The sequence below is a fragment of the Caballeronia sp. LZ033 genome, assembly GCF_031451265.1.
GTDB lineage: Bacteria > Pseudomonadota > Gammaproteobacteria > Burkholderiales > Burkholderiaceae > Caballeronia.
In genome coordinates this window covers 1-56,852 of record NZ_JARUXQ010000004.1, presented here as the reverse complement: position 1 = coordinate 56,852, position 56,852 = coordinate 1, and the positions used below count along the sequence as shown (strand labels likewise).

General features: G+C 63.3%; 50 protein-coding genes (1 of these 50 running past the window's edge). 25 read left to right on the top strand and 25 right to left on the bottom strand.

Features of this window, described 5'->3' with window-relative positions; genetic code table 11:
• Nucleotides 1–1,433 carry the 5' portion of a sigma 54-interacting transcriptional regulator gene (locus QCE62_RS27635; RefSeq protein ID WP_309927468.1) on the bottom strand. 22 nt of this gene lie to the left of the window's left edge, so the window shows 1,433 of its 1,455 coding nt (coding positions 1–1,433); the start codon lies at nt 1,431–1,433; its stop codon lies off the left edge, out of view.
• 322 nt (nt 1,434–1,755) lie between these two features.
• Between QCE62_RS27635 and QCE62_RS27630 the strand changes: the two genes are divergently transcribed.
• From QCE62_RS27630 to QCE62_RS27615, 4 genes are all read left to right on the top strand, one after another.
• Nucleotides 1,756–3,156 carry a GntP family permease gene (locus tag QCE62_RS27630; RefSeq protein ID WP_309925466.1) on the top strand — a complete coding sequence of 467 codons (1,401 nt, stop codon included), beginning with the start codon at nt 1,756–1,758 and terminating at the stop codon, nt 3,154–3,156.
• A gap of 109 nt (nt 3,157–3,265) precedes the next feature.
• Entirely contained in the window at nt 3,266–4,060 is a 795-nt protein-coding gene (locus tag QCE62_RS27625) for a 3-hydroxybutyrate dehydrogenase (RefSeq protein WP_309925464.1), read from the top strand.
• 165 nt (nt 4,061–4,225) lie between these two features.
• Nucleotides 4,226–5,785 carry a methyl-accepting chemotaxis protein gene (locus tag QCE62_RS27620; protein ID WP_309925461.1) on the top strand — a complete coding sequence of 520 codons (1,560 nt, stop codon included), beginning with the start codon at nt 4,226–4,228 and terminating at the stop codon, nt 5,783–5,785.
• A 90-nt stretch (nt 5,786–5,875) separates the two neighbouring features.
• Nucleotides 5,876–6,109 (top strand): hypothetical protein, encoded by a 234-nt coding sequence (locus tag QCE62_RS27615; protein ID WP_061120011.1) that lies wholly within the window; start codon nt 5,876–5,878, stop codon nt 6,107–6,109.
• Between the two features lie 9 nt (nt 6,110–6,118).
• Here the strand turns inward: QCE62_RS27615 and QCE62_RS27610 are convergent, their stop codons facing one another.
• The gene (locus QCE62_RS27610) at nt 6,119–8,137 is read right to left on the bottom strand and encodes an AI-2E family transporter (protein WP_309925458.1); all 2,019 of its coding nucleotides are present in this window, start codon (nt 8,135–8,137) and stop codon (nt 6,119–6,121) included.
• Nucleotides 8,138–8,388: 251 nt separating this feature from the next.
• Between QCE62_RS27610 and QCE62_RS27605 the strand changes: the two genes are divergently transcribed.
• The 6 genes from QCE62_RS27605 to zwf all read left to right on the top strand — a co-directional run bounded on the left by QCE62_RS27605 (nt 8,389) and on the right by zwf (nt 14,571).
• Nucleotides 8,389–8,574, top strand: a complete 186-nt coding sequence (locus tag QCE62_RS27605; protein WP_309925456.1) for a DUF1289 domain-containing protein — start codon at nt 8,389–8,391, stop codon at nt 8,572–8,574.
• Nucleotides 8,575–8,676: 102 nt separating this feature from the next.
• Nucleotides 8,677–8,994 carry a hypothetical protein gene (locus tag QCE62_RS27600; protein ID WP_309925454.1) on the top strand — a complete coding sequence of 106 codons (318 nt, stop codon included), beginning with the start codon at nt 8,677–8,679 and terminating at the stop codon, nt 8,992–8,994.
• A 163-nt stretch (nt 8,995–9,157) separates the two neighbouring features.
• On the top strand, nt 9,158–9,778 hold the full coding sequence (locus tag QCE62_RS27595; protein ID WP_309925452.1) for a glutathione S-transferase: 621 nt from the start codon (nt 9,158–9,160) through the stop codon (nt 9,776–9,778).
• 51 nt (nt 9,779–9,829) lie between these two features.
• The gene (locus QCE62_RS27590; protein ID WP_309925451.1) at nt 9,830–11,917 is read left to right on the top strand and encodes a pyridoxamine 5'-phosphate oxidase family protein; all 2,088 of its coding nucleotides are present in this window, start codon (nt 9,830–9,832) and stop codon (nt 11,915–11,917) included.
• A gap of 101 nt (nt 11,918–12,018) precedes the next feature.
• Nucleotides 12,019–12,927, top strand: a complete 909-nt coding sequence (locus QCE62_RS27585; RefSeq protein WP_309925449.1) for a LysR family transcriptional regulator — start codon at nt 12,019–12,021, stop codon at nt 12,925–12,927.
• Nucleotides 12,928–13,095: 168 nt separating this feature from the next.
• Nucleotides 13,096–14,571 (top strand): glucose-6-phosphate dehydrogenase, encoded by a 1,476-nt coding sequence (zwf, locus tag QCE62_RS27580; RefSeq protein WP_309925447.1) that lies wholly within the window; start codon nt 13,096–13,098, stop codon nt 14,569–14,571.
• A gap of 33 nt (nt 14,572–14,604) precedes the next feature.
• Here zwf and QCE62_RS27575 read toward each other — a convergent pair whose 3' ends face one another.
• The 5 genes from QCE62_RS27575 to QCE62_RS27555 form a co-directional block, all read right to left on the bottom strand.
• Nucleotides 14,605–15,897: an FUSC family protein gene (locus tag QCE62_RS27575; protein WP_309925444.1), complete on the bottom strand. Its 1,293-nt coding sequence runs from the start codon at nt 15,895–15,897 to the stop codon at nt 14,605–14,607.
• A 135-nt stretch (nt 15,898–16,032) separates the two neighbouring features.
• A complete protein-coding gene (locus QCE62_RS27570; RefSeq protein WP_309925442.1) occupies nt 16,033–16,671 on the bottom strand; it encodes a LysE family translocator in 639 nt (212 codons plus the stop codon).
• 95 nt (nt 16,672–16,766) lie between these two features.
• Nucleotides 16,767–18,383, bottom strand: a complete 1,617-nt coding sequence (locus QCE62_RS27565) for an alkaline phosphatase D family protein (RefSeq protein WP_309925439.1) — start codon at nt 18,381–18,383, stop codon at nt 16,767–16,769.
• Nucleotides 18,384–18,409: 26 nt separating this feature from the next.
• Nucleotides 18,410–18,931: a universal stress protein gene (locus QCE62_RS27560; protein ID WP_309925436.1), complete on the bottom strand. Its 522-nt coding sequence runs from the start codon at nt 18,929–18,931 to the stop codon at nt 18,410–18,412.
• Nucleotides 18,932–18,958: 27 nt separating this feature from the next.
• On the bottom strand, nt 18,959–19,345 hold the full coding sequence (locus tag QCE62_RS27555) for a TerB family tellurite resistance protein (protein ID WP_309925433.1): 387 nt from the start codon (nt 19,343–19,345) through the stop codon (nt 18,959–18,961).
• 208 nt (nt 19,346–19,553) lie between these two features.
• On the opposite strand from QCE62_RS27555, the gene QCE62_RS27550 reads away from it, so the two are divergent.
• Complete coding sequence (locus QCE62_RS27550) at nt 19,554–20,888, top strand: MFS transporter (RefSeq protein WP_309925431.1); 1,335 nt, start codon at nt 19,554–19,556, stop codon at nt 20,886–20,888.
• A gap of 249 nt (nt 20,889–21,137) precedes the next feature.
• On the opposite strand, the gene QCE62_RS27545 is transcribed toward QCE62_RS27550, so the two are convergent.
• Both QCE62_RS27545 and QCE62_RS27540 read right to left on the bottom strand, forming a co-directional pair.
• Nucleotides 21,138–21,683: a Spy/CpxP family protein refolding chaperone gene (locus QCE62_RS27545; protein WP_309925429.1), complete on the bottom strand. Its 546-nt coding sequence runs from the start codon at nt 21,681–21,683 to the stop codon at nt 21,138–21,140.
• A 242-nt stretch (nt 21,684–21,925) separates the two neighbouring features.
• The gene (locus QCE62_RS27540; protein ID WP_309925428.1) at nt 21,926–22,693 is read right to left on the bottom strand and encodes an IclR family transcriptional regulator C-terminal domain-containing protein; all 768 of its coding nucleotides are present in this window, start codon (nt 22,691–22,693) and stop codon (nt 21,926–21,928) included.
• A 264-nt stretch (nt 22,694–22,957) separates the two neighbouring features.
• On the opposite strand from QCE62_RS27540, the gene QCE62_RS27535 reads away from it, so the two are divergent.
• Complete coding sequence (locus QCE62_RS27535) at nt 22,958–24,367, top strand: MFS transporter (RefSeq protein ID WP_309925427.1); 1,410 nt, start codon at nt 22,958–22,960, stop codon at nt 24,365–24,367.
• Nucleotides 24,368–24,425: 58 nt separating this feature from the next.
• On the opposite strand, the gene QCE62_RS27530 is transcribed toward QCE62_RS27535, so the two are convergent.
• The gene (locus tag QCE62_RS27530) at nt 24,426–25,205 is read right to left on the bottom strand and encodes an SDR family NAD(P)-dependent oxidoreductase (protein ID WP_309925423.1); all 780 of its coding nucleotides are present in this window, start codon (nt 25,203–25,205) and stop codon (nt 24,426–24,428) included.
• 111 nt (nt 25,206–25,316) lie between these two features.
• Between QCE62_RS27530 and QCE62_RS27525 the strand changes: the two genes are divergently transcribed.
• On the top strand, nt 25,317–26,243 hold the full coding sequence (locus QCE62_RS27525; RefSeq protein ID WP_309925421.1) for a LysR family transcriptional regulator: 927 nt from the start codon (nt 25,317–25,319) through the stop codon (nt 26,241–26,243).
• Here QCE62_RS27525 and QCE62_RS27520 read toward each other — a convergent pair.
• Both QCE62_RS27520 and QCE62_RS27515 read right to left on the bottom strand, forming a co-directional pair.
• Nucleotides 26,240–27,286, bottom strand: coding sequence for a Gfo/Idh/MocA family oxidoreductase (locus tag QCE62_RS27520; protein WP_309925419.1), 1,047 nt, complete (start codon nt 27,284–27,286; stop codon nt 26,240–26,242). The genes QCE62_RS27525 and QCE62_RS27520 overlap by 4 nt on opposite strands.
• A gap of 65 nt (nt 27,287–27,351) precedes the next feature.
• Nucleotides 27,352–27,573, bottom strand: coding sequence for a hypothetical protein (locus QCE62_RS27515; protein WP_309925417.1), 222 nt, complete (start codon nt 27,571–27,573; stop codon nt 27,352–27,354).
• Between the two features lie 211 nt (nt 27,574–27,784).
• On the opposite strand from QCE62_RS27515, the gene QCE62_RS27510 reads away from it, so the two are divergent.
• Nucleotides 27,785–28,765, top strand: coding sequence for a helix-turn-helix domain-containing GNAT family N-acetyltransferase (locus QCE62_RS27510; RefSeq protein WP_309925414.1), 981 nt, complete (start codon nt 27,785–27,787; stop codon nt 28,763–28,765).
• A 6-nt stretch (nt 28,766–28,771) separates the two neighbouring features.
• Here QCE62_RS27510 and QCE62_RS27505 read toward each other — a convergent pair whose 3' ends face one another.
• The 4 genes from QCE62_RS27505 to QCE62_RS27490 all read right to left on the bottom strand — a co-directional run bounded on the left by QCE62_RS27505 (nt 28,772) and on the right by QCE62_RS27490 (nt 34,072).
• Nucleotides 28,772–29,692: a dihydrodipicolinate synthase family protein gene (locus tag QCE62_RS27505; protein ID WP_309925413.1), complete on the bottom strand. Its 921-nt coding sequence runs from the start codon at nt 29,690–29,692 to the stop codon at nt 28,772–28,774.
• A gap of 14 nt (nt 29,693–29,706) precedes the next feature.
• On the bottom strand, nt 29,707–31,419 hold the full coding sequence (locus tag QCE62_RS27500) for an IlvD/Edd family dehydratase (protein ID WP_309925411.1): 1,713 nt from the start codon (nt 31,417–31,419) through the stop codon (nt 29,707–29,709).
• Between the two features lie 120 nt (nt 31,420–31,539).
• Nucleotides 31,540–32,862, bottom strand: a complete 1,323-nt coding sequence (locus tag QCE62_RS27495; RefSeq protein ID WP_309925410.1) for an MFS transporter — start codon at nt 32,860–32,862, stop codon at nt 31,540–31,542.
• A 28-nt stretch (nt 32,863–32,890) separates the two neighbouring features.
• A complete protein-coding gene (locus QCE62_RS27490; RefSeq protein WP_309925408.1) occupies nt 32,891–34,072 on the bottom strand; it encodes a M20 aminoacylase family protein in 1,182 nt (393 codons plus the stop codon).
• 133 nt (nt 34,073–34,205) lie between these two features.
• Between QCE62_RS27490 and QCE62_RS27485 the strand changes: the two genes are divergently transcribed.
• On the top strand, nt 34,206–35,099 hold the full coding sequence (locus QCE62_RS27485; protein ID WP_309927467.1) for a LysR substrate-binding domain-containing protein: 894 nt from the start codon (nt 34,206–34,208) through the stop codon (nt 35,097–35,099).
• 21 nt (nt 35,100–35,120) lie between these two features.
• Here QCE62_RS27485 and QCE62_RS27480 read toward each other — a convergent pair whose 3' ends face one another.
• Nucleotides 35,121–35,639, bottom strand: coding sequence for a hypothetical protein (locus QCE62_RS27480; RefSeq protein ID WP_309925407.1), 519 nt, complete (start codon nt 35,637–35,639; stop codon nt 35,121–35,123).
• A gap of 182 nt (nt 35,640–35,821) precedes the next feature.
• Here QCE62_RS27480 and QCE62_RS27475 point away from each other — a divergent pair, with 182 nt between their 5' ends.
• On the top strand, nt 35,822–36,460 hold the full coding sequence (locus QCE62_RS27475; RefSeq protein WP_309925406.1) for a YceI family protein: 639 nt from the start codon (nt 35,822–35,824) through the stop codon (nt 36,458–36,460).
• 4 nt (nt 36,461–36,464) lie between these two features.
• On the opposite strand, the gene tdh is transcribed toward QCE62_RS27475, so the two are convergent.
• Together tdh and QCE62_RS27465 are read right to left on the bottom strand one after the other, a co-directional pair.
• Entirely contained in the window at nt 36,465–37,502 is a 1,038-nt protein-coding gene (gene tdh, locus QCE62_RS27470) for an L-threonine 3-dehydrogenase (protein ID WP_309927466.1), read from the bottom strand.
• A gap of 141 nt (nt 37,503–37,643) precedes the next feature.
• Nucleotides 37,644–38,846, bottom strand: a complete 1,203-nt coding sequence (locus tag QCE62_RS27465; protein ID WP_309925405.1) for a glycine C-acetyltransferase — start codon at nt 38,844–38,846, stop codon at nt 37,644–37,646.
• Nucleotides 38,847–39,007: 161 nt separating this feature from the next.
• Here QCE62_RS27465 and QCE62_RS27460 point away from each other — a divergent pair, with 161 nt between their 5' ends.
• Complete coding sequence (locus QCE62_RS27460; protein ID WP_309925404.1) at nt 39,008–39,604, top strand: XRE family transcriptional regulator; 597 nt, start codon at nt 39,008–39,010, stop codon at nt 39,602–39,604.
• A 178-nt stretch (nt 39,605–39,782) separates the two neighbouring features.
• Here QCE62_RS27460 and QCE62_RS27455 read toward each other — a convergent pair whose 3' ends face one another.
• Nucleotides 39,783–39,971 (bottom strand): CsbD family protein, encoded by a 189-nt coding sequence (locus QCE62_RS27455; RefSeq protein WP_309925401.1) that lies wholly within the window; start codon nt 39,969–39,971, stop codon nt 39,783–39,785.
• 276 nt (nt 39,972–40,247) lie between these two features.
• On the opposite strand from QCE62_RS27455, the gene QCE62_RS27450 reads away from it, so the two are divergent.
• On the top strand, nt 40,248–40,604 hold the full coding sequence (locus QCE62_RS27450) for a DUF2471 family protein (protein WP_309925399.1): 357 nt from the start codon (nt 40,248–40,250) through the stop codon (nt 40,602–40,604).
• Nucleotides 40,605–40,860: 256 nt separating this feature from the next.
• Nucleotides 40,861–41,856: a tyrosine-type recombinase/integrase gene (locus QCE62_RS27445; protein ID WP_309925396.1), complete on the top strand. Its 996-nt coding sequence runs from the start codon at nt 40,861–40,863 to the stop codon at nt 41,854–41,856.
• A 71-nt stretch (nt 41,857–41,927) separates the two neighbouring features.
• Here QCE62_RS27445 and QCE62_RS27440 read toward each other — a convergent pair whose 3' ends face one another.
• Nucleotides 41,928–43,127 carry a DNA-binding protein gene (locus QCE62_RS27440; protein ID WP_309925394.1) on the bottom strand — a complete coding sequence of 400 codons (1,200 nt, stop codon included), beginning with the start codon at nt 43,125–43,127 and terminating at the stop codon, nt 41,928–41,930.
• 1,702 nt (nt 43,128–44,829) lie between these two features.
• Between QCE62_RS27440 and QCE62_RS27435 the strand changes: the two genes are divergently transcribed.
• Nucleotides 44,830–46,197, top strand: coding sequence for a replication initiation protein (locus QCE62_RS27435; protein ID WP_309925390.1), 1,368 nt, complete (start codon nt 44,830–44,832; stop codon nt 46,195–46,197).
• Between the two features lie 69 nt (nt 46,198–46,266).
• Here the strand turns inward: QCE62_RS27435 and QCE62_RS27430 are convergent, their stop codons facing one another.
• Both QCE62_RS27430 and parA read right to left on the bottom strand, forming a co-directional pair.
• On the bottom strand, nt 46,267–47,331 hold the full coding sequence (locus tag QCE62_RS27430) for a ParB/RepB/Spo0J family partition protein (RefSeq protein WP_309925388.1): 1,065 nt from the start codon (nt 47,329–47,331) through the stop codon (nt 46,267–46,269).
• A gap of 24 nt (nt 47,332–47,355) precedes the next feature.
• Nucleotides 47,356–48,018, bottom strand: a complete 663-nt coding sequence (parA, locus tag QCE62_RS27425; RefSeq protein WP_309925386.1) for a ParA family partition ATPase — start codon at nt 48,016–48,018, stop codon at nt 47,356–47,358.
• Between the two features lie 708 nt (nt 48,019–48,726).
• Here parA and QCE62_RS27420 point away from each other — a divergent pair.
• On the top strand, nt 48,727–51,159 hold the full coding sequence (locus QCE62_RS27420) for a GNAT family N-acetyltransferase (RefSeq protein ID WP_309925383.1): 2,433 nt from the start codon (nt 48,727–48,729) through the stop codon (nt 51,157–51,159).
• Here the strand turns inward: QCE62_RS27420 and QCE62_RS27415 are convergent.
• A complete protein-coding gene (locus QCE62_RS27415; RefSeq protein ID WP_309925380.1) occupies nt 51,156–51,701 on the bottom strand; it encodes a hypothetical protein in 546 nt (181 codons plus the stop codon). The two genes, QCE62_RS27420 and QCE62_RS27415, sit on opposite strands and share 4 nt — an antisense overlap.
• 90 nt (nt 51,702–51,791) lie before the next feature.
• Nucleotides 51,792–52,580 carry an IclR family transcriptional regulator gene (locus QCE62_RS27410; RefSeq protein ID WP_309925378.1) on the bottom strand — a complete coding sequence of 263 codons (789 nt, stop codon included), beginning with the start codon at nt 52,578–52,580 and terminating at the stop codon, nt 51,792–51,794.
• Nucleotides 52,581–53,134: 554 nt separating this feature from the next.
• On the opposite strand from QCE62_RS27410, the gene QCE62_RS27405 reads away from it, so the two are divergent.
• From QCE62_RS27405 to QCE62_RS27390, 4 genes are all read left to right on the top strand, one after another.
• Nucleotides 53,135–54,181 (top strand): aldo/keto reductase, encoded by a 1,047-nt coding sequence (locus tag QCE62_RS27405; protein ID WP_309925376.1) that lies wholly within the window; start codon nt 53,135–53,137, stop codon nt 54,179–54,181.
• Nucleotides 54,178–55,014 carry an amidohydrolase family protein gene (locus tag QCE62_RS27400; RefSeq protein ID WP_309925373.1) on the top strand — a complete coding sequence of 279 codons (837 nt, stop codon included), beginning with the start codon at nt 54,178–54,180 and terminating at the stop codon, nt 55,012–55,014. Before QCE62_RS27405 ends, QCE62_RS27400 begins: the two co-directional genes overlap by 4 nt.
• Nucleotides 55,015–55,087: 73 nt before the next feature.
• Nucleotides 55,088–55,831, top strand: a complete 744-nt coding sequence (locus QCE62_RS27395; RefSeq protein ID WP_309925371.1) for an SDR family oxidoreductase — start codon at nt 55,088–55,090, stop codon at nt 55,829–55,831.
• A gap of 40 nt (nt 55,832–55,871) precedes the next feature.
• Nucleotides 55,872–56,720 carry an ureidoglycolate lyase gene (locus tag QCE62_RS27390; RefSeq protein ID WP_309925368.1) on the top strand — a complete coding sequence of 283 codons (849 nt, stop codon included), beginning with the start codon at nt 55,872–55,874 and terminating at the stop codon, nt 56,718–56,720.
• The last annotated feature ends 132 nt before the right edge of the window (nt 56,721–56,852 follow it).

Genomic DNA, 56,852 nt, shown 5'->3' with positions numbered 1-56,852 from the left:
GCGATCTTCTTGTAGAGCGTTGCGCGCCCGATGCCGATCCGCTCCGCCGCATCCGCCACGCGTCCACCGCTCGCGCGCAGCGCATCTGACAGATAGCGGCGCTCGAAGTCCGCCATCGCGTCCGCGTGGGACAGCAGCGGCGGTTCGGGATTGTCCGTCACGGCGGGTTCTGACTGCGCCGCGAGCACCACGCGATTGGCATCGATGAACGTACTCAGCGTGCGCGCGTCAATGTGCTGCGACTCCGACAGCATCAGCGCCCGCTCAAGCGTGTTGCGCAGTTCGCGCACATTGCCGGGCCACGGATACGCCTCGAGCAGCCGCAAGCCGTCCTTGTGCAGCACGAAGTGGCCGACATGCCCCGGACGCGTATCCGCCGAGAGGTCTTCGAGAATGGCGTAGGCGAGCGCCTCGATATCGTCGAGCCGTTCACGCAGTGGCGGTGCGTGAATGGTCAATACATTCAGACGATAGAACAGGTCCGCGCGAAAGCGCCCCGCCGCGACGAGCGCGGGCAAATCCGCCGAGGTCGCCGCGATGATACGAACATCTGCCCGCACGATGCGGTTCGAGCCGAGCGGCTCGAACTCCTTGTCCTGCAGCACGCGCAGGAGCTTGCCCTGGAGCGGCAGCGGCATGTCGCCGATTTCGTCGAGAAAGAGCGTGCCGCCGTCGGCCAGTTCGAACTTGCCGATGCGTCCGCGCCGCTCCGCGCCCGTGTAGGCGCCGGCGGCCGCGCCGAAGAACTCCACTTCGAGCAGCGTGTCCGGAATCGCCGCGACGTTCACCGTGACGAGCGGCTTGCCGGCGCGCGTCGAGGCGCCGTGAATCGCGTGTGCGAGCAGTTCCTTGCCGGTGCCGGTTTCGCCTAGCAACAACACAGGCGAATCGACCAGTGCCGCGCGCCGCGCCTGCCGCTTGACTTCGAGGCTCGCCGGACTCGTGCCGACGAAACTCGAAAACGTGTACTTCGCCCGCCGCGCCTGCGCGAGCGACTGCCGCGTGGCGATCAGTTCCTGCTGCACGCGTGCATAGTGCGCGAAGAGCGGCGTGAGCGCCTTCATTTCGTCGAACAACGCAAAGCCAATCCCGCCGATGGTCGTGCCCGCCTCGTCCTTGAGCGGCAGACGGGTGACGACCAGCGGCTCACGATCGGTTTCCAGCACATCGAGCAGGATCGGCTTGCCGGTCGCAACGACTTCGCGCATCAGGCTGTTGGGGATCACGCTTTCGCAGTCGAGACCGATGGCGTCCAGCGGATCCTCGAAGCCGAAGCGCGCCGCATAGCGCTTGTTGATCCACACGACGCGTGCGTCCGCATCGACGATGAAGGTGCCTTCGCTCAGATTCTCGAAGGTCTTGAACAGCGATTCCATTGCGCGACGCATCACGGCGCTATAGTCCGCAGGGACGTTGATCCAGTCGTTGCGCATGCCGTGCATGTCTCCTCATCTCGTTTTCGAGACTGACTATCTCAATTCGGAGACTGACGCGCAATCCGCATTGACACTAGTTTCGAACGAATGAAGCTGCCTCGAATGGAAAATTGCAGCTTTCGATTCGTCCCGAATCGGAGACATCGTCCTGAAATAGCGCGCCAGCATGCTCGCCGGAAGCGCGTCCCGCCTTGCTGCGCATGATCTGGCACGAAAGCTGCATTTGCCCGCGCGGCGCGTCACCCGCGTCGAAACGGCCTCCGGCGCTTCCAGAAAAGGCGCACGGGACGTTCAAGAACAAACCATTCACGGAGACTCAATGTCGTTCCTCATCGTGCTCGCCGCCCTGGCGTTCCTGATGCTCGCCGCCTATCGCGGCTACAGCGTCATCCTGTTCGCCCCGATCGCCGCGCTCGCGGCCGTCCTGCTCACCGATCCCGCCGCCGTCGCACCCGTGTTCTCCGGCATCTTCATGGAGAAGATGGTCGGCTTCGTCAAGCTCTACTTCCCCGTGTTCCTGCTCGGCGCCGTGTTCGGCAAGGTGATCGAACTGTCGGGCTTCTCCGAGTCGATCGTCGCCGCGGCGATCCGCTATATCGGCAAGTCGCGCGTCAATGCGGTGATCGTCGCTGTGTGCGCGCTGCTCACCTATGGCGGCGTGTCGCTGTTCGTCGTCGTGTTCGCGGTCTATCCGTTCGCGGCGGAGATGTATCGCCAGAGCAATATCCCGAAGCGCCTGATGCCCGGCGCCATCGCGCTCGGCGCCTTCTCCTTCACAATGGACTCGCTGCCCGGCACGCCGCAGATCCAGAACATCATCCCGACCACCTTCTTCAAGACGACCGGCTGGGCCGCGCCCTGGCTCGGCGTGATCGGCTCGGTGTTCATCATCGTGGTGGGCCTGACGTTCCTCGAATGGCGCCGCCGCTCGGCGATGGCCAAGGGCGAAGGCTACGGCACGTCGCTCGTGAATGAACCGGAACGCGTCGAGTCGACCTCGCTGCCCAATCCGATGCTGGCCATCGCGCCGCTGATCCTCGTCGGCGTGGCCAACTTCGCGCTGACCAAGTGGATTCCCACGTGGTACGGCGCAAGCTACACGGTCGCGCCTGAGGTGCTGCCCGGCATCCACGCGCCCGTCACGACGGCGGTCAAGACCGTCGTCGCGATCTGGGCCGTCGAAGGCGCGCTGCTGCTCGGCATCGTGCTCGTGCTGCTGACCGCGTTCGGTCGGGTGAAAGAGCGTTTCGCCGTGGGCACGCGCGCGGCGGTCGCGGGCGCGCTGCTCGCCGCGATGAACACGGCCTCCGAATACGGCTTCGGCGGCGTGATCGCGGCGTTGCCGGGCTTTCTGGTCGTGTCCGATGCGCTCAAGAGCATCCCGAACCCGCTCGTCAACGCAGCGATTTCGGTGAGCGCGCTCGCGGGCATCACAGGTTCCGCGTCGGGCGGCATGAGCATCGCGCTGGCCGCGATGTCCGATACGTTCATCGCCGGCGCGCAGGCCGCGCACATTCCGCTCGAAGTGCTGCACCGCGTCGTGGCGATGGCGTCCGGCGGCATGGACACCCTGCCGCATAACGGCGCGGTCATCACACTGCTGGCGGTGACCGGACTGACGCACCGCGAGTCGTATCGCGATATCTTCGCGGTGACGATCATCAAGACGCTCGCCGTGTTCTTCGTCATCACGGTCTACTACCTGACCGGCCTCGTCTGATGCGCCGGGTTGCCGCCGCCTTACCCACGGCAACCCCAATTCACGTCGCGCACACGACGCCGCACACTTCCGCGGAAGTCCACATTCAACCGAAGGAAATTCACCGCGTATGACTCAAACCGCATCGAACACTTCGCTCGCCGGCAAGACGGCGCTGGTCACCGGCTCGACGAGCGGCATCGGTCTCGGCATCGCGACGGCGCTGGCCCACGCGGGCGCGAACCTCGTGCTCAACGGCTTCGGCGATGTCGAAGGCGCGCTCAAGCAGATCGAGGCAGCCGGCGCGAAAGCCGTGCATCACCCGGCGGACATGACCAAGCCGGACGAGATCGAAGCGATGATCGCCTTCGCGAACGACACGTTCGGCGGCCTCGACATCCTCGTGAACAACGCGGGCATTCAGCACGTGGCGACCATCGACGAGTTTCCGGTGGACCGCTGGGACGCCATCATCGCGATCAATTTGAGTTCGGCGTTCCATACGATGCGCGTCGCGCTGCCGCAGATGCGGTCGCGCAACTGGGGCCGTGTGATCAACATTGCGTCGGTGCACGGGCTGGTGGGCTCGGCGGGCAAGTCGGCCTACGTGGCTGCGAAGCACGGCATTCTCGGCCTGACCAAGGTGGCCGCGCTCGAAAACGCGCGCAGCGGCGTGACGGTCAACGCCATCTGCCCGGGTTTCGTGCTGACGCCGCTGGTGCAGAAACAGATCGACGATCTCGCCGCCCGCGAGTCGCTCTCCGCCGATGCCGCCCGCACCAAGCTGCTCGGCGACAAGCAGCCGTCGGCGCAATTCGTGACGGCACAGCAGATCGGCGACATGGCCGTATTCCTCTGTTCCGATGCCGCCAGCGAGATGCGCGGCTCGGCGCTGCAGATCGATGGCGGCTGGAGCGCGCAATAAAAAGCGCGTCGCGGCGGGCGCGCGTTATCGGCATAAAGCCCGCTGCACTTGAGCGTTTTGCTCGGATTCCCCTCAAGATTGTGGGGATATAGCCGTTATGTCCTTGTAAGTCACGGCGCGCCGCTCCCGACGAACGGCGCGCATCGAGAACGAAGCAAGGACATCATGCGCAACAATCAGCCCATTACCCAGCAAGAGTTCGAATTTCCCGCCTCGGAGATGCTCGTCTCCGCCACCGATCTCTCCGGCAACATCCAGTACTGCAATCCCGCCTTCGTTTCCGTCTCCGGCTTTTCGCGCGAAGAGCTGATTGGCGAGCCGCACAATCTGATCCGCCATCCCGACATGCCGCGCGAAGCGTTCGCCGATCTTTGGGCGACCATCCGCGCCGGACGGTCCTGGACCGCGCTGGTGAAGAATCGCCGCAAGGACGGCGATCACTACTGGGTGCGCGCGAACGTCACGCCGGTCATGGAGCACGGCAAGGTGGTCGGCTATTTGTCGGTGCGCGTGAAGCCAACGCGCGACGAAGTGCGCGAAGCCGCCACGCTGTACGCGCAACTGAAGACCGGCGATGCGTCGCACCGGCTGGTGCGTGGCGCGCTCGTGAGAAAAGGCTTCGCGGGACAGCTCGCGGCGCTCGCGAACCTGCCGGTCCGCGCGCGTCTGGGACTGGGCTTCGCGGCCATGCCCGTCGCGATGCTGCTTGCCGCGCTGGCCGGCTGGCACGGCGCGCCGCCGCTGCCCTTCTGGTACGCGCTCGGCGCGGGCGCGGTGGTCGGCCTGGCGGGCTGGCTCGCCTTGTCGCGACAGGTGGATGCGCCCGTGCGCACGATGTCCGGCTTTGCCGCGCGCATGGCCGCCGGTGATCTGACCGTCGACATGCCCGATGCCCGCCACGACGATCTCGGCGACGTCCAGCGCGCGCTCGGCCAGTTGAAGGCGAATCTCGCGGCCATCGTGTTCGACGTGCGCGGGCAGATTGGCGGCATGCTCGACGCCGCCAACGAAATTTCGAGCGGCAACACGGATCTGTCGCGCCGCACGGAGATGCAGGCGGCCTCGCTCGAACAGACCGCCGCGACGATGGACCAGCTCACCACGACCGTGCAGGGCAACGCCGACGCCACCGTGCGCGCGCTGGAACTCGTCCGCGAAGCGCAGGCCGCAGCCGACGATGGCGGACGCATCGCGAGCCAGGTCGAGCAGACGATGGCAGGCATCACGGCGGCGTCGCGGCGCATCGCGGACATCACCGACGTGATCGACGGCATCGCCTTCCAGACCAATATCCTCGCGCTGAACGCGGCCGTCGAGGCAGCGCGCGCGGGCGAGGCGGGCCGCTCGTTCGCGGTCGTCGCAACCGAGGTGCGCAATCTCGCGCAGCGCTGCGCGGCGTCGGCGAAGGAAATCGAGGGCGTGGTGGCGACGAGCGTCGCGCAGATCGCGGAAGGCACGAGCCTCGTCACGCGCACGACGAGCCAGATGCGCGCCATCGACGAGGCCGTGAACCGCGTGTCGACGATCATCATGGAAGTCGCGAAGGCCAGCGGCGAGCAGGCGGACGGCATTGCGCAGGTGAATCAGGCCGTCGCCCATCTCGACGATTCGACCCAGCAGAACGCGGCGCTCGTCGAACAGGCGGCGGCCACGGCGCAACGGCTCGCGGAGCGCGCCGTGGTGCTCGACGAAGCCGTGCGGCTCTTCACCGTCGCGCGCGTCTAAGCGGACCGCAGCCGTGGCGGGAACGCGAAACCCGCATGGCTTGGTACTATCGGAGCATTGCCGAAGCAGGACCCACGAGGAGTGTCTCCGATGACCGCAGAGAACAATCGCGCGGAAGAAGCGCGAGCGATGGAACGTATCGTCAACGCCACGCGCCAGGTGCAATCCGCCTTCCTGGCGCTGCAAACCCAGTTTCCGCCCGAAGGCGACGGCCGTCCGTCACAGATGGCGCTGCAAACCTTCGACGCCGCGCTTCAGGAACTCGAGGACGCGCAGGCCGCCTTCGACACCATGCTCAACGATCTTTTCGACGGCAACCGCTGAGCTGCGGCATCAAGCGTTGCGCAGTTCGGGCACATCCTCGCGGGCGTCGCTGGGCGCGGGCGGGCCGTTGAGCGCGGCTTCGCCATCGGCGCCGCGCAGGCCGGCCCACGGCGCGCCATCGGTGGTCTGACGGCGCGCGGCGGCCACGCACGCCTCCACCAGTTCCCGGAAAGAAACCGCCGCCGAACTCGTCCGTACCAGCACTTCGCCCTGCAGCTCGCGATCCGGAAACACCAGTCCGACAATCAGCTCCGCCACCGGCGCGCGCTGATGCAGCCGGCGCAGCAGGTTGCGCAGATATGGCGGCGATTCGGCTGCGTCGAACGACACGACGCAGATGATCATCACGCCCGACAGGTCCACTTCGCCGAAACGGCCGCGCGAGAAGCGCTCGTAGCCGGCGAGATCGGCATACAGGCCGTGCTTGCGGAACAGCTGCACGGCGATGGTCGCGGCGAGATCGTCGAGTTCGCTGCGCCCGGCGATGCACAGCACCGACGCCGTGTGCCCTTCCTTCTCCGGATCGAAACGCGCGGGCGGCATTTCTGGCCGGAGCGCGGGCCTCTCGTCGGGGGATTCGAAGCTCGCGGGCAGGTCTTCCTTTGGAATCGCGGTCACGGCCGTATCGGCGGCGTCTTCCAGACCTTCGATGATGTCGAGCGCCGATTCGTTGATCCGCCGCAACTGGTCCGCCGTCACCACGCCGCGCAGTACGTCGTTGTGCGCGTAGCGCAGGCCTTCGAGCGCGACTTCGTCGTAATACGCGATCAGCGAACGCTCCTTCAGCAGCGTTTCGGCCTGGACCAGCGCTTCGTCGGGATCGTTCGCGAGCAGGCGCTGATAAAAGTTCTCGGCGGGCGTGAGCGCGGGCCGGTCGCCGAACAGCACGTCGAGGAACTCCAGCCGGTCCACGTGACGGCCGAGAATCACGAGACAGAGCGTGAGCGGCGTCGAGAGCACGAGGCCGATCGGCCCCCAGATCCAGCTCCAGAAAATCGCCGCGACGATCACCGCGAACGGCGACAGACCGGTGCTGTGCCCGTAGAGCAGCGGCTCGACCACCTGCCCCGCGACGATGTCCGTCACGCCAAACAGCACGATGGTCCAGACGAGCATCGCCCAGCCGGGCCCGACGGCCGCCGCGAAGACCACGGCGACGATCGCCGCGATCCACGTCCCGACATACGGCACGAAGCGCAACAGCGCGGTCATCACGCCGAACAGCAGCGCGCCCGGCACGCCGATGATCGCAAGCCCGATGGAAATCACAATGCCCACGCCCATGTTGATGCCGAGCTGCGCGAGGAAATAGCGCGACAGGCGCCGCGCGGCCTCGTCCATGGCGGTGGTGGCGCGATGCAGGTCGCGCGAGCCGAACAGGCGGATCAGGCGGTCGCGCAGATCCTCACGCTGCAACAGGATGAACACCGCGACCACCAGCACGATGCCGGTGGTTTCCAGCGGACTGATGACCGGCGAGAGAAAGCGCTGCGCGAGTTCGAGCGGAGTCGGCGTCGGCTCGTGGACTTCGACGGGCATCGGCTGGTCGATGGGCGACGACGCCGGGTTGTCCTCGTTCTTCTGCTCCTGCTCACGGGCCGGCGAGATCCGCTTCAAGGCGCGTGACGCGCGGCCCAGGAACTCGTCGGCGCGGCCTACCGTGACGCGCTGGACGGCATCGACCTTGCGCTCGACGGCAACCTGGTATTTCGGCAGATCGCCGGCGAGTTGCGCCACCTGGGCGCCGATCAACGCGCCCACGGCCGTCAGCACCGACAGCGCGACCACCACCGCGACGATCACCGAAGGCACCTGGCCGAAGCGCAGGCGGCGCAGGAAATCGACGAACGGAGCGAGCAGGAAGCTCAGCAGGATGGCGAGAATGATTGGGATCATCACCGCGCGCCCGAAGTACAGCGCGCAGATCACGACGACTCCGGTAATCAGCGAGGCCAGCGCGCGCACGCCCGGCGCCTCGGGCGGCAGGATCTTGGCGGGAGGCCGGCGCGGACCGGGAGCTTGAGGCATGGAGTCGGCTCGCTTCTGGAGAGGGCTAAGGGGCACGGCCGACGTCGCTGTCCGCCTGCTTCGCATCAAGCAAGGCGCGTGCCGCTCGACGCGCCTGCGCGCGCCTGAGGTGAGACGATGCGGGAGCCGGATTTTACTTCATTCATTGCAACGGTGAGGACATGCGGGAGCGCGTCGTGCTTCCCGCAAATGAACATGCGACGGTCTTGCTGTCGCCGCTCGCATTTTGCATAACGACGAACAAGGACATCATGGCAGTCGAATCACCCTGTATCGGCATCTGCAAGTTCGATGACAAGACCGGCTTCTGCATCGGTTGCATGCGGACGAAGGACGAGTGCAAGCAGTGGAAGAAGATGAAGGACAAGCATCGCGTGCGCATCATCGACGAGCAACCGCAGCGCAAGGCCAAGCTCAAGAAACACAAGAAGAAATAAGGAACAAAGGCTGGACTGGTCGGCGGTAGGGTGATGCGGAAATGCCTGCGTCCGGAGGACTACACTGGGTATCTGTATGGCCCATCCTCACAGGAGCCTGTCATGAAAGTGAGTATTCCGCGTTGCACGTCCCTCACCTTCGCACTTGCCGCAATCCTGGCGGCGCCCGCCGCGCTCGCCCAGCTTCATCCGAGCCCGGAAACCGACATGTACGCGCCGCAGAACAGCACGAAGCTCATGCCGAATGCCCCGCTCGGCAGCCAATATCCATCCCACGGCAATGCGCAGGCCGGCGAGCTCAACCTCAATCCGTCCGATCCCCGCGCGCAACTCGTCAACGGCCTGCCGAACAATGCCAACAGCGGCGGCTATGGCTCGCCGCTCGCGGGCAATAAGGCAAACGTGCCAGCTTCGAATTAATCTTGCCGCGCGGTGAGTCTTGAAGCGTTTTACCCGTCACCATTCTCGTTTCGAGAAGAGTGATTTGAATTTCCGTCCCATTCTCCCCTTGAAGGCAAGAACCCATACTTGATTCACCGGCCGCACCCGCAACGCGGCCGACAATCAACCAGGGGATCTTGCCGTGAAGCTCTACACCTTTCCGCTGTCCGGACATGCGCACCGTGCGCAACTCATGCTCAATCTGCTGGCGATCGAGCATGACGAAGAATTCGTCGATCTCGCCAAAGGCGCCCACAAGACGCCGGACTTCCTCAAGCTGAATGTCTTCGGCCAAGTTCCTGTTCTGGTCGACGGCAAGCACGTCATCGCCGATTCGAACGCCATCCTCGTGTATCTCGCCCGCAAGTCGGTCGATACAAACTGGCTGCCGCACGATCCCGCCAAGGAAGCCGCCGTCCAGCGCTGGCTGTCGGTTGCAGCGGGGCAGATCGCCTTCGGACCCGCCGCCGCGCGTCTCGTCACCGTCTTCGGCGCCAGATTCAACACGGAAGAAGTCATCGCGCGCGCTCATTCGATCCTCGGCGTCATCGATGCCCAACTGGCCTCGCGTGACTGGATCGCGGACATCGGCAGCGCGCATCCGACCATCGCCGATGTCGCGCTGTACAGCTATATCGCGAGCGCGCCCGAAGGCAACGTCGATCTGTCGGGTTACGCGAACGTCAACGCCTGGTTGCGCCGCGTCGAGGCGCTGCCCGGTTTCGTTCCCTTCAAAAAGACAGCCGCGGGGCTCGCGGCGTAAAGTCATCCGAGGCGGCGACGCCGCCTCACCGGCGTGCGGAGGCAACCCATCATGTCCAGCCCAGCGGTCCTCAATCCTGTTCCCCAGCTCGCGCCCGCACCCTGGCATCGCGGCGAAATCGCGCTGCAGAAGGCCGCGGGCGTGCATGAGCGGATGGACAGCATGGGCCGGCGCGTCGTGCGCGACCACATGCCGGACCAGCATCGCCAGTTCTTTGCGCAACTGCCGTTCGTGGTCGTCGGCGCGGTCGACAGCCGCGGCGATCCGTGGGCCACGCTGATCGCCGGGCATCCCGGTTTCATGCAGACCCCCGACGCACACACGCTGCGCATCGGCCACGCACGCGATCCTCGCGATCCCGCCGAAACCGGCATGGCGGACGGCGCGTCCATCGGTTTGCTCGGCATCGAACTGCACACGCGCCGCCGCAACCGCATGAACGGCGTGATCCATCGCGACGGCGCGCAGGCGCGCTTCGACGTCGCCGTGGAGCAGAGCTACGGCAACTGCCCGCAATACATCCAGTTGCGCGACTTCGAGTTCGTGCGCGAGCCGGGCACGCCCGGCACAGTCGCGCCGGTCGAACTCGACGCGCTGACGCCGCGCGCCAAAGCCATGATCACGGGCGCCGATTCGTTCTACGTCGCGTCGTACTTCGATCGCGATGACGGGCACCGGCAGGTGGACGTGTCGCATCGGGGCGGCAAGCCGGGCTTCGTGCGCATCTCCGACGACGGCTTTCTCACCATTCCCGACTTCGCCGGCAACCTGTTCTTCAACACGCTCGGCAACATTCTCGAGAACGGCCGCGCCGGCCTCGTGTTCGCGGATTTCGAACACGGCACGCTGTTGCAACTCTCGGGCGAGGCTCACGTGCTGCTCGATTCACCGGAAATCGCCGCCTTCCAGGGCGCGGAGCGGCTGTGGCGCTTCAAGCCGCACCGCATCGTGTACCGCGAAGATGCGCTGCCGTTGCACGGGACGGCGCGCGACGACGGCGCGTCGCCCAATGCACTGATGACCGGCGACTGGACGCAGGTATCGGAACGCCTGAAGGCCGCCGCGCTCGCGAATGCATGGCGCGCGTTTCGCGTGAGCCGGATCGTCGACGAGAGCGATTCGATCCGCTCGTTCCATCTCGAACCGGCCGACGGCGCGGGGCTCGTGCCGCACCGCGCGGGTCAGCATCTGCCGATCCGCGTCACGTTGCCGGGCGACACGAAACCGTCGATCCGCACCTACACGCTCTCGGTGGCGCCGTCGGACGGCGTGTACCGCATCAGCGTGAAGCGCGACGGCCGCGTCTCGACCTGGCTGCACGACACGTTGCGAACCGGCAGCACGATCGAGGCGCGCGCGCCGGCCGGCGATTTCACGATCGACGCGTTGGAGAAGCGGCCAGCCGTGTTGATGGCAGCGGGCGTCGGCATCACGCCGATGCTCGCGATGCTGCGGCACATTGTCTACGAAGGGCTGCGCAAGCGCCGCATACGCCCAACCTGGATGATCGTGTCGGCGCATGCGCTTGCCAGCCGCGCGTTCGCTCAGGAAATCGACGCGCTCGTGCAAAGCTCGGGCGGCGCGGTGAACCTGATCCGCGTGCTGAGCGACACGCGGGACGCCGTGCTCGGGCGCGACTACGACGCGTCGGGGCGGATTGATCTCGATCTGCTGACGAGCCGCCTGCCGTTCAACGACTACGACTTCTACCTGTGCGGCCCGGGCGCGTTCATGCAAACGCTCTACGACGGCCTGCGCGCGCTCAATGTCGCCGACACGCGCATCCACGCAGAAGCCTTTGGTCCGTCGGCGTTGCGGCGCACGGCGGATCGCGGTGCGGACGTGAAGCCGCTGCGTCCCGCCGCCGCCGAACCGGTGACGGTGCAGTTCGTGAAGTCCGGCACGGCGGCGCAATGGCAGCCGGACGGCGGTTCGCTGCTGGATCTCGCGGAAGCGAGCGGCCTCGCGCCGGAATTCAACTGCCGCGGTGGCACCTGCGGCACGTGCCGGACGCGCATCGCGAAAGGCGCGGTGACGTACGAGAACGAACCGGCGTTTCACGTCGGCGACGACGAAGCCCTGATCTGCTGCGCCGTGCCGGCAGCGGATTCGGACGCTGCGCTCGAACTCGACTTGTGAGGGCAGGAAAGGCCCCCGAGACAGCGACGGTGGATTGTGCCCCGCGCACATATCCCCGAGAATGCACGGCATCCTTTCAGCCGGCATGCAACGCTTCTCCCATGGACCGAATCCAGGCAATGTCGACCTTCGTCACGGTGGTCGAAACCGGCGGCTTCGCGTCGGCGGCACGCAAGCTCGAGGTGTCGCCGTCGGTCGTGAGCCGGGTCGTGACCGAACTCGAGGAACACCTCGGCGTGCGCCTGCTCACGCGCACCACGCGCGTCGTGCGCCTCACCGACGCCGGCAGCGGCTTCTTCGAAGACTGCCGCCGCATACTCGGCGAAATCGAGACCGCCGAACTGTCCGCCACCGGCACGCACACGTCGCCGCGCGGCGTGCTCACGATCACCGCGCCGGTCATGTTCGGCCGCCTGCACGTCACGCCGATCGTGATCGACTATCTGCGCCGCTATCCCGAAGCCGATGCCAACTGCTGGTTCGTCGACCGCGTCGTGAACCTGGTGGACGAAGGCATCGACGTCGCGGTGCGCATCGCGGAACTGCCGGACTCGTCATTGCAGGCGATCCGGGTCGGCAACGTGCGGCGCGTGCTGTGCGCGTCGCCCGCGTATCTCGCGGAACACGGTACGCCCCGTCATCCCGACGATCTCGCCACGCACGTCATCATCTCGTCCACCGGAGCATCGACGCCGCCCGAATGGCGCCTCTACGACGGTGAGCGGCAGGTGCTCGTGCGCGCGCATCCGCGCCTGACCACGACCACCAACGACTCCGCCATCGGCGCCGCGCTCGCGGACTTCGGCATCGCGCGGCTGCTGTCATATCAGGTCGCGCAATATGTGCAGGAAGGCCGGCTCGCCGTTGTGCTCCCGGACTTCGAGCCGCCCGCCATTCCCGTTCATCTCGTGCATCGCGAAGGCCGCCATGTCGCGCAGAAGGTGCGGGCGTTCCTCGATCTCGCCGTCGCCACGCTGCGCGCGGATCCCGCGTTGAGCTACAACGGCTAAACGCCCGGCGCAACCGGCCGCACGCGGGCGCGACGGCGTCGAATCGAACGGCCGTCAGGCACGCTGCCGTGCAAAAAACCGGCAAAACATGCAACATAGCTGTCTCGTCCGATCCTGACCGATCGCCGCGCCTTTGGCTTTCTCAGACCCCTTCACGGCTCACGCACCATGACCCAACCGACTTCTCCCTCGAACGAACGCCCGCTCGACATGATCATCTTCGGCGGCGGCGGAGACCTGGCGGCGCGCAAGCTGCTGCCCGCGCTGTACATGGCGCACTCGCACTGCAACCTGCCCGCCGACACGCGCATTCTCGCGATCGGCCGCAAGGACTGGACGCGCGAAGACTATCTGAAGAACTTCATGGAGGCGCAGGCGCGGCCGTTCATCGAAGACAAGGTGTTCGACGCGCAATCGTGGGACAAATTTCTCGCGCTGTTCGACTACGTGCGTGTCGACGTGGAGAACCCGTCCGACTTCCAGCGTCTCGGCCAGGCCGCGCGCCCGGGCTCGCAGCGGGTCTTCTACCTGTCGACCTCGCCCGAGCTGTTCGTGACCATCTGCGACAACCTCGACAGCGCCGGCATCCTCGACGACCACGCCCGGGTCGTGCTGGAGAAGCCGCTCGGCCACGACCTGGCGTCGGCGCAAGCCATCAACGACGCAGTCGGCAAGCACTTCAAGGAAGAGCAGATCTACCGGATCGATCACTATCTCGGCAAGGAGACGGTGCAGAACCTGATGGTGCTGCGCTTCGGCAACGCGATCTTCGGCCCGCTGTGGCAGGCGCCGTACATCAAGAGCGTGCAGATCACGGTGTCGGAGACGGTGGGCGTGGGCAGCCGCGCGGGCTTCTACGACCATACCGGCGCATTGCGCGACATGGTGCAGAACCACTTGCTGCAACTGCTGTGCATCGTCGCGATGGAGCCGCCCGTTTCGCTCGATCCGGACGCCGTGCGCGACGAAAAGCTCAAGGTGCTGAAGTCGCTGCGGCCGATGAGTGTCGCCGACATCGCGCGCGACACCGTGCGCGGCCAGTACACGGCCGGCGCCGTGGGCGGCGAGGCGGTGAAGGGTTATCTGGAAGAAGCCAACGTGCCCGCCGACAGCCGCGCCGAAACCTTCGTCGCCGTGCGCGCGCATATCAACAACTGGCGCTGGGCCAACGTGCCGTTCTTCCTGCGCACGGGCAAGCGGATGCAGAATCGCCGCTCGGAGATCGTCATCGATTTCGCCGACCTGCCGTTCTCGATCATCCCCGACGGCCCGCGTCACTACGGCAACCGTCTCACCATCACGCTGCAGCCGGAAGAATCCATCCAGTTGCAGATGATGGCGAAGGAACCCGGCAGCGGCATGCACATGCAGCCGGTGACGCTCAATCTGGACTTGCAGCAGGCCATGACGCAGCGGCGCGCGGAGGCGTACGAGCGGCTGCTGATCGACGTGATTCGCGGCAGGCTCACGCATTTCATGCGCCGCGACGAACTGGAAGCGGCCTGGACGTGGGTCGAGCCGATCCTCAACGGCTGGAAGGAACTCGGCGACCGTCCGCGCGGCTATACGGCGGGCACGTTCGGACCGGCGGCGTCCAGCGCGTTGATGGCGCGCGAGAATCTGGCCTGGGCAGAAGAAGCGTGATGGACTGAACGTGGCGATGCGGACGGCATGCTGTCACCGCATCGCCGTGCGCACGGTTCGTTTCTCCCACCAGACGGCACTGGCCGCCATCACGGCGGACAGCACCACGATTCCGCCGAGAATGCCCGCGAGCCGCAGCGCGGCGGGCGTCGGGTCGGACGACCAGTGGTGATCCTGCACGAACACCATGATGAAGGCGATGCTGAACTGCCGGCCGACATAGCTCGCGCCCTGCGCTCCGGTCTGCACGTGACAGCCGATCCACACGCCCGCGCACAGCGCGATCATGCAGAACAAAGGTGAATCGCCGAGCAAGGGCAGCAGTGCGAGACTCACGGCCCCCGCCAGCAGGCAGCCGATGAAGCGCTGGATCATGCGCTCCGCAACGGGCTTGCGCGTCGGCTTGCCGAGCGCCGAGGCCGGCAGGATCAGCACGGCGACGGCGGTCACCATCGCCTGTGCGAAGCCCGGCAGGTTCCACGCATAAGCCAGCGCGGCCAGGATCATGACCGCCCATGCGCTCTGCCACGCAAGCCTTCTGCGCATCTCGCGGGCCACCTGCGCGGCGCGCGCAACGTGTGAAGCCGACACGGCCTGCACCGCCTGCGCCGCGTCCGAAGGCATCACGGTGATGGCCTGCGTGCTCGCGCCATCGACGCGATCCACCGTGGACGCAGCCTGCGCACGCGGCACCGGCGCCGCGCCGCGCGTGCGGCGGAAGTGTTGCAGGCCCGCGTGAAACAGCGCCGACACCGCCACGCACGCGCACGTCCCCACCACCACTTCGGCGACACGCAACAACGCGAACGAAGCCGTCGCCGACGCGGACACGAGCCGATGCGCCTCGAAGGTCACCATCATCGACGTCACGGCGCCCAGCACCCACGCATAGCCCGCATCGGACGCAAGCGCGCGATACACCGAGACGCCCGCGATCACGCCGAGCAGCGGCACGAAGATCCACGGGACGTCGCCGATCAGCGGACCGGCAAGCGCGCCGATGATGGCCCCGGCCACGGTTCCGACCACGCGATGCACGCCGCGCTGCGCGCAGGCGGAGAATTTCGACTGCATGACCGCGAAGCCGCTGATGGCGGCCCACCAGATGTTGGTCAGATGGAACGCGTAGGCCAGTGCGACGGCCAGCGCGACCGAGAGCATGGCCTGGGTCGCGAAGAGTGCGCGCGCGGACGTCGGGCGAAAGGCGGCGAGTTCACGTCCCAGCGACACGAAGGCGTCGCGCACGGTGCGCAAGACATCGGCGCCTAGTGCCTTGCTGCGGGATTCGATGGAAGGGGTGCTGCGGGGTGAATCGTCGGTCGGCATCGGGCTCGGGATCCGTCTGGCGTTTAGCTTGAGCGTAGTCGCCTGCGGAGCCGAGCGCAAAACAATTGACGAAAGAATTGCATCGGGCGTTGCATATGCGCCATCGGCGACGCCATGTACGCAATGCGCCGCAAGTCAGGAACGCGAGGTCAGAAGACGGATGCCAGCCGCGCCGAACACGAGCGCGAGGCAGCCGTCGAGGCCGCGCTGCATGCGCTGATAGATGCGTCGTGCGGACGGCATCGAGAACAGCGCGGCATAGCCGCCGAACACGCTCGCGCCGATACACAGGCAGCCCGCCACCACCACGAGCATGTGACCGGGCCCCTCGCCCGCCGACGAGCCGAGCGCCGCCACCGACATCCACACGAGAATCGCCTTCGGATTGGTGAGATGCAGCAGCGCGCCGCGCGTGTAGAGCGCACGGGCGGCGAGGTCGCGCGCGGGCGCGGTGGAGGACCGCACCGGCGGACGCAGCGCCGCGCGTCCGGACTTGAACGCGAGCCACAACAAGTACAGTCCGCCGCAGATCTTCACAGCCGTGAGAAAGCCCGAATACGCGGTGAGCGCCGCGGACAGTCCGAGCGCCGCGAGCATCGCCCAGAAGCACGAGCCGGACATCACGCCTGCCGCGAAGGCAAAGGCGGCGCGGCGGCCGGACTGGCTTGCGATCGACATGATCGCGAGATTGCTCGGCCCGGGGCTCGCGGTGCCGACGAAATACGCCGACCAGGCAATCAGCAGGTTCGCGCTGAACAAGGCGTGAGGGGTCATGGCGTGGGCGTCTCCGTTCAATGTTGTGCGCATTGTCGCGAAGGCGCGTCGGCGGCGTCCATGCATGGATGACGCCGGAACCGGCAGGCCAATTTTCAGGTTTCGACGTCCAGCTTCACCTCGTAAAGCGACTTGCCGTTCAGGTCGTGCAGCGAGACGGTCAGCGCGCGGCTCACCGGGTCGATCTTCGCGCGGCCGTAGAACTGTTGCAGCGCCGCGGGTGAGCGGTTCTGCGGATTGTCCTTCGGCACGCTCACATAGCGCAGTTCGGGCCCGAAGGTCGTGTCGAGCTCGTTCGGACCGAAGGTGCCCGCGTTGATCGGCCCGCCGACGAATTCCCAGAACGGCTTGAAGTCGGTGAACTTCGCGCGCGACGGATCGTAGTGCGTCGCCTGTGCATAGTGCACATCGGCCGTGATCCAGACGACGTTCTCAATGTTCTCCTGCTTGATGAAACGCAGGATCTCCGCCAGCTCCAGTTCGCGTCCGAGCGGTGCGCCGTTGTCGGCGTTGGCCCATGCTTCGTAGGTGCCCTTCGGCACATCCGGATTCGCATCCGGCACGACGAGCGAGATGGGCATGTCGCTCGCAATCACCTTCCACGTCGCGCGCGAAGCCTGCAACGAGGCCTTCAGCCACGCCGTCTGCTGCGAGCCGAGAAACGCGGCGTCCGCATCCAGCCGCGGCTGCCGGTTCGGCGAATTGGCGCCGCGATACGAGCGCTCGTCGAGCATGAAGACGTCCAGCAGCGGACCAAACTGGAAGCCGCGATACACCTGCTCAGGATCCAGCTGGTTGATGCGATACGGGTTGTATTCGAACATCGCCTGCTTCGCGCGCGCTTCGAGCAGGTTGATGGCGCGCGTCTGATAGCGCTTTTCCGCCGCGCCGATCTGCTGTCCCGGATACCAGTTATTGCGCACTTCGTGATCGTCCCATTGCACGAGGAATGGGACTTCGGCGGCGAAACGGCGCTTGTTGCGGTCGAGCTGGTTGTAGGCGAACGCCGCGCGATAGTCGTCGAGGGTCTGCGCCACGTGCGACTTGCCTTCGGTCACGAGGTTGGTCCACAGCGAGCCGTCCGGCAGTTTGACTTCGGCTTCGATCACGCTGTCCGAGTAGATCTGGTCGCCCTGATGGATGAAGAAGTCCGGCGCTTCACGGCGCATCGCTTCGTAGATGCGGTAGCCGCCGAAGCCTTCGTTGATGCCCCAGCCCTGCCCGGCTTCATCGCCGGAGAAAACGAAGCAGACCGGTTTCGTCGCATCCAGCGACGCAGTGCGCAGGCGGCCCGTCGCCGCTTCGCTGATGGCCTTGCCATCGACGAGATCCTGGAAGCGCACGCGATAGAACATATCCGCGCCCGGCGGCAGGCCGGTCAGGTCGACGCGCGCGGTGAAGTCGCTGCCCTCCAGCGCCGCGGGCCCGATGCGCCGCTGGAAGGTGCTGAAGTTCTCGCTCGTCGAGTACTCGACGATCATGCGCGCCGGCCGGTCCGTGCGGCTCCAGACGATGCCGCTCGTTGCGGTGACATCGCCGCTCATCACCCCGCCGGGTAGTTGCGGACGCAACTTGTCCGAGGTGACGACGGCAGGCGCCACGCCTTGCGCCAGCGCGTCGGCCAGACCGGCGCCGCTGAGCGCAAGTCCGGTGCCGGAGACAAGACCCTTCAGCAAGGTGCGTCGGGACGGTTTGACGATGCGATCCGGCATGGCGAGCTTCCTCTCGAACGGTACGATTAGGCAGGTGTGCGCTGCGTCGAACCGGTGATGGTAAAGCGCAATGGTGTCGCTTTTGTTGCAGCCTCCGCGTCGGCAGGCTCGCGGTTCGTCGCGATCAGCACGCGGCGATTGCTGTGACGGCTCACCGCGTCGGCCATGCGCTCTTGCCAGAAGCGCCATGCGCCGGACCGGCTGCGGCCGATGACGATCAGGTCCGCGTCGAACTCGCGCGCTGCCTGCGCGATCGTGCGTGCGACCGTCGCGCCATTCGGCAGGTCGATCGTGACGCACACGCCGTTTACGCTCGATGCGAGTATGGCCTGCAACGTGCGCTTCTCGACTTCGCGCACCTGTTGCTCGATGCAGGTCATCGACGCGCCGAAGTCGTGCTGCACCGACGAGAGCGCCCAGAACGGCAAACGGTCCACGACATGAAGCACCGTCAGGCGTGCATTGCTTTCGCGGGCGCGCGCGATGCCGAGCGCGAGCGCGGCATGGCTGAGACTCGGGCCCACGGCTACCAGGATATGTTGCTGCATGATGTCACCTCCTTGCGATGACCTGGCTCAGTGCATGAGCCACGCGCGCTTCACGGCGTCGAGCACGACCGCCTCGGTCCACGTGATGTGGCCATCCGCGACCACCGCTGTCTGGCACAGCGCCAGCACCTCGCGTCGGATGCGATCGTCGCGCACTTCTTTCGCAAGCTCTTCGACAACGCCCGCATCGACCCGGCACGCTTCGTCCCACGTCAGATAAGAGGACCGTGTGAGGTCCTCGCATACCTCTCGCACGACTTCATGCAGTTCGCCCGCATGCAAGCCGAGCCGTCTGTAAAAACCGCGCCGTTCGAGCGCTTCGACTTCCTTGCCGCTGATATGCCCGTCCGCGATCAGCGACATCACGACGATGCGCGCCGCGGCACGCGGGCTGTCCGATGGATAGTGACGCATGGCTCAACTCCTCGATCAAAGTTCCTGAAGGAAAGGCCGTACGTGATGACTGGAGAGAACGCACCGCCTTTGCTTCGCATCGTAGGAACGCAGAATGAGCGGAAGATGAGCGCGATACCTCGGCGGTATGACCTCAGTCCTCATCGGTATTGGACGGGCGGCGCACCCTGCTCTTACTCTCCGGCATGCCAATCACAACGGAGACTTCATGAGACCGCCTCTCGATATCGCGTCGCTGATCGACCGCGAACGCGTTCGTCCCTTCCAGTGGACGATCTTCCTGCTGTGCTTCATGACCACCTTGTTCGACGGCTTCGATACCCAGGCCATCGCCTATACGGGCCCGGCGATCGTCGCGGCATTCGGACTGGCGCCCGGCGATCTCGCGCCGATTCTCATCGCGGGCACGCTCGGCATGACCCTCGGCGCCATGACGCTCGGGCTGCTCGGTGACCGCGTGGGACGGCGTCCCGCGCTGCTCGGCGGCGTCGCGCTGTTCAGCCTTGCTTCGCTCGCGACCGCTTTCGCGAGTGATACCACGCAGATTCTCGCGCTGCGCTTCATCGCCGGCCTCGGCATGGGCGGCTGCACGCCGGTCCTGCTCGCGCTCGCCGCCGAATACGGGCCCGTGCGGCATCGCGGCGCGATCATGACCGGCGTGCTGCTCGGACTGCCCGCCGGCGCCATGCTCGGCGGCTTGCTTGCCGCGCGCATGCTGCCCGTGATCGGCTGGCAAGGCGTGTTCGTCGCGGGCGGCGCGGCGCCGCTCGTGCTGCTCGCGCTGCTCTGGTTCGTGCTGCCCGAGTCACTGCACTTTCTCGTGACGCGTTCGCGCGACGATCATCGCGCCGTCCGCGCGGTGCTGGCGCGCATCGTTTCGCAACCGCTTGCGCCGGACGCGCGCTTCGCCGTGCATGAAGCTGCCGCGCGGGCGAGCGTCGGCGCGCTGTTCCGCGAAGGCAATGCGCGCAACACTGTGGCGATCTGGGCCGTGTACTTCTTCAACTGGATCGCGTGGTTCATGTTCCTTTCGTGGCTGCCCACGGTGCTGAAGGCCGCCGGCCTGCCCGCCGCGCAGGCGCCGTTCGGCACGGTCGTGGTGAATGCGGTGTTCATCGTCTGCGCGATTCCGCTGTCCATCGCGCTGCCGAAAATCAGCACGCGACGCCTGTTGATCGCGCTGCTGGCGTTGGGCATTGCCATTGCGCTCGGCCTGGCCTATGCGGGTACGTCGTGGGGATGGGTGTTCACGCTCGCGGGCGCGGCGGGGCTCGGCATCGGCGGACAACAGATCGCGCTGAACTATCTGGTGGTCAGCGCCTATCCGACGACACTGCGCGCCACCGCCACGGGCTGGGCCATCGGCATGGGACGCGTGGGGGCGATCGTGGGCTCGGCGGTCGGCGGCATGTTCCTCAACCTCGGCGGTCCGGGCGGCTTCTATCTCGTGCTCGCGGTGCCGCTCGCGGCCGCGCTGCTCGCCGTGATCGCGATCCGCACCGGCGAAGGCCAGGCGGATCCGTCGATGGCGGCCGCGCATTGAGTGACGACTGTTGGCTGAGGCCGCACAGGCTTGGCGAGTGCGTTGGGCTACATGAGACAGCATGTTCTCCTGTCTCAAGACGTGAGCCTTGTCACGCGAGGCTCACGCCCTCGTCGCGATGATTGGCATGCCGCATGCATGAGAGAGTGCGTCACATCGCGGCTGCCTGCCACTGACGCGATGCGACCGGGCCGGCTGCCTTGCGCGCCGGCCCGTTTTTTTGCGCTGCGTGTACAGCGCACCGCCGCATCAGAGGCCGGTTCGCGGATCGTAAGGACGCGCCGGATGATGCGCGATGTTCTCGAACTGCGGACGCATCGCATCGCTGAAGGTCTGCTTCTGCTGGTTGTTCAGCGAACCGTAGAAGGTCAGCCAGGCCTTCGCCGATTGCCCGGACAACGGCGCGTCCTGCTGCGCCGCCTTCTGGTCGAGCGCGTGCAGCGCGGAGAGATCGAGGATCGGCTGCTTCAGCAACGCCTGCATGCGCAACTGCATCTGGTCTGCGTTCATGCGCTCGGCGGCGTGACTTTCACGCATTGCATCGAGCGCGGCTTGCCATTGCACTTCCTGATCGGGCGTGAGATTCAACTGGTCATGCAGCGTGCGCATGTTGACCGGCTGCACGTGGATGGCGGTGTCGCTGTCCAGCGGCACAGTCTGCGCATAGACCGGCGCGGAGCCGACGCCAAGTGAAAGCGCAGTGACCACGCTCACGACCGACAGCTTGAGCAGCAATGCGGTACGCCCGCCAAGGTGCGTATGGGCGACAGGTTTTGCTTTGACGTTCGGGCTCATCTCGGTTCCCCTTTTCCTCGTTCGATGTTCGGATGGAGTTGCGCGCTTTCGCTGTTGCAACCATGAGACCGAGTGTAGGGATGGTGAATGAGCGAAGAATGAGGGCTCTGCCTTATTCCCGAAAACGCTCACCTTTGGCCGGTTTGCGAGTGTCGGAAAGCCTTCAAACAAGGGGCTGTGTTCGAACGAAGGCGCCCGATCCCGAATACCCTCACCTTTGCGTCTGGCCGGTCGGCTGAAACTCAGATCACGTTCAACATCGACAACGCCGTTTCCTGCAACGGCTGCAGCACGCGAGCGAGCGCCGCTTCGCGCGTTTCCTTTCCGATTGGCATGTTGGCCGAAAGCGCGGCAACCACTTCGCCATGACGGTTCTTCATCGGCACGGCGACGCCGCGCACACCCATCTGCAATTGCTGCTCGATCTCGACATAACCCTCGACGCGCGAATGGCGGATCTTCTCGTAGAGCTGCTCCTTGTCGGTGATCGTGAGCGGCGTGAAGGGCTTGAACTCGGTGTCGTCCAGCCATTGGCGCACGGCCGCTTCATCGCGATACGCAAGCATCGCGATGCCGCCCGACATCAACGCAGCCGGCACTCGCGCGCCGAGCACGAAGCCGGTGGTCATCACGCGCGTGGAGCCGTTGCGCGCGATGATGACGAGGTCCCACTCATCGAGCACGCTCACGTAGACCGATTCGTGGATCAGCGCACTCAGCTGTTGCAGATAAGGCTGCACGATGCGCGGCAGACGCGCCGACTCGAAGTAGGACCAGCCCATGCGCAACACGCGCGGCGTGAGACTGAAGAGCTTGCCGTCCGTCTGCACATAGCCGAGATGCGCGAGCGTCAGCAGATAGCGGCGCGCGGCCGTGCGCGTGAGGCCGGTGCGCACGGCGGCCTGCGTGGGCGTCATGCGCGCGTGCTGATCGTCGAAGGCTTCGAGGATCGCCAGGCCCTTCTCCAGGCCCGCAATCCAGTCGCGCTTGTCGAGTGCAGGTTTAGTCATGCAGACATGCTTGTTTAGTTATGGAACGACGGCTGTTTCGGCCGCTAAAGCAACGCATTGGCTAGTGCTAACCCCAAAAGCGTTCGATTAACGCACACACGCGTACGATAATCGCGCAAAATCTATCACAGAATGTTGATTGAAAGGGGTTGCGCTCTTATTCTCCAATCACTTTCAGAGCGACGCGTGTTTTCAGACTCGACTCTCCGCCGCTCGGCCAGTTTCCCAGGCTCAACTCCATAAACCTATTTCGGAGACATTTCTATGGCTAGCCCTATGGAAGACGCGCACGGCGGCCGCCAGGCGAAAAAAGCGACGGCGAGCGGCTGGATCGGTTCGGCGCTCGAGTACTACGACTTTTTCATCTACGCGCAAGCGGCCGCGCTGATTTTCCCGCAGTTGTTCTTCCCGTCGGGCAATCCGAAAGTGGCGATCATCGCGTCGCTGGCAACGTACGGCGTGGGCTACGTGGCGCGTCCGATCGGCGCATTCGTGCTCGGCCATCTCGGCGACACGCACGGCCGCAAGAACGTCCTGCTGATCTGCATGTTCCTGATGGGCTTCTCGACGATGGCCGTCGGCCTCCTGCCGACCTATCACCAGATCGGCATGTTCGCGCCCGCGCTGCTTGTGGTCCTGCGCCTGGTCCAGGGTTTTGCGGTGGCGGGTGAGATCTCCGGCGCCAGCTCGATGATTCTCGAACACGCGCCGTTCGGACGCCGTGGTTACTACGCGAGCTTCACGCTGCAGGGCGTGCAGGCCGGCCAGATTCTCGCGGCCGCCGTGTTCCTGCCGCTCGCCACGTTCATGCCGGAAGACATGTTCAATTCGTGGGGCTGGCGCGTGCCGTTCCTGCTGTCCGCATTCGTGCTGGTGGCCGGCTACATCATCCGGAAGGAAGTGCATGAAACGCCGGCCTTCACGTCCGAAGGCGCGCACGGCGACCTGCCCAAGTCGCCGATCAAGGAAGCCTTCGCCAACAGCACGCCCGACATGGTCCGCGTGGTCTGCATGGCGCTGATGAACGTGATTCCCGTCGTCGCGACGATCTTCGGTGCGGCCTATGCGGTGCAGTCTTCGTATGGCATCGGCTTCCACAAGAGCGTGTATCTGTGGATTCCGGTGGTCGGCAACATCGTTGCGGTACTGGTGATTCCGTTCGTCGGCAACCTGTCGGACAAGATCGGCCGACGCCCGATGATGATCGGCGGCTCCCTGGTCTCGGGCCTGCTGTCGTTCGGCTATCTCTACGCGATCAGCATTCACAACGTGCCGCTCGCGTTCCTGATGTCGCTGCTGATGTGGGGCGTCGTGTATCAAGGCTATAACGCGATCTTCCCGAGCTTCTACCCGGAACTGTTCCCGACCCGCTCGCGTGTTTCGGCGATGGCGATTGCACAGAACATCGGCACGACCATCACGGCCCTGCTGCCCGCGCTGTTCGCGGCGGTGGCGCCGCCGGGATCGAACAACATCCCGCTGACGGTCGGCGCGATTGCGTTCGGCGTGACGATCATCGCCGCGATTGCAGCGTACTCGGCACGTGAGACGTATCGCATCCGCCTGAACGATCTCGGCAAGAAGGACGCCGTGCCGATGAGCGAACAGGAGTACGAGCGCCTGCGCGCCGACTCGATGAACGTGGAAAAGGTCGCCAAGGCACGCCACGCCTGATGCGGATTGTGTTGGAGTGATTGGACGGGCCCTTGCAACCTCGCAGGGCCCGTTTTTTTTATGCTTGGCGCTCGATTTTCACGCCGGACAGACGCTCGCACTGTTCGATAAGCGCACCCTGCAACGCTTCGTTGCGCGCGGCTGGATCGCAGTCCCGTTCCCGCATGTGGAAGAAGTAGCGGCCCGTCACGCGCGCGGCTTCATCGTCGCTGACTGCGAGCCAGGCCTGCGTGCGATGCGCCAGATCCAGGTCGTCCGGGGCGGATGCGCCGCCCATCTTCGTCGGCACCCAGCCCGGTTCGAGCGCATTCGACAACACGCCCGGCCAGTAACGCGCCACCGCGCACGCCAGCAGCACGTCCATGAACTTGCTTTCGGCATAAGCCTGCGCGCCGCGCCAGGGCCGCTGCGTCCAGGTGAGGTCGTCTAGGTTCGCGCGTGACCCGTGGTGCATGCCCGAACTGAGGTACACGAGCCGCGCGGGCTTTTCGATCAGCGCCGTCAGCACGTAAGGCGCGAGCACATTGATCGCAAAGACCTGCGGCAGGCCGTCCTCGGTTTCGACACGACGCGGTTCGCGGTAGCCGATGCCCGCGTTATGGATCACCGCATCGAAGTGTCCGAGTGCGTTGACCTGCGCGGCGACGTCGCGCATGGCGGCAATGCCCGCAAGATCGCCGGTCACGATTGCTTGGGTGTCCGGCATGGCGGCATGTGCGTCAGCGGCGCGTGCCGCATTGCGTGCGTGCAGCACGACGCGATGTCCTTCGTCGAGCAGCAGTCGCGCCGCCATGGCGCCGAGTCCGTCCGTCGATCCTGTGATGAATATGCGTGCCATGTGCTTGCTCCCTTGCTTTGGCCTTCACCATTGAACCGGACCCATTCTGCGCGCAATCTCCCGCCTTCGCGATAACATGAATGTCACGAGGTCAATGACGCGGAGGCATGAATGGCCGGTTTCAATGAACGCATGCTGAACGGCATCAGCGTATTCGCGGCGATCGTCGATGCGGGCACCTTCGCGGCGGCGGGCGACCGCCTCGGCATGTCGCAGCCCGGCGTGAGCCGTGCCATTGCGCGGCTGGAAGCGCGCCTCAAGATCCGGCTGTTCGACCGCACCACGCGCAGCGTCGCACTCACCGACGACGGCCGGCGCTTCTTCGAACACGTCATGCCGCATCTGCTTGGTCTGGAAGAAGCCGCGGCCATGGCATCGGGCAGCGCGACCTCGGTGCGCGGACGCCTGCGCGTGAATGTGGATCCGATCTTCTCGCGGCTCCTGCTAGGACCGAAGCTCGATGCGTTCCTGAAAGCGCATCCCGATCTCGAACTGGAGCTCATCACGAGCGACCGGCTCGGCGACATGATCGCGGACGGCTTCGACCTCGCCATCCGGTTTGGCGCGCCACGCGATTCGAGCCTGATCGGGCGCAAGCTGCTGGATACACCGGTCCACACGGTAGCCGCGCCGTCCTACCTGAAGCGTCGCGGCAAGCCCGCGACGCCGCAAGCACTCGCCGATGACGCGCACACCTGCATCGAGTTCCGCGATCCTGAAACGGGACGGCCCTTCGTGTGGGAGTTTCATCGCAAGAAGAAGCGCCTGACGGTCGAGACGCGCGGACGCCTGACCGTCAACGATCCCGGCACGATGCTGAACACGCTGCTGTCGGGCTATGGCATCGCGCAGATTCTCGCGCTCGGGCATGAACACCTGATGGAGAACGGCAAGCTGATCGACCTGTTTCCCGACTGGCCCGACGAGCGTTTTCCGCTCTATGCGTATCATCCGTCGCGGCATCATCCGCCGGCCAAGACCCGCGCGTTTCTTGATCTCGTGGTGGGTCTGACCGGGGCTGCCAGCAGTGACGCCTAAAGCGTGACGGTCTTGCCGCTGCGCGCACTGGCGATGATCGCCGCGAGCGTCGCCGCGTTGTCGAGACTGACTTGCGCGTAGTAGTCGATGGCGGCGGTGTCGTGCGTCGCGACCATGCGCGCGAAGCTCTCGGCGGCGAACAGGAAGCCGCTTCCCGTTGCCGCAGGCACCGCGTCGAACGGCACCGAGTTCGGAATGCCGCGCCGCACGCGCAATTGGCTCGGCAGATAGCCGTACGCATCGCCGGACGCCTGGTCGCTCGTGTGATTCAGGTACTCGGTATCGATGGTGCCCTGCGTGCCGATGATGGTTGCATAGCGATGATTCGCGGCATCCATCGAACACGACACCTGCGCACGCCGGCCGTCTTCATAGACGAGCGTCGCCATGAGACTGATATCGACGTTGCTGTCGGCCCACGTCGCCACGGCGTCGACACGGCTCGGCGCGCTGCCCATGACGAGTCGAATCAGGCTCAGCGGATAGCTGCCCGCGTCGAGCAGCGCGCCGCCGCCGAGTTCGGGCTTCATGCGGATGTTCGCGCCCGGATTGCCCACCGTGAAACCGAAGCACGCCTGGATGGCGCGCACCTCGCCGACCGCGCCCTCGCCGATCAGCGACATCATCGCGGCCGTCTGCGGCTGGAAATAGAACGGGAACGCTTCGAGCAGCATCACGCCGTTGCGGTCGGCGGCGTCGAACATGCGCGCGGCTTCATCGCGATCCAGCGCGAGCGGCTTTTCGCACAGGATGTGCTTGCCGTGATTCGCGGCCTTGATCGCCCATTCGGCATGCAGGCTGTTCGGCAAGGGAAGATAGATGGCGTCGATGTCGGGGCTGGCGAGCATGGCGTCATAGCTGCCGAACCAGGCATCGATCTGGTTGGCTTCGGCGAACACCTGCGCAGTTGCATCGCTGCGGCTCGCGACGGCAACGACACACACGGTCTGGCTCGGACGGACGTCGCGCGTGAACTGACGCGCGATGTTCGCGCCGCCGAGAACGCCAACACGCAATACGGAAGAAGTCGATTGAGATGACACAGCGGGCTCTCCTTATTTGTACGATTTAGTACACGCACGGGAACGGTATCACAATCGCGTGCGCTTCAGTGCGCGCACGTGTCGGGGCGAACCTTCGTTCCACGACGCTCCGGCGGAACATGGCAATTGTCCACACGCTGCTCGTCGCTGGCCTTGTCGCCGAGGCGTTCCTTGAGCGTCCTGGGCTCGGCTGCCGAAGCCGCGACAGGCGCCGATGCCTGCGTTGCATGCGCCACGTCGTGCAGTGCGACGCACAGGCAGAGAGACAGCGTAAGGCACTTCATCATCGACGTGCTCCTGAATCAGGACTGACCAGCATCGCGTCTGCACGGCAGGGACGCACGCCGATTCTTGCGCTCTCTTCCGGGCGTGTAATTCACAGACGATTGAAGGTGAGCGTTTTCAGGAACCACGCCGAAACGCCGATGGCTTGCGAAAGTTGCACATCGCAACTAATATCGTGCCAGGAAAAACAGTCGCGTGATTGACGGAGCAAGCATGGACATCATCGATACACCCTTTCAGCCGCGCGCCCAGACCATTCTCGAACTGCGCGAATTCTCACGCAAGCTCGTACGCGAACTGGGCTTCATGCGGCATACGCTCGCCGACAGCGGACTCGCGCCTTCGGCGGTACACGCGATCATCGAGATCGGCGCGAAACCAGGCATCCAGGCGCGCGATATCGCCAGCATTCTCCGTCTCGACAAGTCGAATGCGAGCCGCCAGATCGCGCGGCTCGAAGCGGCGGAACTGGTGACGCGGCAGACATCGAGCGACGACGCCCGCTCGTCCGAGCTCTACCTCACCGCGGCGGGGCAGAAACTGCGCCGCAAGATCGACAAGTTCGCCACCGACCAGGTCTCCGATGCGTTGCGGCGTCTCGTACCCGAAGATCAGCAGACGCTGGTGCGCTCCCTCGCGCTCTATGCAGACGCGCTCGCGCAAGGTCACGAGCGCACGCGCACAGCCGCGCCGCCTGTGAGCAACGCACGTATCGTCGATGGCTATCGGCCCGGCTGCATCGGCGATATCGCGAGCCTGCACGCGCGCTTCTATGCGCATCATGCGGGCTTCGGCGTGTTCTTCGAGCGCAGGGTCGCCACGGAACTCGCCGCGTTCGCCGAAGGTTTGCCGGCACCGGGCCGGGCCTTGTGGCTCGTGATGGAAGGCGAGCGCACGCTCGGCTCGCTCGCCATCGACGGCGATCTTAAGAAGCGCGTCGCGCATCTGCGCTGGTTCATCATCGACGGCAGCTTGCGGGGCAGCGGCATGGGCCGGGAACTCATGGCGCGCGCGATGGCCTTCGTCGATGCTCACTACGACGAAACCTTCCTCTGGACCTTCAAGAGTCTCGACGCCGCGCGCCATCTGTACGAGTCGTTCGGCTTCACGCTTGCGGAAGAGGCCGAAGGCACACAATGGGGCGCCACGGTGACCGAACAGCGCTTCACGCGGCGTCCGACGTCACCGGGCTGAGTTGATTCAAAGCCTGACGGCGCGTGACGTCGGCCCGAGACGTTGCGCGAAACGCCGCGCGCATTCGATGCCGAACGGCGTGGGCTGTGCGCCGCGATCGAAGGCCACGTCGAAGCCCATGCGCCACGCGGCGATGCGCTTGCCGTAACAGGTGAGTGTTTCCAGGGACTGCATCACGAAGACGATCTCGGGCAGCACTTCTGCATAGCGTGCTTCGGCTTCCTGCTCGCGGCCTTCGACAAACGCGGTGTGAACCGCGACCTGATGATCGAACGCATCCGGCGCCACGATCAGGCCATCGCAACCGGCGCGCAGATTGTCGATGAGTTCCTGTCCGCCCCGGCCATTGAACACGGACAGCGTCTGGCCGAGTGCATGCAGATGCTCGATGGTCGCGCGTATCGTCACGGCCGGCCCTTCGCCCTTGAGCAGACGGAAGCCGGGACGCTCGCCGGCCAGTTGCGCGAGCGCTTGCGGCGACAGACCCACGCCGAGGTATTCCGGCGCGTTCTGGATGCCCGCCTGCGCGCCCGTGCGTTCGAGCACGGCCGCGAAGAAGTCGTAGTAGAACGACTCGGGCTCGCCGCGCTTCGAAGGCGGCTGGAGAATCAGCCAGGACGCGCCGCGTTCGAGCGCATGATCGGCGAGCGCGGCTTGCGCAGCGACGCTGTCGCCGGAAATCGTCACCGCGAGCGGCACGCGGCCGGCGATGTGCGCAGCGCACACATCGATCATCAAGCGCTTCTCTTCATCCGACAGACGATTCACTTCGGTCGCCAGTCCGAGTGTCACGATGGCCGGCGCGCCGGCGGCAAGCGTCGCGTCGATCTGCATGCGCGTGGCACGTGTGTCGAGCTGGTTGGATGCATCGAAATAGGCGTAGAGCACCGGCCACATGCCGGGCGGAGGCGGAAGTTGCGTGGACATGGATCGCGCTCCGCTCAATGCGAGTCGCGCGGCACCGGCGCGCCGCTCGAACCGACGAGAAAGTCCAGGTCCGCGCCCTGATCCGCCTGCAACACATGTTCGACGTAGAGACGGTAATAGCCGCGTCGCGGCAATTCGGGCGCTTGCCATGCGGCGCGGCGTCTTGCCAGCTCCTCGTCCGATACATCGAGATGCAGACGCCGCGCCGGCACGTCGAGTTCGATCATGTCGCCGGTTTGCACCAGCGCCAGCGGCCCGCCCGCCGCGGCCTCGGGCGACACGTGCAACACCACCGCGCCGTAGGCCGTGCCGCTCATGCGGCCGTCCGAGATGCGGACCATGTCCGTGATGCCCTTCTGCAGCACCTTGCGCGGCAGCGGCATGTTGCCGACTTCCGCAAATCCCGGATAGCCCTTCGGCCCCGCGCCCTTCAGCACCATGATGCAGTGCTCGTCGATGTCGAGTGCGTCGTCGTCCACCTTCGCGTGCAGTTCCTCGACGTTCTCGAACACCACCGCGCGCCCGCGATGCTTCAACAGCGACTGCGTTGCCGCCGATGGCTTGATCACCGCGCCGTTCGGTGCAAGATTGCCCTTCAGCACCGCGATGCCCGCATGCGGCTTGAACGGCTTTGCGAAGGTGGTGATGACCTTCTCATCGTAGTTCGGCGCGTCGCTTACGTTGTCCCAGATCGTGCGCCCGTTCACCGTGAGCGCGTCGCGATGCAGCAGTCCCTGCTCACCCATCTGACGCAGCACCGCCGGCAGTCCGCCCGCGTAGTAGAAATCTTCCATCAGGAATTCGCCCGATGGCTGGAGGTTCACGAGACATGGCACCTCGCTGCCGAGCTCCCAGTCTTCGAGCGTCAATTCAACGCCGATGCGCTTCGCCAGCGCGATCAGATGCACGACCGCATTCGTCGAACCGCCGATGGCCGCATTAGTGCGAATGGCGTTCTCGAAAGCCTCGCGCGTGAGGATCCGGTCCATCGTGAGATCGTCCCTCACCATGTCCACGATGCGCCGCCCCGCCATGTGAGCCAGCACTTGCCGGCGAGCGTCGACGGCGGGAATCGCCGCGTTGTGCGGCAGGCCCATGCCGAGCGATTCGACCATCGAGGCCATCGTCGATGCCGTGCCCATCGTCATGCAATGGCCGCGCGAGCGGTTCATGCACGATTCGGCGTCGACGAATTCTTCCTGCGTCATCCGGCCCGCGCGCACTTCCTCCGACATCTGCCACACGCCCGTGCCGGAGCCGATCGTGCCGCCGCGAAAGCGTCCGTTGAGCATCGGTCCGCCCGACACGGCGAGCGCAGGCAGATTGCACGACGCAGCGCCCATCAGCAGCGCGGGCGTGGTCTTGTCGCAGCCGACCAGCAGAATGACGCCATCGATGGGATTGCCGCGGATCGATTCCTCGACATCCATCGACGCCAGGTTGCGGAACAGCATGGCCGTGGGCCGCAGATTGGATTCGCCGAGCGACATCACCGGAAACTCCAGCGGCAGGCCGCCCGCCTCCCGCACACCGCGCTTCACGTAGTCGGCCAGCTCACGGAAATGCGCGTTGCAGGGCGTCAGTTCCGACCACGTGTTGCAGATGCCGATCACCGGACGGCCGTTGAATTCGTCGTGCGGAATGCCCTGGTTCTTCATCCATGAACGATGGATGAACGCGTCCTTGTCGTTACCGCCGAACCAGCTTTGCGAACGCAGCTTGCGCATGAATGTCCCCTTTTCTTGTTGGCCTGGGGTCCAGCGCGAGGAAGCCTTCGTGCGCCGGACAGGTCGAGTTATACACCTCGTTCGCCTGTCCGGTCCGGATTGCGGCGCGACGATTCAGGCTCAGTCGAGCGTCTCCTGCGAACGCTCGCGCATGCAGGCCACCGCGATCACGGACAGCACGCCGCAGCCCATTACATACCAGGCAGGCGCCATCACGTTCTTCGTGATGACGATCAGCGAAGTGACGAAGAACTGCGCAAAGCCGCCAAAGATTGCGACGCCGAGGCTGTAGACAATGGCCGCGCCCGTCGCGCGCACGGAACGCGGGAAGAGTTCGCCGAGCATCGCGCCGGTCGGGCCGACGTTGAGCGAATGCACGATGGACAGCACCGTCACCACGGTGAGCAAGGTGCCGGTGGTCGGCACTTTGTTGAGCAGCACGAAGGCCGGCCAGATCGCGATCATCAATGCGATGCGGGTAACTTGAGCAAGCCGGTTGCGGCCGATGCGGTCCGACAGATAGCCGCCGATCGGCGCCACGACGAAGAGAATCGCGCCCGACACGCAGCCTGACAACATCGACGTCCAGCCCGGTAGCCCGAGCGTCTTCACGCCGTAGATGGACAGGTAGAACACGATGATGAAGTGCGCCGCGGTGCCGCCGATCGTCAGGCCCAGGCCATTGAGCACGGCGCGGCGATGTTCGCGCAACACCGTCACGAGCGGGAGCTTCGCCGCCTTCGGCGCGGCTTCAAGGGTATCGCGGGGCGCTTCTTCCATCGTGCGGCGCAGCCACCAGCCGACCGGCACGATCGCCGTGCCGATGATGAACGGCACGCGCCAACCCCAGCTTTCGAGTTGCGCCTGAGTCAGCGACGCGGTAAGCGCCACGCCGGTCAACGCGCCCGCAAGCGCCGACAAACCCTGGCTGGCGAACTGCCAGGACGCATAGAAGCCGCGACGGTTGGCGGGCGCCTGTTCGAGCAGCAACGTGGTGGACGCTCCCACTTCCCCGCCCGCCGAAAATCCCTGGATCAGCCGCGCCAGCACGAGAATGATCGGCGCGGCGAGGCCGGCTTGCGCGAAGGTCGGCGCGACCGCGATCATCGCGGTGCCGAGCGCCATCAGGCCGAGTGTCAGCAGCATCGCTTTCTTGCGTCCGGCGCGATCCGCGTACATGCCGATCAGCAAGCCGCCGACGGGACGCGTGAAGAAACCCACGCCGAAGCTCGCCACGGCGAGCAGCAACTGGCCGACTGGATCGTGCACCGGAAAGAACAGCTTGCCGATGACGAGCGCGAAGAACGCATAGACCGTGAAGTCGTAGAACTCGAGCGCGTTGCCGACAGCCGCCGCCGCAACGAGGCGCGTGCGCGCCGCCCGGCTGGCGGAAGCCGGAGCAATGGATGAGGAAGTGGCGCTGGCAAGTGTGGACGTATTCATCGTGAGTTCCGCGGTGTCGGACCGAAAGTCAGTCGGCGAGCCAGGCTTCGGCCAGGCGCACCCAGTAGCTCGCGCCGGTCGCGAGGATGTCGTCGTTGAAGTCGTAGCCCGGGTTGTGAACCATGCAGCCGCCCTTCGACCCGACGCCATTGCCGATCCACGCATACGTGCCCGGGCACGCTTCGAGCATGAAGGCGAAGTCCTCGCTGCCCATCAACGGCTTCGCAGCCGGTTCGACGCGCTGTGCGCCGAGCATCTGCACGGCGACCTCGGTGGCGAACGCCGTGGGTCCTGCGTGATTCACCAGCACGGGATAGCCGAGTTCATAGTCGATCTCGGCGGTGCAGCCGTAGGCCAGCGCCTGCGCGTGGACAAGCGCGGTGATGCGTTCCTGCAGCAGCGCGCGCACGCCTGCATCCAGCGCGCGTACCGAGAGCTTCAGCAGCGCGGTTTCAGGAATCACATTGTTGGCTTCGCCCGCCTGCATGCTGCCCACCGAAACCACCGCGGGCTTCTGCGCATCCACTTCGCGCGCCACGATGCTGTTGAGGCCCAGCATGATCGAGGCGACGGCCGGCATCGGATCGCGCGCTGCATGTGGCATCGCGCCATGGCCGCCGACGCCGCGCACCACGATATTCACGCGATCCGACGATGCCATGCCCGGACCCGGCGTGAAGAACATGTCGCCTGCGGGCAGGCCGGGCATGTTGTGCAGGCCGAATACGGCATCGCACGGGAACTGTTCGAAGAGTCCGTCTTCGAGCATGGCCCGCGCGCCCGCCTCGCCTTCCTCGGCCGGCTGGAAGATCACGATCAGCGTGCCCGAGAACTGGCGGCTCTCGGCAAGGTAGCGCGCGGCGCACAGCAGCATGGCGGTGTGGCCGTCGTGTCCGCATGCGTGCATCGTGCGGGCGTGCTGGCTTGCGTGAGGCAGTCCGGTGGCTTCTTCGATTGGCAAGGCATCCATGTCCGCGCGCAAGCCGATGCGCTTGCCGCCCTCGCCCTGCTTCAGCACTCCGACGACACCCGTCCGGCCAAGCCCGCGATGAACTTCATAGCCCCATTGCGCGAGCATCCCGGCGACGAGTTCGCTGGTCCGGGTTTCTTCGAAGGCCAGTTCCGGGTGCGCATGGATGCGCCGGCGTACTTCGACAAATTCCCCCGCGATGGCTGCAATGCCGGGGATTACAGGTTCGACTGACAACATGAGGCTCCTCCTTGCTCGATGCGATTCAACGTGCACCAAGCATATAAAGCCGAAAAGCCAACCAAAAGACGGTAAATTGAATGCGTGATTACTGATAGTTGTCGGTGCTAACCCTAGGGTGTCGGTCATGAGCATGAAGTATCACCAGCTGCGCGCGTTTCTGACCACGGCCGAGCAAGGCAGCATTCGCGCCGCGGCGCGCAGTCTGCATTTGTCGCAGGCGGCGCTGACCAAGGCCATCAAGGAACTGGAACAGGATCTGGGCGTGGCGCTCGTGCTGCGCACCGCGCGCGGCGTGCAGTTGACCGCGTTCGGTCAGCAGTTGCGGGTTCGTGCGCATCTGATCGTGAGCGAGATGCGCCGTGCCGAAGACGACATCGCGCAGATGAAAGGCGCCGGTGCGGGCAGCGTGAGCGCGGCCGTTACGCCGACCGCGGCGCTCTCGATCCTGCCGCAGGCTTATCGGGCGTTCAGGCGGCGAATGCCGGATGCGCGTGTGAGCTTTATCGAGGGCTTTCCAGGCGTGGCGATGCCGCGTCTGCGCGACGGTTCGCTCGACTTCGTCGTGGCGGTGGTCGTGCCCGAGCTTCTCGCTCCGGAATTCGATCACATGGAGCTGTATGAGAGCCGCTCTTCGATTGTCGGGCGCGCGGATCATCCGCTGCGGCATGCCACGTCGCTCGCGGAATTGTCAGAGGCCGAATGGCTGTTGAATCCGTCGCCGGAAAGCTCGACTCAGGCGCTGCTCGACGCCTATGCGAAGCGCGGGCTGGCGGTGCCGCGACGCGTGATCGAATGTCCGAGCTTCATCATCGCGCATGGTCTGTTGCGCGGATCGGATGCGGTGGCGTCGATGCCCGCGGGCTTGCTCGATCATCCGTGGGCGCGTGACGGACTCGCGGTGTTTCCGGTGGCGGATCCGTTGCCCGCGGTATCAGTGCGCGTGATTACGCGGCGCGACAGTCCGCTGACGCCGGCCGCGACGATGTTGGTCGAGTGTTTGAGAGATGCTGCCCGGACGGTGTGAGGGGGAGCGGGATCGCCTGGCTCAGAACTTCACTCGAAGCATGAAGCCGAGCGTGAACGGAAGATCGCTCGATGGAATGGGCGGAATCAGAATGATATTGGCGCCGACCCGTTTGTATTCGAGCATGATCAGCGGCGCGGCCACGGGACCGACCGTATGGTTATGGCCGATTCCGTAGCTGCCATAGTCATAGCCGGAGATCAGTCCGGCCATGACCGCGAAACGGACATACTGCCAGTGCAGGAAATCCGGGCTCCACACACCGCCGCCATAGAAAGACGGTTTCGACAGCGAATTGCGGAAATAACCGCCCGTCACCGCCCATTGCGGCGCGACCCAGCATTCGACGCCGATACCCGGATTGAACTGCTCGAAGTCCTTGTCCGGATGAACGTGATGCGACGCGATCATCGCGTCCGCCCAGAGACCGTCGCCGCACAGACTTGCATGAGCGGCGGATGTCCAGCCGGACGCCAGCACTGCGGCAATGGTCAGCAACACGGAATGAAACGATCGGAGCCAGGGTAGCGACAGACGCATAGGTTCTCCGCCATCGCGTGGCAGCGACGGCGCCTTTTTTTGAGAGAGAGGGCGAGGCGAACTCTACCGGATCGCGTCATTATCGGGTGGACGCACGAAATCGACGTGACGGCGGGCGTGTGTTTCCAAGGCGTCCGATCCGATCTTCCAGTTCGTAATTTCCGTATTCGAGGTAGTGAGCGATGAACGTTTTGAAGGCGCTAATTTCAACCAGTCTTGTCGCGTCGATGATGGCCTGCACGCCGTTGCAGGTCGTTACGCACCATGTGTCGTCGAGCGAATCGAGCGTTCCACCAGGACAGTATCAACTCGATGCGCATCACTGGAATGTGAGTTTCGACGTCGATCATCTTCACTATTCACGCTTCGTCATTCGATTCGACAAGGCAAAGGCGCAACTCGACTGGATTGCGGACGGATTGTCCGGCAGTTCGGTGCGAGCGACCATCGATGCATCGAGTGTCAACACGAATGTACCGCTGCTGGACCGCATGCTGAAGGGACCGGACATGTTCGACGTGGAGCGCTATCCGACAATCGTATTCGTCAGCACGGGCTTCCAGCGCACGGGTGACGACAAAGGCACGCTGACGGGCGACCTGACCATTCGCGGTACGACGCGGCCGGTCGGCCTGAACGTCACCTTCAACGGGCACGCGGTAGATCCGCTCACGAAGCTGGAAACCTTGGGCTTCTCGGCCGATGGACACTTCAACCGCTCACAGTTCGGGCTGACGACGTGGTATCCGGCAGTCGGCGACGATGTGCACGTCGCCATCCAGGCCGAGTTTTCAAAGCCGCGCGCGGATTCGGCGCAGTGAGGTGTCAGATTGTTTCTGCGGTCCAGTCGAGTACGACCTTGCCGCTGTTGCCGGAGAGCATCGTGTCAAACGCGCGTTGATAGTCGTCGACGGGGAAGGTGTGCGTGAGGATGGGTGAGAGATCCAGACCGCTTTGCAGCATCGCGACCATCTTGTACCAGGTCTCGAACATCTCGCGACCGTAGATTCCCTTGATCTCAAGTCCCTTGAAGATGACCTGATTCCAGTCGATGGCAGTCTGCGCCGGCGGGATACCCAGCAGCGCGACCTTGCCGCCGTGATTCATCGCTTCCAGCATGGCGGTGAACGCGCTCGGTACGCCGGACATCTCCAGTCCAACATCGAAACCTTCGGTCATGCCGACTTCGCTCATCACGTCGCGCAGATTTTCATTCGACACGTTGACGGCACGCGTTGCACCCATCTTTCGCGCGAGCTCGAGCCGGTAGTCGTTGACATCGGTGATCACGACGTTACGTGCGCCGACATGCCGCGCAATCGCCGCCGCCATCACGCCGATGGGCCCGGCGCCGGTAATCAGCACGTCCTCGCCGACGAGGTTGAACGAGAGGGCGGTATGCGTTGCGTTGCCGAATGGATCGAAGATCGCGGCGAGATCATCCGAGATGTCCGGGGGAATCTTGAACGCGTTGAAGGCGGGAATGACGAGATACTCGGCGAACGCGCCTTCGCGATTCACACCGACGCCAACGGTATTGCGGCATAGATGACGCCGCCCCGCGCGACAGTTGCGGCAAAAGCCGCACGTGATGTGACCTTCACCCGATACACGGTCGCCGATGGCAAAACCGCGCACCTCCTGGCCCATCTCCACGATCTCGCCAACGTATTCATGTCCGACGTGCATTGGCACGGGAATGGTCCGCTGCGCCCATTCGTCCCATTTCCAGATATGAATATCGGTCCCGCATATCGCGGTCTTGCGAATGCGGATGAGGACATCGTTATGGCCGACTTCGGGCCGCTTCACTCGTGTAAGCGTGAGGCCCGGGGCGCGTTCCAGTTTGGCGAGAGCTTTCATTGCTTTTGGTCCTGACGGTGGTCTTGACGGTTTGTGCTGGAATCGCGTGCATGGAGTGGTGCGGGCTTGTGACCCGGCACGCGTCCCTTGGTGCTTAGGCGGCCGTTTCAAGCTTTATGCGCATAAAGCCTGCCTTGAGGCTCAGCGAACGACGCCGAGCGTGCGCCCGACGCGTGCGAATGCATCAACCGCGCGATCGATCTGTTCCGACGTGTGGGCTGCACTCATCTGAGTGCGAATACGGGCACGCCCCTTGGGCACCACGGGGTAAGAGAAGCCGATGACATAAACGCCCTCGTCGAGCAGCGCATCGGCCATCTTCGACGCAAGCTGTGCGTCACCCAGCATGACGGGAATGATGGGATGCTCGCCGGGCACGAGATCAAAGCCCAGCGATGTCATCGCCTCGCGGAAACGCCTGCCGTTCTCCTTGACCCGCTTGCGCAAAGAAGCGCCTTCGTCGCTGGCAAGCAGTTGGAGCACTTTGAGCGATGCTGCCGCAATGCTCGGCGCCAGCGAGTTCGAGAACAAATAAGGCCGGCTGCGTTGACGCAACAAGTCGATGACTTCCTTGCTTGCCGCGACATACCCGCCCGATGCGCCACCCAACGCCTTGCCCAGTGTCCCCGTGAGGATGTCCACGCGATCCAGCACGCCGCAGTGTTCCGGCGTACCGCGTCCGTGCTCACCGATGAAGCCGACGGCATGCGAATCATCAACCATGACAAGCGCCTGATAACGATCGGCGAGATCGCAGATGCCGGCGAGATCGGCAATGATGCCGTCCATCGAAAACACGCCATCGGTCGCAATGAGCTTGAAGCGGACGCCGGCCGCGTCGGCTTCCTGCAGACGCGCTTCGAGGTCCGCGAGATCGTTGTTCTTGTAGCGCAGACGCTTGGCCTTTGAAAGTCGTACGCCATCGATGATGCTTGCGTGATTCAACTCGTCGCTGATGATTGCATCCTCTTCGGTCAGCAACGTCTCAAATAGGCCGCCGTTGGCGTCGAAGCAGCTGGAATAGAGAATGGCATCTTCGGTCTTCAGGAATTGCGCGATGGCGTGCTCAAGTTCCTTGTGCACCGTCTGAGTTCCACAGATGAAGCGCACCGATGCCATGCCGAAGCCATCCTTGTCGAGCCCGTCCTTGGCTGCATCGATCAATCGGCGATCGTCCGCCAGCCCGAGATAGTTGTTCGCACAGAAGTTAAGCACGCCGTTTCCGTTCGCAAGGCGAATGTCTGACGACTGCGGACAGGCGATGACGCGCTCGGTCTTGTGAAAACCGGCAGCCCTGATTTCTTCGAGTGTCTCGCGGAGATGACTGAGGTATCGGTCGTTCATGGCAAATCCTCGTTCGTGGCGGCCGGTAGAGGTTGCACGCAGTCCAACATGCGTGCGCGCGCAACCAATAGCCCTGTTATAGTCCATTCAATACGCTGAACACGTTCGATATTTCGAACATATTTCCGATATACCGAACACTCTAAGGGATTGTGGGAGTCATGGCAAGTTCAGGACCGGAAGGAAAGGCAACCGAATCCGCCGGCGCGACTCCGCCGCGTGTCGGCGAGATGATTCAGCGCTTGCGCAGTGAGCGACAGCTGACGCTCGACGACCTGTCTCGCGCGGCGGGTGTGTCGAAATCGATGTTGTCGGAAATCGAACGAGACAAAGCCAATCCGACTATCGCGGTTGCATGGCGACTGACCAATGCGCTCGGGATCAGCCTCGATCAACTATTCGCGCAACAAAGGCCGGTGGAAGCGATTCGCGTCGCCAGCCCCCACGACATTCCGACCTTGACCGGCGACAACGGCGGCTATCAGCTGCGTGTCTGGGGGCCGATCGAGCTAGCCGGTAAATTCGAGTGGTATGAACTCACGCTGCAAACTGGTGCGGCGCTTACTTCGGAAGCTCATGAACCCGGCACGCGCGAACATCTCACCGTGCTGAACGGAGCTATAGAGATCAAAGCGTCGGGATCGGCACGTCGACTAAAAGCAGGCGATACCGCGCGTTATGCGGCAGATGAAGCGCATGCGATTTGCAACGTCGGACGTGCTGAAGCCAAGGCGCTCCTTATCGTCATTCATGGGTAGCTGCTGCGGTCTTTACCGCTGCGGTGGGCTTTATGCGCATAAACGTCTGACGTCGCGCTCGACTCGACATGCCTAAGGTTCCTTGGACCGATCGGCATAAAAAAAGGACGCTCAACGATGAGCGTCCCACTTCAAAGCGGCGCAACCGATGCGCCAAAATCGCCTCGGTCAGATCCGCTTACGGATTTTTTTTGACGCTGTCCTTGACGTCTTCGCGTGCATCGCCCACACCCTTCTGCACCTTACCGGCGGCTTGCTGCATATCGCCCTTGGCTTCCTGGACCTTGTCGCCCGTCATCTTGCCAACGCCTTCGTTGATCTTGCCCTTAACTTGCTTGCCAACGCCTTCCACTTGATCCTTGTTCATATCGGTTCTCCCGTGTCTTGCAGCGTAATGGGTGCGCTATGCGGTTCAGACGTACTCAACCGCTCTCAACCGCTCTCTGCGCGCCTCGCCCAGGACCATTCCCAAGCATGGCTCCACAGTGCGCTTCGTTGGCAAGCGCGCATAGCGGCGGATGTCTGAAAGACGCGTAGGCGGAATCGCACATACAGCCGCGACCAGTAGCGCGACGCTAGTTTCATCGCACCAGTACTGTATATTTATACAGTACAATAAGACCAGCTCGCAAAGGGGTGAATCATGGAGTCGAACGGCGAAAGTCTCAGCAGAAGGCAGTTTGCTCGTGCGGTACGTGATCTGGAACGCATCACACGGCAGATCGCCGCACGCTATATCGACAAGGGCGTGCCGCTGACCTGGCGCCTCCTGCATGCCATCGAAGCAGAGGCCGTCGCGGATCTGGGCTTCGCCGGGCGGCACGAAGCCACGCTTCGCGAACTCTTCTCGCGGCCTGATAACTTCCATTTCCCTCAGACCGACGACGTAGTCGACGTCGCTTCGTCCGACGCCTTACCCGCAGTATTCGCGTTCGCTGTCGACGCCTACGAGCGCGCTGCTCGACATGGCCGACCGCAACTGGCAATCGCCGCGCACTGAGGCCAAGCGTCCTGGCACGCGGGACAATCCGCGTGCTCCCACGAGCATTAAATTCCCGCCGAAGCCACCCGATGCTTCCTCAGCGGGTGGCGAGAAATCAGAGTTCTCTCATCAGTGAGTTTCGCGGGCTACATCACCGCACCCGACTCGCGCAGCACGAGCGTTCCGATCTCTATCACAGCGGTGCTTGACGTAGAAAGCACGAGGCACGACCCTGTGCACAGTGCAACACAGCGAGGCACGCGCTACCGAAACCATGCCGAACACTTCCGATCTCTTCGACCAACAGCGCGCTGACTGGCAAGCCGACCCTCACTCGGCCTTCGACGCGTGGCTTGCTCAACAGGAGTTCCGCGCATCGTCGGCGGACGTTTATCGCGCGCAATGGGGCAACTTTCTCGAGTGGCTGACGTCTCGTCGCGCGACGCTGAATACGGTGCAACGGCCTGTCATCGAACAATTCGTGGCGCAACTGGACATTCGCCGGCCGCAGCGGATGCGCTATCTGCGACTCATCGAGCGCGTGCTCGATCATGTGCGGGAAGTCGAATCGGCGGCGACGAACCCTGCGCGATTCATCGCGCAGGATGGAGACGCGGCATGGCGCAAGGCCCGCGACAACGAGCCAACCGGCTTTCTCACGCACGACGAGCGTGCCTTGCTCATCGCGCATCTGCACTCGCCCCTGAGCTCGCTGCTGGCCGGCCAGCGCTGGAAGGAGCGGCGCGATCGGGCGCTGGTAGCGGCCTTTCTTGGCGCCGGCGTGAAGACGGGCGAAGCGGCGCAGCTGACCGTCGAGTGTTACGCAACCGGCGCGCCGTATCTCACCGTGGACGCGGCCAACCCGTTGCTGATCCGACAGGCGCGCCTCGCGCCGTTCGCGCTCGATTTGCTCGACCAGTGGATGGCAGAACGCAAAGCAGCGGGACATGCCGGCGATCTGCTGTTCCCTGCGGCATTGGCCGGACGCTCGATGCACAAGGCGACCATGCTGCGTGCGATCGACGCCGTCGTGGACGCATCCGGCATTGCCGCATCGCGCGTCGCCAGGGCGAGTCCGCAAACACTTCGTAACACTTACGCAGCTGAACTGTTCGAGAACGGAACGGATCCAGACAGAGTTGGGCAGTGGCTCGGGCTTCAGCAGACAGTGTCAGCACACCGCCTCTATCGCGCGTGGCAAGACTGGATGGGTGAGCAGATACGGGAGCGAGATCTGGCCCATGCCCATGAATCGGGCGCCGATACGTGAGCCCACGACGCCTCGACAGTGGTCCCGAAAATCCTCACCTTTGATTTTCGGGTGCATTGCTCTGCTGCCACTCAGGGATGGTTGACGCGGCTGGAGCGGAAAAACTCATCCACCGCCGCCAGTTTCGACGCCACCGCGCCCGACGTTCTTTCGCAATGCGGGCAGGAAAGCTCAAACTCATCTTCGTGGCGCTGCATCTCGGGCTCGCCAGCATCGCAGCCTGGACAGACGATCGGCGTGACGACGTAGTTGTCGACCTGAGTGCCGAGCCCGGCGATTTCCGCTGCACTCAGGCGCCCGTCTCCCGCCAGCACCGCGAGCAGTTCACCAATTTCCTTGCTGACGCTCGCTTGGGTGCTCCGGAGGTCGCGCTCGCGCACAAGCGCGTCGATTTCATCGGATTGAACGCGCACTTGAGACTCAAGCCTCTCAGCGCGGCTTCTGGCCGCGCTCAGTTGCTGAATGAAGTCGAATTCCTTTTGACTCGTCTCGCGCATGCCCGCTTGGTATGTGGCTGCCATGCCACGCAAGGAGTCGAGTTCGACGAGCATGGGCCTTACACGCCGTTCCGCTTCCTTGACGGCATCCTTGATTTGCTGAGCGTAGTGCTCTGCGCTCTGACGCATCTCGTTCTGCAGTTGATCAACTCGGTCGTGCAGACGTGCCGCCGTTGATTGCTCCTGTTGCAGACGAGCGGAAAGCGCTTCATTCTCGGTTTCCCAACGAGCGACAATCTCGCGCAGGCCCGCCTGTGCCTCAGCCCGCTGATTTCGGAGTGAGTTCAGTTCGGCTTCGAGCACGGCAACACGCGCGACTTCGGCCTCGGCGCGCGCATCCGCCCGTTCTCGCGCCTGCTCGGTCGCTTCACAGCGAATGTCTGCGTCGCGAGCCTGAGATTCAGCGGCTCGTATGGCAGTATCGAGATGAGCCCTGTCTTCTGCAAGCGCGCTACGGGCGTGCTGAAGTGCGTCGTCATAGAGCGCGGCGAACAGCTCGCCGGCGCGATCTCTTAGCGATTCCGGAATCGCGCCCGCATCAAGTCGGGGACGAAGCGTGGTCCGTACCTCGGTCCAAAAGGCGTCGATGTCTCGGGGAATATCGCTGGCGCTGCCGATTTGCGTGATTTCACGCACCGTCGTTACCGATGGCCTGACGCCGAAGTCGAAGAAGAGACGTTTGCAGGCATGTTGGGAAAGATCCTGCCGCCGCGCGCCGTTGGCTCGCATTGTCTCGATTTCATCTCTAAGCGCGGTGCGAAAGTCTGGATTCATAGCTTAAACGCCAATATCGAGATATCGATCATAACGTTTTACGTTCTGTTTGATACTAATTTCAAGTTTTGCAACAGCGTTGCTCGGGTTTGCCATGATGCTGGCCGGAATAGGTCATGCTGATCGACGCTCAAGGCGGCCTATTCGTGAAACATAGTGAGCTAAAAGCCTCAACTCTATGTTTTTTATGAAATTAATGCTAGCGCGTTCTATGCGCTGCTGTTTCACGAAGGCTGTTTGCTGTTTGTCCTCTTCTGAGGACTCGCGGTGCTTGAGAGTATTAGAAAGTAAACACCTTTGAACCTAGTTAAAACCGTTAACGCCAAGCGAAACCCTTGATGGATAAGGCTTTGCGCGCGATTGGGTGAGAACCTCCGGGATGGATGGTGAAGCTCTACGGGAAGCTGCGGTGATGAGATTCGGGGAGCATCGTGAGTTCCAACAGGAGGCATCGTGAGCGGGTTCAGGGACCGTGTGTTCTGCAGCGGTGAGGCTTTCCGGGAACCTGGCAGGCTCGATACGTTGATTTGCATGCTGATTATCGTTGGCGAGCCCAAGTCATAGGTGAGAGTTTTCGGGAGCAACCGAAGAGGGCGAAATTTCGGACTGAATCGGCAATTTTTACGTATCGGTGAGGCGATTCGGGACTCAACGCGCTATGCGGGTGAGTCTTTTCAGGCGCCAAGCGGTGCTGGCCTCGATTTTTGCTTGCTGAAACCGGTAAAGGTGAGAGCTTGCGGGAGTAGCCAACGCTGATTTGTCTTCCCTTGTCCTTTGGAAGGCCTCTATCGAGCCTAAGGTGAGAGTTTTCGGGACGTCATCTCTATGCTGACTCGTTCGTTTTTGATGCAAGTCACAATCAGAAAGGTGAGGAATTACGGGACGCGGCAGTCTCCCGGCAGTTCTTCGATAAGGGCGAAACTTTCTCTTTTTCTGAAAAATACTTCTAAAACAATGGGTTATAGATGACGCGAAGTTTCGGATCCGGCGAAAGGTGAGACATTTCAGGAGCTGTCACATCCACCGCGGCGAGAGCTGGTAGGGACAAAAGGTGAGGTTCTACAGGTGCTCTTACGCTCGAATAGGCATGAGGAAAGCGAGATAAGTGCTTGCAAAGACGAGAGTTCTGACTTGCAGTTGCTGAAAGGTGAGGATTTTCGGGAGACGCGTTACGGTTGGTTTGAGCCTTCGCGCCAACTTTGCTGGCTTAAGGTGAGGCAATTCGGGAGCTGGCCAGGCACAAAGGCGTGTCGAATGGGCATCGTGAAGGCATATGCACCAAATGATTTCGGGGGAAAGGTGAGGTTTTCCGGGAGATATCTCGGATTGATTGGGCCATCCAGGCACCTCGTGGCATCCGTCGACTTCATTCGACGCCGATACACGCACTGCATGGCCACCACCGGCGCACTTCGCCAGCGTCATCACGAGGGCCGCCGAGCAAAAAAATTTTTAAGGTGAGTCTTTTCGGGACTAATTGATTCGTCCACCGGAGCCTCGAAAACAAGGCGCTTCCCGTTTACGCGCGTGGATACGGCGCTGCTCCGATGGGATCGACCGGTGAGGGGTGAGTGTTTGCGGGATCGCACCGCAGTGAGTCGACACGACTTGCAAGGCTTCACCGCTCGACGGTGAGATTGACCCTATAGACGCCGTTCACCCCAATCGGTATGCTCACCGCAATCTCGAATCCGTTTACCGCATGGCAACCAAGCGCACCAAGAAAACCGACGTCGTCAGCCCAAGCTCGGCGGAGCTGCGCAAGGCCGTCGAAGCCATTGCAATTCAGCCAAAAAGCGGAAAGATCACGCTGCTAACTCGCAAGTTGTTCAACGTACTCTTGGCCGTTGCGCAGCAGGCGGACGAATCCGGTGACACTTACCGCGCGCTGTTGTCGGATATTGTGGCCAACTCTGCATTCGATTCGAATGACACAGCATTGGTCAAGGAACATCTGCGGCGCATGGTCTCAGTGCAGGTCGAATGGAGCACGGGGACATCGAGTCAGAAGCCTGGTCGCAAGTGGGGCATTTCCACGCTTATCGCTGACGCCGAAATTCTCGAGGATCCAACGACACGCCGGGTCTGGGTGGAGTTTTCCTTCGCGCCGAAGATCAAGAAAAAGCTGCTCGATCCCGTCCAGTACGCCCGTTTGAGCCTTCAGTTTCAGAGTCAGTTACGCAGCAGCGCCGGCCTTGCGCTATATGAGATTTGCGTGAGATACCTGACCAATCCCAGCCATCTGACGATGCGCGAGACCTGGGAGTGGTGGCGGCCGATTTTATCCGGTACGCCGGACACGGAAGCGGGCGACGAAGCCAAACGAGAATACAAGTACTTCAAGCGGGATTACTTGCGTCCGGCCATTGCTGAAGTGAACGCGGTGACGAACATCTTTGTCGAGTTGGTGGAGCACCGGGAGGGACGTCGAGTCGCCGAGATCCAGTTTCGCGTGACCGAGCGGAAACAGCCCATGCTGGCGCTGGACGAACATCCGAATGTCTTCGATAGCACGCTGGTCGACCGGATGGTAAAGATCGGTATTCCGCTCAAGGATGCGCAAACGCTCTACGCAGACAGTGAAGAGAACCGTATTCGCGCGGCCTTGCAGATGACGGAGCAGCGCATGCGCAGCACGACATTGCCGGCGGTTCGGAGCGCAGCTGCCTTGTTCAAGGATGCACTCAAGAAAGGCTACGCACCTCCCGTAGATGCCGCTCCGCCGGCTGCGAACGGTGCCGTGCCGCGTGCAGCGATGGCCGCAGCGGTCAATGGCGCGGACGATCTCAAGGCGCGTCTGCTGAGCGAGTTCTCGGCTTATCGACGCAAGGAAGCGCGCGTGCTCTACGACGAGCAAGGTGAGGATGAACGGGAAGTTGCGCGTCAGTCGTTCGAAGAAGATGTGCTACCGGGACTGGGCACGCATATGCGTGAGGATTGGCGCAAGCGCGGCCTGGATTCGAAACTGGGTGAAACGTCGTTCTTCGACTGGCTTGCGCGAAAGACCTGGGGCGAGCCCACCGATGGAGACCTTCTCGCGTTCACGCTGAGCCAGTCGCGCGCTGGTTGAACCTCGGTTCCGCTGGAAGGCGACCGGCCCACAGCGTCGGCAGGGCTCAGCCCCGACGACGGGCGACACTTACCTCTTGAGCTTTCCCGATTCGAGCATCGTCTCGATCTGATGCAGCAGTTCATCACGCTTTTCGCGCGACAAGCCACGCAAACGAAGTTCGAGCCGATCTTCTCCGTAAGACTTCAAATCACCTACCGCGATTCCGTCCAGCTTGATTTCGAGTCGCTGGGCATAGCGCTGACGGCTCGGTGTCCTGGATCCAGCCTGACCGCTCGCGCGTCCCTTCACGATATCAGCGACCTGGCGTGTGCTGAGATCGTCGGACGTGATCTTGTTGATCAGGCGCAGCGTAGCGTCGCTGCCGCGGGCGGTATGGTAGCGCGCGATTTGATAGGCCATGTTCGAGCCGAACCGGTCCGGTCGAGTGACCATCTCCTGCATGACGTTCTCGGGAAGCTTGGCGACGGACAGGGCCACTGCGATCGTCGATTCGTCGAGTCCGAGATGCTCGGCCAATTCGCGCTGGCTCTGGAAATGTTTCTCGTCGAGGAAGCGCCGCCAGACTACGGCGTTGTCGAACACGGTTTGGGAGTCGCGCTGGACGTTGAGATCGTAGCCAAGCTTGTAACTCTCGATGCCGATAGGCAAGTCGACCACCACCGCCTTGACCGTCTCCTTGTTCGCCTCCTTCAGCGCGCGCACGCGACGGCCGCCGTCACTGACGAAAAAGGTTCCTGGGCTGGCGTAGTCCGGGATGACGTGGATAGCCTGTTGCTGCCCTTGCTTCGCGAGGTTGACAGCAAGTTCGGCGATCGACGTCTTCAGATAAAAGTGGCGGGGATTGAATGGGCTTGGCTTGATTGACTTGAGCGGCAAATCGATGATCTGACCGGCGGTGTAACGGTTTGCTCGTCTCCAGGCCCGGTAATCATCGGTTTCGGCGCCGGTGGTGACATCGGCGGTGTCGTCGGCAGCAAAGGCGCTGGAACGGCCATTTGCAGCGGCCTGACTTGCCTGCTGGATATCGACGATTCCGTCGATCGCATTGAGGCGGTCAAGCGCCGTGCGCTTCTCGCTGCTCGTGGAGTCGGGACGGGCCTTGAAGCCCTTTGCAAACTGGGACGGTTTCATTCAGGGTCCTTTATGCGCATAAAGTCAGGAGAGCATGCCGAGGATTTCATCGGCAACGGCGCGAATCTCGATCGCAGCGAGACGCGAACCACGATCGGTCATCTGAAGCACGGTTTGGCCGAGTGCCATTGCCTGCTTGTAGCACTCGCGGGTGGGGATTTGAGTTTTGAGCAGAGGAAAACCAAGCTCTTCGAGGGCTACCTTGAGTTCGCGCGTCAGCATGCGCTTCTCTTCGGTCTTGTTGAGGAGGAAGACAGCGCGCAAGTCTTCGTTCATAACTTGCGCTTGCTGGACCAGTTTGACCAGGCCCACGCTTGACCAATAGTCGGCTGGTGATGAAGACGTCGGAATAACAGCGACACTCGCTGCAAGAAGAACCACGCCGGAAACTTTCTCCGTAATGGAGGGCGGGCAATCCACCACGATGATGTCGTAGTCGTTGACGAATTTCCTGATCTCCCGGTGGATCTGTCCCCCCGCTTCCGACAGATTAACCACAGGAAACGGAATACCGTGGGCCTCGTCCGAGGCAGCGCTGGACCAGTGGACAAGTGTGTTTTGCCCATCCGCATCCACGACGAGAACCCGCTTCTTCTTCTCGTGGAAAGCTGCCCCCAAGTGCATCGCAATGGTGCTCTTGCCGACCCCGCCCTTCTGCTGCGTGATCGCTATGATTTCCGCTGCCACGTTCTGCTCCGAATTTTTGAAGTTCGTTGAATTCTACATTGACGTAGTGATTTTTCCAGTCAAATTAGCTGAATCAGAGTGTGCTGGCCGTTCGGCCTAGCTTTATGCGCATAAAGCTTCGATTGAGCCGAACTAAGACAGGGAGGTTTGAGTAACAACGCTGCTGCGCGGTGGTGTCAATGCTTCACGGCTGCGCGTGTTATGGCAATGCACAGATGTTCCAATGGGGCCGCGGCGCATTTCCAATTGCCCGAGTTGCGAGATCTTTATGCGCATAAAGCCACATGGCGAGGCAGTTTGGCCTGAGTGTGGTTCGCGTGTGATTCGTGGACGGTTCTTCTCGTTTAGGCTTGCCATCGTTTGCTATGGCGTTGAGACATTCAAGAACAAAAGGAAAGGCGAGCCCTTGCCGGTTTCCCGCGATCAGCGCCGATACTTGTCGCGAAATGAATCTTTCGGCGGCTGCCTGCTGTCGTCTCAGGCATGAGCGTCTCAGTGTGCCTCGATCACTGCGAGCTTTATGCGCATAAAGCTTGGACGCTCCCATCGCACGAATTATATGAAGCTCTCGCTGGCGTAGCTCGTGGATCCAATGGGGAGGCTTTATGCGCATAAAGGCACGGCTCACGACTGTCCGCCGCGGCCAATGCCATCAAGCGAAATCGCCTATCCTTGAGCGCTCTATCAAGCTTCGATGCTGGAGTTGCCATGACCGTTCGCAACCTCGACACACTGTTTGGACCGAAGTCGATTGCCGTGGTCGGTGCGTCGTCACGGAGCGGAAGCGTTGGAGAAATGGTCTGGACGCGCGCGCTATGTGCCGGATTCGCTGGATCGCTATGGCCCGTCAACCCCAAGCATGAAGCGCTAAACGATACCCCCGTCTATCCGACTGTCGCCGCACTGCCTGACTGCGCTGATGTCGCCATCCTTTGTACGCGCCCCGATACTTGGCCAGCGCTCATCGAGGACCTCGGTAGACGAGGAACCAAGGCGGCAGTAATCGTCGGTGAGGCCGATCGGCAAGAAAGAGGCTCCTCAGCCACGCAACCAGCGCAGTGGAAAGCAGCAAGTCTTGGCACCCAGGAGTGGACCGCACGGGCCCTCGCCGCTGCGCGCCCTTACCTGATGCGCATCGTAGGGCCATCGAGCCTAGGCGTCGTCACACCTGCCATCGGTGCGTGTCTTGGAGCTCCCGCCTGCAAGGTCAAACCCGGTGGTGTTGCCTGGGTATCGGAATCGAACGCGCTGACTAACGGCGTTCTCGGCTGGGCGAACGCACGCGGCCTTGGTTTTTCGAAAGTCATTGCACTGGGCGACGAGGCCGATGTCGACTCCGGTGACATCCTCGATTTCCTCGCCAGCGATCCCTCCACACGAGCGATCCTGCTTGCCATCGAGAGCGTGACTTCCGCACGCAAGTTCATCTCCGCCGCCCGGGCCGCCGCGCGCAACAAGCCCGTGCTGGTCCTGCGCACCGGTCGCGACGATCCATTCGATCGGCTCTACGGTGCCGTATTCCGCCGCGCGGGTCTGGTGCGCGTCGATTCGCTCGATGATCTGCTCGATGAAATCGAAACCCTGGGTATCGGCCGGGTCGCGTCGAGTGACGTCGCGACGTTGATCACGAGTGACCGCGGTGTCGCCGCGCTTGCGCAGGATGCGTTCTCCAGCGCAGGAGACGATTTCGCTCACTGGCCGGCCGCCACGCGCGATGCCATCGCGGCTGCGCTTCCGCGCGCTCATGCCGGTAATCCTCTTCTCCTTGGCGACGATGCCACGCCTGCCGATTTCGGTTCCGCAATTCGCGCACTTGCGGATCATCGCGAGTCCGGCACAGCTTTTATCGTGCACGCGCCGACGCACAGTGCGCCCGTAGCCGATGTCGCACGCGCGTTGATCGATGAGCGCCATCACGCCTATCGCGGATTGCTGGCGTGCTTTTTCGGTTGCGTGGATTCCACAACCCGCGACGCCCTGCACACGAACGGAATCCCGGTCCATACGACGCCGCATCGGCTGGCGCGTGCCTTCGCCCGTCTTGTTGATTTTCGACAAGGACGCAAACTGCTCATGCAGACGCCTGACGGTCAGCCGGCCGAGCTCCCGCGAGATCTCCACACCGCGCAGAACGACATCCGTGCTGCGTTAGCGAACGGCGTAGCGGAACTGGATGGAGAACGAGCCGCACGCGCACTCGAACGCTTCGGCATTCCGGTCAAACCCGGACCATCGAATGCATTGGCGAGCGACGCAGTCGAGATCCAGGCGCGCCTGCTCAACCATCGTGTGTTCGGTCCTGTATTTGAGTTCAAGGCCGAGGGGGCTCTGGGCCTGGCCGATGCGCTGCACGAATTCGCGCTGCCGCCGCTCAATCCCGTGTTGTCGCGGGATCTGGTCATGCGCTCACCGCGCTCGCGCGAACTGCCAACGGAGTTGCTGCTCGCGGCACTCACCGCACTTTCGCAACTCGTTTGCTATATCGAAGAAATCGTCGCGCTTCGGCTGGTTCTGCGTGTGACGCGCGATTCCGTCTCCGCGCACGAGGCGCAACTCACACTCGGTGTACATCGCAAGCCGTTGGCTATCGTCCCTTATCCGCGCTGCCTCGAGGAGACGCTGGACTGGCGTGGCATGCGCATTACGGTGCGTCCGATCCGGCCCGAGGACGAAGACGCTCATCGCGCCTTCGTCGCGGCCAATACTGCGGAGGACTTGCGTCTTCGCTTCTTCGGTGCCGTGCGCAGCTTCGATCACTCGCAACTCGCCCGCATGACGCAGATCGATTACGACCGGGAAATGGCGTTGATCGTCACCCACGCCGACGATGCGGGCACCGGCGAAACGCTGGCCGTCGCGCGAGCCATTGCCGATCCGGACAACGAGACAGCCGAATTCGCCGTGGCGGCGCGCTCGGACATGAAAGGCAGGGGCTTAGGCGGGCTTCTGCTCTCGCGCATCATCGACTACGCGAGAAAGCGCGGCACGCGCTGGCTGGTGGGCGAGGCGTTGCGGGAGAACGCCGGCATGATCGCACTGGCGCGTCGTGCCGGCTTCGAGTTGACGAAGACTGAAGATCCAGGCGTCGTCGGCTTCAAGATGCGGCTGGGCGTCAAGCCGACACAGCCGGCCTCGAACTAGGCCGCGAGCTTGTCTCGCGCGTCATCGACCTGCGCGCGCGAGATCGAGAGCTCATCGAGCAATGCTTCGGCATACGAATTTCCCGTTTCCTTCTCGAGCCGCGCAATGGTCAGCGCACAGCGCAATGTGTCCTTGAGCGTCGCGATAAACGGCTTGACCGACTGTCCCGAGACGAACGCATCGAAGAGCGGCGCGCGAATCTCCTCGGGCAGTGCGCGCGAGGTCCACTGATATGGCTTGCCGTTGTGCGTCAACTGAGGCGGTAGTGCGCGTTCTTTTTTCGCGGCCGGAATGAGGCCAAAGGTCCGCGCCGCTTCGCCGATCTGCTCAGCCGAGAAGAGTTCGTCCGGTGAGATCTCGAACTGCGCGATGTAGGTTTCGATCGATTGCATCGCAGCCGCCCGATCGTCGCGTTTCTTCTGTGCGCGCGCGACGATTTCGCGCAGCTCGTCCGCTTCGTCGGACGTGATGGTGAAGCTGGCTTGCTTTTGCTGCAGTTCGGAGAAGCGCAGGAATTCGGTATCGGAAAGGAGTTTCGCCATCGGAAATGCGTCGGGTTGAACACGGCAATGCGCCGTCATGACGCCTTGCCTTTTGGAAGGGTCGCCATTCTAACGCGTCGCGCACGGTGCTCAGTCACGCGTCATCGAAAGCGAGTTCGATGCTTCCATCAGCAAGGCAGTCACTTCTTCAACGGACGGTGCAACATAGTCGTCGATGCGCCGCATATATGGACAGGTGAGGGCGGCAATCGCCTGGCCCGAAGGACCGAGCAACGGAAACGTCACGTCTGTCACGCCGAAACTCTGCTGGCTGTCCTTCCTCGAAAAACCCGCTTCCTGGATCTGCCGGTAGTCGGCGTCCAGCACTGCACCGTCCACGGTCATCTCGCCCTTGACCTTCGTATGTTCGGCGAGCATGTGTTCGCGTTGCTCGTCCGTTTGAAAGGCAAGCATCACGCGGCCCGAGCCGGTATCGATCAGACCGACGCGCGCGCCAAGCCGCACCGATATGCCCCAAGTCCCAGGCCCATCCACCTGGGCGATCACCAGCAGATTCCCGCGCTCGTAGACCACGAGGTGCACGGACTGCTCGGCAGCGTCGGCGAAACGCTGCATCGCTGGGAGGGCCGCTGCAATCAGCCGGTTCATCGGCGGGTGACGATGCGCAAGTGCGTACAGCTTGAGGCTCAGCGAGTAGCGATCGCCTTCCGGCGAACGCACGACATATTGACGGGCAACCAGCCTCTCCAGCATCCGATACATCTCGCTTGCATTGCGCCCGAGCCGCTTCGTGATTTCCGCGCGCGTCAGCCCTGACTTCTGCTCAGACAGCAGTTCGAGGATGTCGAGGCCTTTGTCGAGCGCGGGTGCACGGTAGCGGTCGGCATCGACATCCTGGTCCATCGGTTCGGAAGGCATTCTCAGTCTGGGTGGATATCTGGTGTCAGGAGCGCCAGTGTAAGCCGCAGAAAGGGTTCACATTTCGGCGCGTTCGGGAAACTACTTGCCGTTCCGACTCAACGCTTTCTTGACTTCGTGTCGTGCGAATATGAATATTACGTTCACTGATGAATAAACGCGCCGGGAAATGATGTCTGACAGAGCGCTTGCATGGGCGTCCGTAAATCCAGCGGCAGCCATGTACACGCAAAACCAGGCGCCGATGAGAGGCTTGCAGGAGATCGACGCACTGCGAGAATTGCCGCGCGCTGTTATAGCAAAAGGCGTTGGCACGGACGTCGCGGCGCCGACTGCGATCAAAGGCGCGCATCGCCACTTGGCCGAGTCCGCTGCAAACGCGCGTGATCTCGAGCTCCTCGAAGTTCGAACATCGCAAGCAGCGGCAGTCCGCGGATTCCTCATAAGGTCAATGTCCCGGTCCGCAGGTTTGCGAGGAGAAGCGCGACAGGGTACTGTGGCGTCTCGCACGGCCGAGAACGCTTCACACTGAAGGAAACCACCGAGGCTTGCACATGACCGGAGACACCCAGGCTGTTTCGCGCCGACGCAAGATTGGCCGCACGCCGCTGGAAGTGAGCGCGCTGTCGCTCGGTACTGCGCCGCTCGGCGGCCTCTATCACGAACTCACTGAAGACGCCGCGCGTGCGACGGTCGACGCCGCTTGGCAAGCCGGCATTCGTTTCTTCGATACCGCGCCACACTATGGCCACACCAAGGCGGAACATCGTCTTGGCGATGCATTGCGGCGCTATCCACGTGAAGACTTCGTGCTGTCGACAAAAGTCGGGCGCCGTTTCGTCCCACGCACGACGCCCGACGACGGCAGCGAAGGCTGGGCCGCGCCGCTGCCGTTCCAGGCAATCTACGACTACACGTTCGACGGCATCCTGCGTTCCTTCGAGGACAGCCAGATGCGCCTTGGCATGAAGGACATCGATATCGTGCTGATTCACGACATCGGCCGGGTCACCCATGGTGCAAACAACGCACATTACTGGAAGCAACTGACCAACGAAGGCGGCTTTCGCGCGCTCGACGAGTTGAAGCAGTCGCGCGGCGTCAAGGCGGTCGGCCTCGGCGTGAATGAAGGCGCTGCAGTGCGCGAGATGATGGCCGAGTACGACATCGACTGCGCGCTGCTCGCGGGACGATACACGCTGCTTGAACAGAACACCCTCGACGATCTCCTGCCCGAATGCGAAAAGCGTGGCGTCAGCATCCTGCTGGGCGGCGCGTTCAACTCGGGCATTCTGGCACGCGGGCTTGACCATCAAGCGCATGGCGATCTCAAGTTCAACTACGGCGATGCACCGAAGGACATCGTCGAGCGTGTCGGCAAACTGGAGCGCGTGTGCCGGGAGCACGGCGTAGCGCTGTCGACCGCGGCCATCCAGTTTCCTTATGCGCATAAAGTCGTGGCCACGGTGCTGATGGGCGCCCGCACGCCGGATGAAGTGCGTCAGAACGCGGCATCTTTTGCGACGCCGGTTCCGCCGGCGCTTTGGGATGCACTGCGCGCCGAAGGCTTGCTGCATGCGGATGCGCCGGTGCCGCGATGAACATCGACGCGCATCAACACTATTGGGATCCGGCGCGAGGCGACTACGGCTGGCTCACGCCGGACATGAAGCCGCTCTACCGCGTCTTCGCACCCGATGACCTCACGCGCTTGCGACAAGCAACCGGTATCGCTCGAACGGTCGTCGTGCAGGCTGCGCCGACCATCGATGAAACGCGCTATCTGCTCGATCTGGCCCGCACCGAGGATTCGATTGCCGGCGTGGTTGGCTGGGTGCCGCTCGATTCGCCCGATGCCGTGCAGATGATCGACACATTCGCTCGCGACCCGAAGTTCAAAGCCGTGCGGCCGATGCTTCAGGATCTGCCCGACGACACATGGATCGCCCACGCGCCACATCCGGCGGCGATCCATCGCTTGATCGATCTCGATCTTGCCTTCGACGCGCTCATCTTCACGCGGCATGTTCCGTCGCTGATCGAGTTCGTCGAGCGCTATCCGACATTGAAAATCGTCGTCGATCACGCGGCCAAGCCGCCGATTCGCGACGGCATCGAATCCAGCTGGCAGCCCTGGGCCGACAGCATCGCGAGACTAGCCGCACTACCGCAGCAACTTCACTGCAAGATTTCCGGTCTCGCGACTGAGGCAAACGCTGGCTGGACCGAGGCCACGCTGAAACCCTATGTCGCGCATCTCGTCGAACAGTTCGGGTCCGCGCGGTTGATGTGGGGCAGCGACTGGCCCGTGCTCAATCTCAACGGCGACTATGCCGTGTGGCACGCCACGGCAAGCCGTCTGACCGCGCATCTCGACAAAGCCGCGCAAGACGCGATATTCGGCGCAAACGCCCAAAATTTCTATCGACTCTGAAGCGATTCGGAAAAAACCCAAACCGGCTCTTATAGCCAAGATGTCTCAAAAACAACTTCGACTGGAGCAGTAGATGGTACAAAGACTGGCAGGCAAGACGGCGCTCATTACGGCGGCGGGACAGGGCATCGGCCTTGCGACGGCTCAGCTTTTCGCGAAGGAAGGCGCGCGTGTCATCGCCACCGATATCCGCACGGAGTCGCTCGACGGCAAGCCCTTCGAAGTGCGCAGGCTCGACGTCCGCGACTCGCAGGCGGTCAACGCGCTCGCGCAGGAAATCGGCGCGGTCGACGTGCTGTTCAACTGCGCGGGTTACGTGCATGCCGGCTCGATTCTCGAAGCGACCGAGGAAGACTGGGAGTTCGCCTTCGACCTGAACGCCAAGGCCATGTATCGTACGATCCGCGCGTTCCTGCCGAAAATGCTGGAGACGGGCGGCGGGTCGATCATCAACATGTCGTCGGCGGCATCGAGCGTGAAGGGCGTGCCGAACCGCTTCGTGTATGGCGCGTCGAAGGCGGCCGTGATCGGCCTGACCAAGTCCGTTGCCGCCGATTTCGTCACGCGCGGCATCCGCTGCAACGCAATCTGTCCCGGCACGGTGGAGTCGCCGTCGCTCAAGGACCGCATCGCGGAACAGGCCAAGGCGCAGGGCGCCACCGTCGATCAGGTGCAGGCCGCCTTCGTCGCTCGCCAGCCGATGGGACGTGTCGGCCGCGCCGAGGAAATCGCCGCGCTCGCGCTGTATCTGGGCTCGGACGACTCGTCGTTCACGACGGGTCAGATTCACATCATCGATGGTGGCTGGTCGAACTGACCGGTCATCGTTCTTTTTCGAACCAGGAGGATCAACTCAGATGAAGCTGCTTCGTTACGGCCCCAAGGGTCAGGAAAAACCGGGTCTGCTGGACGCCGAGGGCCGGATTCGCGATCTGTCGAAGGTCGTCGATGACATCACCGGCGCGACGCTGACCGAGGCGAGCCTGGCGAAACTGCGCGCGGTGGATGTCGCGACGCTGCCGGTCGTCGACGGCAATCCGCGCATCGGACCGTGCGTCGGCCGTATCGGCAAGTTCGTCTGCATCGGGCTGAACTACGCGGATCACGCCGCCGAGTCGAACCTGCCGGTGCCCACCGAGCCGGTCATCTTCAACAAGTGGACCAGCGCGATCAGCGGTCCGGACGACGACGTCGAAATCCCGCGCAACTCGGTCAAGACCGACTGGGAAGTCGAACTGGGCGTGGTGATCGGCAAGGAAGCGAAGTATGTCGACGAAGCCAGCGCGCTCGATTACGTCGCCGGCTACTGCGTGATCAACGATGTTTCCGAGCGCGAATGGCAGCTCGAGCACGGCACGCAATGGGACAAAGGCAAGGGCTTCGATACGTTCGGCCCGATCGGACCGTGGGTCGTCACGAAGGACGAAATCGCTGATCCGCAAAAGCTCGACCTGTGGCTCGAAGTCGACGGCAAGCGCTATCAGAACGGCAACACGAAGACGATGGTCTTCACGGTCGCGCAACTGGTGGCGTATCTGTCGAAGGTGATGAGCCTGCAGCCGGGCGATGTCATCTCCACCGGCACGCCGCCGGGCGTCGGCATGGGTGTGAAGCCGAGCGCGGTGTACCTGAAGGCCGGCCAGACGATGAAGCTGGGCATTCAAGGGCTCGGCGAGCAGACGCAGAAGACGGTCGCAGCCAAGTAACGTTGGCGGCGCAACGAAAAAAACCTCGCTGCGGTGAACTGACCCCGCAAAGTTGGACAGTTTTGGGCTAGGGCCGTGAGGGCTGAGTTCTGTACATCACAGGACTCAGCCCTTTTAGCTTCAGCTTGATGC

Excerpts from the sequence above, each read along its gene's own strand:
- QCE62_RS27630 (WP_309925466.1), top strand. The coding sequence starts at position 1,756 with ATGTCGTTCCTCATCGTGCTCGCCGCCCTGGCGTTCCTGATGCTCGCC.
- QCE62_RS27625 (WP_309925464.1), top strand. The coding sequence starts at position 3,266 with ATGACTCAAACCGCATCGAACACTTCGCTCGCCGGCAAGACGGCGCTG.
- QCE62_RS27620 (WP_309925461.1), top strand. The coding sequence starts at position 4,226 with ATGCGCAACAATCAGCCCATTACCCAGCAAGAGTTCGAATTTCCCGCC.
- QCE62_RS27615 (WP_061120011.1), top strand. The coding sequence starts at position 5,876 with ATGACCGCAGAGAACAATCGCGCGGAAGAAGCGCGAGCGATGGAACGT.
- QCE62_RS27610 (WP_309925458.1), bottom strand. The coding sequence starts at position 8,137 with ATGCCTCAAGCTCCCGGTCCGCGCCGGCCTCCCGCCAAGATCCTGCCG.
- QCE62_RS27605 (WP_309925456.1), top strand. The coding sequence starts at position 8,389 with ATGGCAGTCGAATCACCCTGTATCGGCATCTGCAAGTTCGATGACAAG.
- QCE62_RS27600 (WP_309925454.1), top strand. The coding sequence starts at position 8,677 with ATGAAAGTGAGTATTCCGCGTTGCACGTCCCTCACCTTCGCACTTGCC.
- QCE62_RS27590 (WP_309925451.1), top strand. The coding sequence starts at position 9,830 with ATGTCCAGCCCAGCGGTCCTCAATCCTGTTCCCCAGCTCGCGCCCGCA.
- QCE62_RS27585 (WP_309925449.1), top strand. The coding sequence starts at position 12,019 with ATGGACCGAATCCAGGCAATGTCGACCTTCGTCACGGTGGTCGAAACC.
- zwf (WP_309925447.1), top strand. The coding sequence starts at position 13,096 with ATGACCCAACCGACTTCTCCCTCGAACGAACGCCCGCTCGACATGATC.
- QCE62_RS27575 (WP_309925444.1), bottom strand. The coding sequence starts at position 15,897 with ATGCCGACCGACGATTCACCCCGCAGCACCCCTTCCATCGAATCCCGC.
- QCE62_RS27570 (WP_309925442.1), bottom strand. The coding sequence starts at position 16,671 with ATGACCCCTCACGCCTTGTTCAGCGCGAACCTGCTGATTGCCTGGTCG.
- QCE62_RS27565 (WP_309925439.1), bottom strand. The coding sequence starts at position 18,383 with ATGCCGGATCGCATCGTCAAACCGTCCCGACGCACCTTGCTGAAGGGT.
- QCE62_RS27560 (WP_309925436.1), bottom strand. The coding sequence starts at position 18,931 with ATGCAGCAACATATCCTGGTAGCCGTGGGCCCGAGTCTCAGCCATGCC.
- QCE62_RS27555 (WP_309925433.1), bottom strand. The coding sequence starts at position 19,345 with ATGCGTCACTATCCATCGGACAGCCCGCGTGCCGCGGCGCGCATCGTC.
- QCE62_RS27550 (WP_309925431.1), top strand. The coding sequence starts at position 19,554 with ATGAGACCGCCTCTCGATATCGCGTCGCTGATCGACCGCGAACGCGTT.
- QCE62_RS27545 (WP_309925429.1), bottom strand. The coding sequence starts at position 21,683 with ATGAGCCCGAACGTCAAAGCAAAACCTGTCGCCCATACGCACCTTGGC.
- QCE62_RS27540 (WP_309925428.1), bottom strand. The coding sequence starts at position 22,693 with ATGACTAAACCTGCACTCGACAAGCGCGACTGGATTGCGGGCCTGGAG.
- QCE62_RS27535 (WP_309925427.1), top strand. The coding sequence starts at position 22,958 with ATGGCTAGCCCTATGGAAGACGCGCACGGCGGCCGCCAGGCGAAAAAA.
- QCE62_RS27530 (WP_309925423.1), bottom strand. The coding sequence starts at position 25,205 with ATGGCACGCATATTCATCACAGGATCGACGGACGGACTCGGCGCCATG.
- QCE62_RS27525 (WP_309925421.1), top strand. The coding sequence starts at position 25,317 with ATGGCCGGTTTCAATGAACGCATGCTGAACGGCATCAGCGTATTCGCG.
- QCE62_RS27515 (WP_309925417.1), bottom strand. The coding sequence starts at position 27,573 with ATGATGAAGTGCCTTACGCTGTCTCTCTGCCTGTGCGTCGCACTGCAC.
- QCE62_RS27510 (WP_309925414.1), top strand. The coding sequence starts at position 27,785 with ATGGACATCATCGATACACCCTTTCAGCCGCGCGCCCAGACCATTCTC.
- QCE62_RS27505 (WP_309925413.1), bottom strand. The coding sequence starts at position 29,692 with ATGTCCACGCAACTTCCGCCTCCGCCCGGCATGTGGCCGGTGCTCTAC.
- QCE62_RS27500 (WP_309925411.1), bottom strand. The coding sequence starts at position 31,419 with ATGCGCAAGCTGCGTTCGCAAAGCTGGTTCGGCGGTAACGACAAGGAC.
- QCE62_RS27495 (WP_309925410.1), bottom strand. The coding sequence starts at position 32,862 with ATGAATACGTCCACACTTGCCAGCGCCACTTCCTCATCCATTGCTCCG.
- QCE62_RS27490 (WP_309925408.1), bottom strand. The coding sequence starts at position 34,072 with ATGTTGTCAGTCGAACCTGTAATCCCCGGCATTGCAGCCATCGCGGGG.
- QCE62_RS27485 (WP_309927467.1), top strand. The coding sequence starts at position 34,206 with ATGAAGTATCACCAGCTGCGCGCGTTTCTGACCACGGCCGAGCAAGGC.
- QCE62_RS27480 (WP_309925407.1), bottom strand. The coding sequence starts at position 35,639 with ATGCGTCTGTCGCTACCCTGGCTCCGATCGTTTCATTCCGTGTTGCTG.
- QCE62_RS27475 (WP_309925406.1), top strand. The coding sequence starts at position 35,822 with ATGAACGTTTTGAAGGCGCTAATTTCAACCAGTCTTGTCGCGTCGATG.
- tdh (WP_309927466.1), bottom strand. The coding sequence starts at position 37,502 with ATGAAAGCTCTCGCCAAACTGGAACGCGCCCCGGGCCTCACGCTTACA.
- QCE62_RS27465 (WP_309925405.1), bottom strand. The coding sequence starts at position 38,846 with ATGAACGACCGATACCTCAGTCATCTCCGCGAGACACTCGAAGAAATC.
- QCE62_RS27460 (WP_309925404.1), top strand. The coding sequence starts at position 39,008 with ATGGCAAGTTCAGGACCGGAAGGAAAGGCAACCGAATCCGCCGGCGCG.
- QCE62_RS27455 (WP_309925401.1), bottom strand. The coding sequence starts at position 39,971 with ATGAACAAGGATCAAGTGGAAGGCGTTGGCAAGCAAGTTAAGGGCAAG.
- QCE62_RS27450 (WP_309925399.1), top strand. The coding sequence starts at position 40,248 with ATGGAGTCGAACGGCGAAAGTCTCAGCAGAAGGCAGTTTGCTCGTGCG.
- QCE62_RS27445 (WP_309925396.1), top strand. The coding sequence starts at position 40,861 with ATGCCGAACACTTCCGATCTCTTCGACCAACAGCGCGCTGACTGGCAA.
- QCE62_RS27440 (WP_309925394.1), bottom strand. The coding sequence starts at position 43,127 with ATGAATCCAGACTTTCGCACCGCGCTTAGAGATGAAATCGAGACAATG.
- QCE62_RS27435 (WP_309925390.1), top strand. The coding sequence starts at position 44,830 with ATGGCAACCAAGCGCACCAAGAAAACCGACGTCGTCAGCCCAAGCTCG.
- QCE62_RS27430 (WP_309925388.1), bottom strand. The coding sequence starts at position 47,331 with ATGAAACCGTCCCAGTTTGCAAAGGGCTTCAAGGCCCGTCCCGACTCC.
- QCE62_RS27420 (WP_309925383.1), top strand. The coding sequence starts at position 48,727 with ATGACCGTTCGCAACCTCGACACACTGTTTGGACCGAAGTCGATTGCC.
- QCE62_RS27415 (WP_309925380.1), bottom strand. The coding sequence starts at position 51,701 with ATGGCGAAACTCCTTTCCGATACCGAATTCCTGCGCTTCTCCGAACTG.
- QCE62_RS27410 (WP_309925378.1), bottom strand. The coding sequence starts at position 52,580 with ATGCCTTCCGAACCGATGGACCAGGATGTCGATGCCGACCGCTACCGT.
- QCE62_RS27405 (WP_309925376.1), top strand. The coding sequence starts at position 53,135 with ATGACCGGAGACACCCAGGCTGTTTCGCGCCGACGCAAGATTGGCCGC.
- QCE62_RS27400 (WP_309925373.1), top strand. The coding sequence starts at position 54,178 with ATGAACATCGACGCGCATCAACACTATTGGGATCCGGCGCGAGGCGAC.
- QCE62_RS27395 (WP_309925371.1), top strand. The coding sequence starts at position 55,088 with ATGGTACAAAGACTGGCAGGCAAGACGGCGCTCATTACGGCGGCGGGA.
- QCE62_RS27390 (WP_309925368.1), top strand. The coding sequence starts at position 55,872 with ATGAAGCTGCTTCGTTACGGCCCCAAGGGTCAGGAAAAACCGGGTCTG.